Genomic DNA, 56,634 nt, shown 5'->3' on the forward strand with positions numbered 1-56,634 from the left:
ATGTGGAAGCGTTGATCGCCTTCGCCCGCTCGCGCCGGGGCGTGGAGTTCTACGTGGAGCCGGAGACGTTCGCCACCGACACCACCGCGGTGGCCATCGCCCACGACGGGGAATGGACCCGCCGCCGGGTCGGCTCGCCGGCCGTCATCATCAAGGTCGCCCGCAAGCTGGCCCTGCCGGTCTATGACGTGCAGCTGACCGGCTACCCCGGCCGGATGCGCGCCTACAACGAGCGGCGCCGCAACGAGCCCTCCCCCGACTGAGCCGCCGCCCCGCTCAGCCGGCGTGCACCGTCTGGTCGTCCAGCAGCGGGAACAGCGGGTGCAGCCACTCCATGCGCGGCGGGCCCATGCCGGCGTCCAGCTCGGCAGGGCTGGGCATCCGTCGCCGCAACACCTCGGGGCTGACCAACTGCCGCAGCCCTTCGGCCAGTAACAGCGCCATGGAGTAGCCCGGATCGGCGTCCAGCGCCCGCCGTACCGCGATGCCGGCCAGCGCGCAGTCGCCGCGCCGCCAGGCGGCGGCACCCAGCAGTGAAGCGGCGGGCGCGACGAACGGGGGCTCCAATCGCCGGGTCAGGTCGGACCACAGGCCGATGTGCGCCTCCTGGCTCTCGTCGGTCATCAATGTCCACGCCTCGTCCCGCACCCGGATCACCGCCAGGTCGAAGCCCAGCCGCGCCGCCTCGTCATCGGCCGGTGGCCCGCCCTCGGCGAACGCCCGTAGCGACCGGCGGACCCGGGCCAGCCCTTCGCTGACGAAGACGCCGGGTGCCTCCGCCGGATCGGGGCATCGCAGCAGCGCGCCGCGCACCAGCGCGGCGGCCTCGCGGGTGGCCGCGCGCATCCGTTCCCGCGCCGCGCCCCGCACCGGGGCGACCGCGTGCTCCAGGACCTCGCGGCCGGGCAGCGCGACCAGGCCGTTCAGCGTGGCCCGCACCGCGACCGGTCCGGCCACCGGGTCGTACGGCCGCCCTTCCGCGGGGCAGCACTCGGGCCGGGTACAGACGTAGGACCAGTAGCGCGCGCCTTCGGCGCGCAACGCCTCGATCACCTCCACGCCGGCCGCGCGGAGCAGTCGGAGGGCCTCGTCGACCGCGGGGGTGACGAGCGCGCCCGTGCCGAACCCGGCGAGGATCGCGTGGCTGACCTCCTCGCGGCCCAGCAGCGGCACCAGCGGATCGTAGGCGTCCGGTGGCGCCGGTAGATCCCAGCGGGTGGTGAAGCGCAGCCGGCCGCGCGTTCCCCGCCCGGAGAACCCGATCAGCACCAGGCTGTCGGCGGGGTGGAAGCCCAGCAGGTAGGGGACGGCGCCCAGGATGTCGTCCGGGGAGGCCAGCAGGAGCGGTGAGGCGGTCATGGCGGCGACCTTCGCCGATCCGCGGACCCCGGCGCCGAGGCGAACGTCGTTCTGTGGACAACGGGCCGGCCGAGGTCCGGATCTGCGGCACATTTCCGCAGGTGACAGCGGCGCGGCGTGGCGCCTGTGGATAACCAGGGGGCGAAGTCGCCGTTCCGGTCAGCCGGGCGCCAGCCGGTGGCGGACCATGACGGTGGCGCCCGCCACCGCGGCCGGCATCGCGACGACCGCGCCGAACGGGATCAGGAACACCAGGAAGGCCAGCACTCCGAACCCCAGCACCGGCCCCTTGTCCGCGCGCAGCAGCGCGAACCGCCGGCGGCGCGGCAGCCCGCGGCGCTCCATGGCCAGCGCGGTGAGCTCCACCGTCAGGAAGAACCCCGACACGGCGGCGCCTAGCACCGGGACGACCGTCTGGCCGACGACCGGGACGAATCCCAGCACGAACAGCGGCACGCTGAACATCAGCACGTAGCCCAAGGTGATCACACTGTCCCGCACCGACCGCGCGATCGACCGCCACAGCGGCACGTCCGGCTCCGGCGGCGCGCCGCCCAGGTCGTCTTCCACCCGCTCGGCCAGCTTCTCGTAGAACGGCCCGCCGATCGCCAGGGTCACCGCCGTGAAGGTCACCACGGCGAGCACCAGGCCGAGCGCGAAGGTGGCCAGGCCGAGCAGGAACCGCAGCGCGTCTCGGGCCCCCGGGCTCCAGCCGTCGGCGAACGGCGTGACCAGCGCCGCGATCCGCCCGGCGTAGGTGCCGAGCAGCACCAGCGCGATGATGTAGAGGACCAGCGCGACGAGCGCGGGGACCAGCCCGAACAGCCACTGCCGGGGATGGCGGGCGACCCAGCCGAGGCCTTCGAAGAAGTAGCGGACCCCCGACAGGACGCCGCCGGCGCCGCTCCGGGCCGATCGCCCCATGGCATTCATGCCCGGCAGGCTAGCGCCTCGCACCCGATCATCGCACGATCACGCCAATGATCCCTGTTTCCACAGGCCCGGCACGGTATACCCGAGGTCGCCGAGCAGGCGGCGCAGCAGCGGCAGCGACAGGCCGAGCACGGTGCCGTGGTCGCCCTCGATGCCTTCCACGAACCAGCCGCCCATGCCGTCCAGAGTGAACGCGCCCGCCACCCGCAGCGGCTCGCCGCTGGCGACGTAGGCCGCGATCTCCTCCTCCGACGGGCGGCCGAAGCGCACGCCGGTGCCGGCCACCTCCGCCGCCTCGGCCCCGGTCGCCGCGTCGATCACGCAGTGCCCGGTGAGCAGCCGGCCGGACCGGCCGCGCATCGACCGCCAGCGGGCCACCGCCTCCTCGGCCGACGACGGCTTGCCGTACGCCCGGCCGTCCAGCTCCAGCACCGAATCGCAGCCGATGACCAGGCCCTCGCGCACGCCCCGGGCGACGGCCGCGGCCTTGGCCCGGGCGAGCACCAGGGCCAGCTCGGCGGGGGACGCGGCGGTCACCGCCTCCTCGTCGACCCCGCTGACGATCACCGTCGGGTCGAGGCCGGCGCTGCGCAGCAGAGCCAGCCGGGCCGGAGAGGCGGAGGCAAGGACGATCTCGGTCACCCCTCCGAGCCTAGGGGACCGGCGCGACCACCGCACCTCGCGCGCACCCCGTCGCCCGGCCGGGCCGGCGGGACACCGCCGGGGCCGGTCCCGGCGTCAGAGCGCGCGCAGGCCGGACATCAGCGTGTTGATGTCGGCCCAGCGCTTCTTCTGGGCGTCCGGGATGGTGATCAGCACCATGGCGGGCTTGGCGCGGCGGACGTCGACCAGCGCGACGGCCGCGGTGGCGACGTGCTTCTCGCCGCGCGCCTCGTAGTGCACCCGGTAACCGAGCAGCCAGCCGTCACGCTTGCCGGCCTTGAAGGGCTGGGACGCCGTCCAGGTGATGGTGGACCCGTCCGGATGGTGCTTCAGGCTCCACCGGGCGGCCAGGACGGCGGTGTCCCGCAGTTCCTCCTGCACCGCGATCGGCACCGGGCAGGTCGCCAGCAGGCCGCGGTGCCGGGCGCCCTTGACGGCCGGCAGCAGGCGGCGGGTGGCGAACGGAGCGGAGCTCACCAGCCGCCAGGACTTGGTGAACCGGGCGAACGAGACGCCCGACCGGGAGTCCTTCACCCGGCCCTTGGTCCGGCCGCCTTTGCCCGGATAGTTCGTGAGCCGCCCATCCTCCGGCAGGCCCGAGACGCGGGGGTCGGCGGCGACGGCGGCGAGCACACCCTGCCCGCCGCCGGGCAGCGGGGACGCGGTCGCCTGCGCCGGCACCGCCGGTGACCCGCCGGTCCGCACGGCGTCCGGCACGGCCGGGGTGGCGGCCGTGGGCCCCGGGGATCCGGGCGGCGTCGCGGCGGAGGTGGCCGTGATCCCGACGGACGGCGGGACGGCGCCGGACGCCGTCGCACCCGTCGGAACGACGGGCGCCGGGGAGGCGTCGCCGGTGCCGGCCGGCCCGGTGGCGGCGCCCGGCTCCGGCGGCGCGGCGGCCGGGGCCGATCCGCCGGACAGGCGATCGAAGCCGCCGGTCAGCGCGAACACGGTGCCGGCGGCGGCGACGATCAGCACCGACGCCGCCACGGCGATGACACGGTAGACGACGCGCATCGGCAGGTCGCCGAGCCGGGAGCGCCTGACCGGCCGGGGTGATGCCGGACGCTCCGGGGCCGGGGCCGTGATCTTCGGTAGCGGGGCGGTCGCCGCCTCCGCCGTTACGTACGTCGGGACGGCTTTGGTCCCGTCCTTCCCACCTACCCCATTTGGCACGTTGGGAGCGTACGGCAAATCATCTGGCCCCGTCCGCGCTCCCGATCACACTTCGGGAACGAGTCGGCACCCGATGAAGCCTTTGCACCCGCTCTGACCTTTGCTTTCGCCTCGGGTCAACGGCCGGTGGACGGGTCGCGCAGCGGGCCGGAGCCGGCCGGCCGCAGGCCGCCCCGGTCCCGCAGCCAGGGCGCCTCGGCGACCACCGTGCGGGTGCCCGGCTCCACCTCGGTGAAGCCCGCGTCCCGGACCACCGGCAGCCCGCCCTCCAGCAGGTCCGGCCACCGCCGCGGGGTGGCCGTGCGCACGGCCAGCGGCAGTCCCGCCGCCCGCCACGCCGCCCGCCCGGCCGGGTCGGCCCCCCACCAGGCCAGTTGCGCCGCGTGGCCCGCCTGGGCCATGGCCTTGCCCGCGGACATCTCCAGCGCCGGGTTCAGCCAGAGCACCGGGGTGCCGGGTGGCGGCGGGGGCGGCTCGCCGGCGGCGGGCAGGTCGGTACCGGACACCTGCAACCGGGAGAGCTCCTTGGGCCAGCCGTCCAGCGGGATCGGCGGATGGACCCGCACCTGGGCCGAGCGCATCTCGACGGTGATCCCGGGCAGTTCCCCGACCCGGCGCCACTCGGCGCCCCTGGCCCGGCGCACGACCTTGCGGATGCGGCTCTCCTCCCAAGCGCGTACCTGCTCGGCCCACTCGCCGTTGGTCGACCGCTCGTCGGCCAGCAGGGTCAGCACGGCGCGCGCCGCGGCCTCCAGGGCGTCGGTGCGGTCCGGCGGCGCCGCCCGCTCGATCCGCACCACCAGCGGGAGCACTCTTTGGTCTGACTCGCTCACCTGCCAAGGATGCCAGCTCGCCGGCCGGCGCGCCGGTCGCCGCCCGCCGCGCCCGGGCCGCCCGCCGCGCTCAGGCAGGCCGGCCCGGTCCGGCGGCGACCGGCGCGGGCCGCGCAGCGTCCGGCCCGGCACCGCGGTGCCGGGCGACCAGCAGCGACATCACCGTGGCCAGACCGCACAGCAGGCCGGCTCCGTACCAGGCCGCGTCGTAGTGGCCCAGATGGTCACGGGTGACGCCGGCCGCGACCGCGGCGAACGCGGCGCCGACCTGGTGGGAGGCGAAGACCCAGCCGAACACCACCGCCCCGTCGGCCCCGTAGGCGGCCCGGCACAGCGCCACGGTGGGCGGCACGGTGGCCACCCAGTCCAGCCCGTAGAAGATGATGAAGATCAGCATGCTGGGTTCGGTGGTGGCGGAGAACAGCGACGGCAGCACCAGCAGCGACAGGCCGCGCAGGCCGTAGTAGGCGGCGAGCAGGATCCGCGGGTCGACCCGGTCGCTGAGCCAGCCCGACAGCACGGTCCCGACGATGTCGAAGAGGCCGACCAGCGCCAGCAGGCCGGCGGCCGCCGTCTCGGCCATGCCGTGGTCGTGCGCGGCGGGGATGAAGTGGGTACCCACCAGGCCGTTGGTGCTGGCGCCGCAGATGGCGAAGCCACCGGCCAGGAACCAGAACGAGCGGGTGCGCGCCGCGCCGGTGAGCACGGTGAGGGCGCGCCGGGCCGCGCCGCCGGCCGGGCGGGCCGGTGCCGGCGCGGCGTCCGGTGCGGCGCCCAGGGCGGTGCGCCCGACGTCCTGCGGGCGGTCGTGGAGCAGGAACCAGACCAGCGGGACCACGGCGAGGGCGGCGGCGGTCACCACCAGCGCCGCCGCCCGCCACCCGGTGCCCTCGGCGATCCAGGCCAGCAGCGGGAGGAACACCAGTTGCCCGGCCGCGCCGGCCGCGGTGAGCACCCCGGTGACCACGCCGCGGTGCCGGACGAACCAGCGCTCGGTCACCGTCGCGACGAAGACCAGCGCCATCGACCCGGTGCCCAGGCCGACGAGCACGCCCCAGCATGCGACGAGCTGCCAGCTCTCGGTCATGAAGACCGTGAGTCCGCTGCCGAGGGCCACCAGCAGCAGCGCGCCGGCCACCACCCGGCGCATCCCCAGGCGGTCCATCAGCGCGGCGGCGAACGGCGCGGTCAGGCCGAACAGGACGAGGTTCACCGAGACGGCCAGCGAGATCGTCCCGCGGGTCCAGCCGAACTCCTCCTGAAGCGGGGTGATGAGCACCCCCGGGGTGGCGCGGAAGCCGGCCGCCCCGATGATCGCCACCCCAGCCACCCCGGCGACGATCCACGCCCGGTGCAACCCTCGCCGCGGTCCGCGATCAACAGTCGATGTCATGGCGACCATAATGCGCCGCCCGCTCCGCCGGAAACGAGTGGCTGGATAGCCAATGTGTGAAAGGATCCGGCCATGCCGCATCGTGTCGTGGTCCTGATGCTCGACGAGTTCGCCAGCCTGGATCTCGGCATCGCCGGCCAGGTGTTCCTCACCCCGGAGGACGCCGCGGGGCGGCCGCTCTACCAGGTGACCGCCTGCTCCCCCGGCGGGCGGCCGGTGCACGGCTCGGCGGGCTTCACCGCGGTCCCCGACCACGACCTGTCCGCGCTGCGCACCGCCGACACCGTCGTGGTGCCGGGCGTGCACGGCGGCCCGGCGGTCACCGACGGCACGCTCGAGCCCGGGGTGCGGGCGGCGCTGCGCCGGGCGGCCGGCGAGGCGCGGCTGGTCTCCATCTGCACGGGCGCGTTCGTGCTGGCCGCCGCCGGGCTGCTCGACGGGCGGCCGGCGACGACGCACTGGCGCTGGGCCCGCCGGTTCCGGTCGCTGTACCCTCGCGTCGAGCTGGACCCCGACGTGCTGTTCGTCGACGACGGTGACGTGCTGACCTCCGCCGGCGTCGCCGCGGGGATCGACCTGTGCATTCATGTGATCCGCCGGGACCACGGCAGCCGGGTGGCCAACCGCGCGGCCCGGCGCTGCGTCATGCCGCCCTGGCGGGAGGGCGGCCAGGCGCAGTACATCGAGCGGCCGCTGCCCGAGCCCGGCGACGCCGGCACCGCGCCGACCCGCGCCTGGATGCTGGAGCGGTTGCACGAGCCGCTCGACCTGGCCGCGCTGGCCGGGCACGCCCGGATGAGCGTGCGCACCTTCACCCGGCGGTTCCGGGAGGAGACCGGCCTGAGCCCGGCCCGATGGCTGAACCGGCAGCGGGTCGAGCATGCCCGGCACCTGCTGGAGACCACGGATCTGCCGGTGCCCCGGGTGGCCGAGCTTGCGGGGTTCGGCACCGCCGTCTCGCTGCGGCAGCATCTGCACGCGGCCGTCGGTGTCGCCCCGCTCACCTACCGCCAGACCTTCCGCGCCACCGGCTGACCACTGCTCCGGGGAGGCCGTCCCAAAAGATCGACGAACGCGGAGGGTCAGGCGGGCCCACGACCAGGACGGCGCCGGCACGAGCGGCCCGAGGCCGGCCGGCACAAAAAAATCCGGCCCGCCGAAGAAACGGCGAAGCCGGAGAACCACCGAACGGTGGAGCTATGGGGATTCGAACCCCAGACCTCCTCCATGCCATGGAGGCGCGCTACCAACTGCGCCATAGCCCCGCGATCGCGCCCCCTGGAACCGCCGGTATCACCGAAAGGCGGGCCCCTGTTGCGCATGGCCAGTCTAGCCGACCGAGACCGCGCCCCGGACCGTCACCGGCGCGGGCCCGCCAGGGCCGGGGCGGCCGGAGGCTAGAAGACGTTGCGGCGGCAGTTGAGAAAAAGCTGCATCTCCAGCGGCTCGGTCTCGCTGGCCGGCACGTACGCCAGATCCATCTGCTCGCGCACCCCGAACCCGGCCTCCTCCACGATGGCGCGCAGGGTCCCGCGGGCATAGCCGGTGGTGCGGACCGGGGTGCCCAGCACCGGGATGGGCATGCCGTCGACGTCCATCTCGACCATGCCGAGCGCCAGCCAGCCCCCCGGGATGAGCAGGTCGTGCAGCCGGAGCAGCGTCACCATCACCTCGTCGCGCCGCAGCATGGACAGCGAGAAGAAGGCGACGACGGCGTCGAACCGGCCGATGCCGTGCTGCAGTTCCGTCATGTCCAGCCGGCGCAGGTCCGCCTCGGGCACGTTCCGCTGGGCGAGTTCCAGCATGACCGGGGAGATGTCCACGCCGGTCACCACGCAGCCCGCGTCGACGAGCTGCCGCGCGGTCGGCAGGCCGGTCCCGCAGCCGACGTCCAGCACCCGGGAACCCGGCCGCAGCTTGCGCAGCACCCATTCGGTGGCGGCTATCTGCCCGCCCTTGTAGGGGAACGCCTCGTCGTACCGGTCGCCGATCCGGTCGAACGCGTCGGCCTGCGCGGCGCGGTGTGCCGCACGCGAGCCCCTCGCTGTCATTTCGCCCACCCAATGTTCCGCAGAAAACCCGACCCTCCTTAGATAGAGGTATATGACAGGTAAAGTCAAGTCTAGTCAGGAGGGTCATGACTCATAGTCGACAATTCATTTCTTCGGGATACGACCGATATTTAACCGCCGCCCGTCCCTCGCAGGTCCGCACGGTGCGGCCGGCCGGCGTGGCCCGGCCTTTTATCCCCGGGCCCGCCGGGCAGGGGTGATGTCACCCGCGTACGGCGGCGGGCGGCCGGAGGATGGAGAGGGGACGATGGACCTCGAACGGTACGAGAAGACCGGATTCAGTTACCCGCAGGTGGGGGCGACCCGGAACGGGGTGCTTCCGGCCGGCTACCGGCACCTGCGCCGCCGGCACGACCTCGGGCCGGGCGCCTCGTTCGAGCGGGCCGTCGAGGCGCTGATGACCTGGCGGGTCCAGCGGGCCGCCGGGCTGACGGTGACCGCGTCGGCGCCGCGGGCCGAGCCGGGCGCGATCGTGGTGTCCCGGGCGGGGGTGGGCCGGCTGGCGCTGGAGATCCCGTGCCGGGTGGTGTGGACGCTCGATGAGGCGGACCGGCGGGGGTTCGCCTACGGTACGCTGCCCGGCCATCCCGAGCGGGGCGAGGAATCGTTCGTGGTGGAGCGCGGGGACGACGGTTCGGTGGCCTTCATCGTGACCTCCTTCACCCGGCCGGGCCGCTGGTACACCAGACCGGCCTGGCCGCTGGCCGGCCTGGCCGCGCGGTTCGTCGTCGCGCGCTACGCCGCCGCCGCGCGCCGGCTGGCCCGCTGACGGCGCGGTACGGCCGCCTGCAATTTTCAGCCGCGCCGCACCGGCCGGGCCCGCTGACCTGGCGCCGCCGTCCCGCCCCGCGCACCGGCGTTGCCCGGCGCCGGTCGCCCGCCTAGGGTGTCCCCGCTTCGCACGGCACTCGGGCACCGGGCCCGCGCGACCGGGCGGCGGCGGAGAGGGGACGGCATGAGGATCCTTCGTCGCACGCGCACGGCGGCCCCACCCGGCGAGGTCTCGGCCACCCGGCGCCGCCGGGGCGTGCTGCTCGCCGCGTTCGCCGCCGTACTGGTGGCGTTCCCGCTCGCCGCGCGGGCCGCCGCTCCGGTACCGTTCACCGGCAACGCGACCCATTTCACCGCCCTCGGCTCGCCGTACGGCGGGTGCGGGCTGCCGCAGTCCCAGCTCGACACTCAGAACTTCGTCGCGCTCAACGTCTACGACACCCCCGGCGACTACGGCTTCTACCCGCGCCCGATCCCGGACTCCATGAGCTCCAAGATCGGCGCGTGGGACAACGGCCGTAACTGCGGCCGGTGGGTGCAGGTGCTCATCTCCGACTTCTGCACCGGCACCAACGACGGGGCGCAGAGCCAGCCCTTCTGCCGGGGCGGCTCCTGGACGCCGGACGCCTACAACGGCGCCGAGCTGTACATGCAGGTGGCCGACAGCTGCGGCGACACCAACGCCTGGTGCCGGGACGACCGCTACCACCTCGACCTGTCCACCGACTCGCTGAACAAGTTCGCCAAGAACGGCGTCCCGGTCGGCGACATGTACCCCTCGCACTGGAACAACCGCCACGTCAACTGGACGTACGTCACCGCCCCCGGGTACACCGGCGACATCAAGATCGGGTTCATGAAGGGCGCGCAGCGGTACTGGCCCACCATCGTCGTCGGACACCTGCGCAACGGCATCCACGGCGTGGAATACTTCGCCGACGGCGCCTGGCAGGCGGCGAAGATGAACAGCGACATGGGGCAGTCGTTCATCCTGGCGCCGACGGTGTCCGGCGGCACGGACTACCGCATCCGGGTGCGGGACGCCGCCGACACCTTGATCAACGACGGGCGGGTGTACGATTTCCGGCTGCCCGACGGCTGCGCCCCGTGCGGCGCGGACTACACCCCGGTCTCCTACACCACCGGCACCGGGCCGACCGCCACCCCGACGCCGACGATCACCCCGACTCCGGGCGGCAGCCCCACCCCGACGATCACCCCGACGCCCGGCACCAGCCCCACGCCGGCCGGTTCCTGCTCGGCGACCTACACCAGGCAGAGCGAGTGGTCCGGCGGGTTCACCGGGCAGATCAAGGTCACCAACCGGGGCGGCGCGCTGAACGGCTGGACGCTGACCTTCACCCTGCCCGCCGGGGTGACCGTCGCGCAGGGCTGGAACGGCACCTGGACGCAGTCCGGGACCACGGTGACGGTGAAGAACGCCTCGTGGAACGGCTCGGTGCCCGCGGGCGGGACCATCGACCTCGGCTTCAACGGCTCCTCCACCGGGCCGTCGGCGGCGGCGTCCGGTTTCGCGCTGAACGGGGCCGCCTGCGCCTGACCTGCGTGCCTTCGCCGCCGGCGTCCGGCTCAGCCGGCCGGCCGGTCTCCGGCGGCGAAGAAGATCGTGGCATAGTCGGTGAGCGGGCGGTAGCCGAGCGCCTGGTAGATGGCGTTGGACGTCGGGTTGGCCAGGTCGGTGAACAGCAGCACCGAGGTGGCACCGGCGTCCTTCGCCGCCCGGCTGACCGCGTGGGTGACCGCCGATCCGTAGCCGTGCTTGCGGTGCTCGGGCGGGGTGTAGACCGGGCCGACCCGCGACATCCCGGCGATCGGCGTGCTGAACGCGGCCATCGCCACCGGCCGCCCGGCGTCCTCCCACAGCACCAACTCGCCCGCGCCGATCCGGGCGCGGGTCTGCGGGTAGGGGTCGTCGGCGTTCTCCGGCTCGGCCTCCAGCAGGAAATCGCGCATCCAGCCGGCCGCCAGGTCCAGATCTCCCGGGCCGGCCCGACGGGCGGCGCCGGTCGCCGAGTGCGGGCGCAGCTCCGCCAGCCGGTACATGCGCATGGACATCCGGGACGCCTCGGTCCGGCCGGCGGCCGAAAGGTACGCCTCGGCCTGCGCCCGCGGCCCGCCCACGCCCGGCAACGGCAGGTCGCGCAGCGCCTCGGCCAGCGACGGCACGATGTCCAGCGGGATGTCGGGCACCAGCAGCTGGTAGGGCGGGGTGTGCAGCACGACCCCGCGCACCGACTCCCCGTCGGCGTACCAGCCGGCCATCGCGCCGCCGCCCCACAGCCCGGACCGGCCGCGGGCCAGCACGGTGAGCGCGACCGTGTTGCGGGTCGGGTCGCCGCGCAGCCAGGCGTCGGCGGCCGGTGGGAGTTCGTCGAGTTCTGTGGTGAATGTCCAGGCCATCCGCACAGTGTGCCAACCGGCCGGCGGCAGTGGCGAACCCATTTCCGCGGCACCGGCCGGCCGAAACCCGTCCGGCCGGCTAGAACTCGTCGGCGCCGGTGACCTGGGCGATGGTGAAGACGTGCCGGGTGGCCGCGCAGATCGTCTCCAGCACGTGGACCGGCGCACCGTCGCCGCCATAGGCCGCCCGCACGATCTCGACGACCCACTCCCCCGGCTCCAGCCGCAGCGTGTCCGCCTCGGCGGCGGCCGGCGGGCGGGCGAGCAGTTCCTCCTCCGCGTGCCCGAACCGGTGGCCGAGCGCCGCGATGCCCGCCTGCAGGCTGGGCCGGACGAACCCGGGCTCGGCGAGCGGGGTGCCGCCGAACAGGTCGAGCCGGAAGAAGCTGGTGGCGATCCGCACCGGGACATCGTCGGCCAGCAGCAGCTTGCGCCGGGCGAGCACGTCCGCGCCCGGCGGGAGCCGCAGCGCGGCGGCCACCCGCTCGCCGGCCGGCTCGGTGCCGACGTACAGCATGCGCCGGCCCGGGGTCACCCCCTGCTCGGCGGCCTCGGCGGCGAACAGCGAGGCCGCGGCCCGCACCCGCGGCGGCGTCGGCAGCGCACGCCGAACCACCACCCCGCGCGTCCCGCCCCCTCGCATCTCGGCCGGCCTCCTCCGCTCGCCTGTCGGTGCCTCGACCCTACCGGGCCCCCTGGGCCGGCGGAGTTCACCGTCAGGCGGTCAACGCTTCCGCGCGAGCGTGACGCCGTCCCGCACGGGCAGCATCACGCTGTCCAGCCGGTCATCTTGGGCGAGGGCCTCGTTGACCTCGCGAATCGCACGTTGGTCCGCCTCCTGGAAGGCCGGATCGAGCACGGTGCCGCCGAGGAACACGTTGTCGAGGACGAGGAGACCACCGGTGACGAGCCGCGGGATGATCTCCTCGCAGTAGGCCGGGTAGCCGGCCTTGTCCGCGTCGATGAAGGCGAAGTCGAAGGTCCGCTCCTCGGGCAGCGCCCTGAGGGTTTCGAGGGCCGGCCCGATCTGGAGGTCGATACGGTCCCGCACACCCGCCCGTTCCCAGAACGGCAGCGCCATGCCGGTCCATTCGGTGCTCACGTCGCAGGCCAGCAGCCGGCCGTCGTCGGGCAGCGCGCGGGCGATGCAGAGCGAGGAGTAGCCGGTGAACACCCCGATCTCGATGGCGCTGCGCGCGCCGGAGAGCCGGACCAGCATCTCCAGCAGCACTCCCCCGTCATGCGTCACCTGCATCCCGGCGGCCCGGCCGGTCGCCTCGCGCGTCATGGCCGCCAGTTCCGTGAGCAATCGGTCGGGCGGTGTGCAGTGTGCGAGCAGGTAGTCCTGGACGGCCGGAGTGACGGGTTCCAGGGCGTCTCCACTGGTCGGGCCGGTCCAGTCTAAGTGGACCTCCTGACCCGCCGCCGAGTGCGACAGGTGCCGCGTCACAAGATCGCGCACGCCGGTGAGCGAGTCCAGGTCCGGCGCGGCGGCGATCAGTACCAGCGTTCCCCAGCGCGGAACCAGGGAGCAGGTGCCGTGGCGTGAGATGATCGCCGCCCTGCCGTCGCCGCCGAGCCGAGCGGTCACCTCGTCGCCCAGGCTGTGGATGAGCTCGACCACCCGGTGAGCGGGGTGTTCGATAGTGACGTGCGCCGTCGACAGGGGCATGCGCGGTCCGCCCTTCGTAAGCATCTACGTTTTTATACGCTTTAGGCTAAGATCATTCTGGGGCCGGTCGAGCGGTTTGTCAAAAGTGTCGATGTTCATAGACACTTAGGTGGTGGGAGACGAAGATCGCCCCCTGCTCCTGCGCTCGCCCGCGCAGTTCAAAGCACTCGGCCATCCGCTCAGGCACCGGATGGTGAATCTGCTGCGCCAGCGCCCCGCCACCCTGGGCGAGTTGACCGCGGCCCTCGGCTCGACCAAGGGCACCGTCGCCTACCACGTGCGCGTCCTGCGCGACGCCGGGCTCGTCCGGCTGGCGGGCACCCGGCAGGTGCGCGGCGGCACCGAACAACGCTTCGAGCTGGTCAGCAAGGGATTCCGGCTCGCCGAGGACGCCGGAGCGGGGTTCCTCCTCGACGCCGCCAAGGCCGAGATGTCACCCGCCCGAGCCGGCGATCCCGGCCATACCGTGCTACGCCATCTCTGGCTCACCACCGATGAAGCCCACGCGCTGGCCCAGCGATTGGACGCGCTGGCTCATGACCCGGACGGCACGGCGACTGAGGAAACGGAGGCGTACGGCCTGCTCGTCAGCCTCTACCGGGCCGACACCCCCCGGCTGCCTGTCGAGGGGTGACCACCCGCCTCCCTGCAGTCGGCCGCTTCGGGTCGCGACGCTACCGCCGGGTCGCTCGTCCCCGTGCCCGGTCAGAAGACGGTGGTGAGATCCTGCCGGGCGATGTCGGCGGGAGCGAGACCGTGCCGCTCCATGACGCCGGCACGCATGATCGCGACGGTGTCCGCCACGGCCAGCGCCTGGTGGACGTTCTGCTCGACCAGCACGATGGTCCGGTCGTCGCGGCGCAGCGACGCGACGGTGGAGAGCACCAGCTCCGCGAGCTTGGGCGACAGCCCCACCGAGGGTTCGTCGAGGAGCAGCACCCGGGGATTCGCCAGGAACGCGCGGGCGATCGCGACCTGCTGCTGCTGTCCTCCGGACAGGGAACCGGCGCGCGTGTTCCACAGCTGGCCCAGCACGGGGAACAGCTCCCGGGCCTCGTCGAGCCTGGCCCGTTCCTCCTGGGCGGTGCCCCGTTTCAGCCGGCGCGTGTTCCACATTCCAAGCCTGATGTTCTCGGCCACGGTGAGGTCGGCGAAGATCCCGCGGCCCTGCGGGACCAGCACCACCCCGGCGCGAGCCACGTCCGACGGAGTCCGGCGCGCGATGTCGACGCCGTCCAGAAGGACTCCCCCGCCGGAAGGGCGAAGCAGACCGGCGATGGCGCGCAGCAGGGTGGACTTTCCGGCGCCGTTGTGGCCGAGAACCAGCTCGATACGGCCTGGCTCGAAGCCGGCGCTCAGCGCGTCGATGACCACGCGGTGCCCGAGCCGCACGGTCAGAGAGTCGATGGTGAGCATGTCTCCTCAGTCCCGCTCGCCGAAGTAGAGCGATCGCACCAGTTCGTTGGAGAAGACCTCGTGGGCGGTGCCGGTGACGAGTTCCCGGCCCCGGTCGAGGAACACCACGACGTCGGCGAGGTCCTTGACGAGCCGGAGGTTGTGTTCGATCAGCAAAATGATCAGTCCACGGTCCTTGGCCTCGGCGACGACCTCGCAGAACAGTTCGTATTCGCGTGGCGCGAGTCCGGCGGCCTGTTCGTCGAGGAGCCAGGCCCGGCCGTTCATGGCGAGCATCCGCGCGATCGAGACCGCCTTCTGCTGCCCGTAGCCGAGGTCCGCGGCGAGGCTGCGTCGTGCCGCCGACAGGCCCAGGCGGTCCAGGATCTCCGTCGCGCGGGCCCGCGACTCGCGCGAGCGGGTCAGAACCGACCGTTCGGCCGCGAACATGGTCTGCTCCTGCACGCTCACGCCGCCGAACAGCCGGAGTTCCTGGAAGGATCGGGCAACGCCGAGCCTGGCCACCTGCCGGGCCGACCGGCCGATCAACTCGGTGCCGTCCAGCCGGGCACTTCCGCGCTCGGGGGGGACGAGCCCCGAGATCACGTTGAACAGCGTCGTCTTGCCGGCTCCGTTGGGCCCGATCAGCGCGGTGACGGCCCCCGGTTCCGCGGTCAGTGACACGTCGTCCAGCGCGACCAGCCCGCCGAACGCGGCCCGGACACCGTTGATCTCAAGGCTCATGGCTTCACCACCGGACCGTGGGCCCGCCGCCATGGCCGCGCGCCGCCGGCCCGGGCGGCCCAGCGTTCCCGCAGCACGACAGCGGAGGGAATGTAACCGCGGACGCCCACCGCGGCGATGATGAGCGCGCCATAGATGAGTTGCTCGAGCGGCCCGACGGTCGTGGAGGGCAGGTCCAGCAGGCTGATGAGCGGGACGGCGGCCACGACGATGGCGCTGCCGACGACCGGGCCGAGGGACCAGCCGATGCCTCCGACGATCACGATCGCGGTGAGCTGGATCGATAGGGAGTAGTCGAAGGCGGCGGAATTGATGAACCCGATGTAGAAGGCGTAAAGAACGCCTCCGAGCGATGAGACGGCGGCACCGAGCACGATGGCGACGTACTTGCCCAAGGTGGGACTGCGCCCCAGGGTCTGGGTCGCCACCGGGTCCTCCCGGATCGCGAGGAAGAGCCGCCCGACCGACCCGCGGCGCAGCACGGCGGTGAGCGCCACCACCAGCGCCGCCACGACCCAGATCAGCCGCGACTGGGTCTCCGGGGTGGACAGTTCGGTTCCCAGCAGTCGCGGGTAGGGGATGCCCGAGATCCCGTCGGTGCCCTTGGTCACCGAGTACCAGCCGGTGAACACGGTCGAGACCATGATCTGGAACGCGAGGGAGGCCACCATGAAGTACTCGTCGCTGACCCGCAGGGAGGTCAGGGCCAGCACCATGGCCACGGCGACGGAGCATCCGGCGGCGGCCACCGCGCAGATGATGAGCGACCCACCGACCTGCGGCCCGAGCAGCGCGGTCACGTAGGCGCCGATGCCGACGAACACCGCCTGGGCGGCCGAGAACACCCCGGCGTAGCCCAGGGTGATGTTGAGTCCCGCCGCGGCGATGGCGAAGATCCCGGTGAGTGTTCCCACCGTGGCCAAGTACTCAAGCACGCGGCACCTCCACGCGGGAGTCGGATCGGGTGGTCTGCGGGTGGCGGCGCCGGCTCCCGGGGCGGCGAGGGGCGGGACGCGTGCTCATGCGCTTCTCGCCTCCGCCCGCCGTCGCAGGCCCAGCGTCCCAAGACCGCGCGGGCTCACCAGGATCAGCAGTAGGAAGACCGCGAAGACCACGCCGTCCTGCCAGGTCGCCGGAAGCGCCCACACCGCGACCCCTTGGACGACGCCGAAGAGCAGCGCCGCGGCCGCGGCGCCGCGGATGCTTCCGAGCCCTCCGAGCACCACGGCGGAGAACGCGAACAGCAGCGGGGTGTCGCCCACCGTGGGGTAGGCCCCGAGGACGTAGGCCGCGAAGATGCCGGCCGGCACGGCGAGCAACCCGGCGATCATGAACGCGACCCGCTCGGCACGGCGACGCGGCATGCCCCACACATCTGACATGTCGCGGGAGCAGGCCACCGCCCGCATCAGCGATCCGGTCATGGTCCGGGCGAGGAACACCCGGGTCGCCGCGTAGCAGGCGGCCGCGACGGCGAACGCCAGAAGATTGATCTTGAGCAGATACAGATCACCGAAGTTGACCGTCGAGTTCAGGGAGGTCCGCGGGTGGACCGGCTCGGCGGAGAAGATCAGCGTCAGGGCGGCACCTCCGACTATCCACAGGCCGAACGACGCCAGGAAGAGCGGGAACAGGGTCGGCTGGCGTTTGGCGATGGGCCGGTACAACAGCTCGTAGCCGGCCATCGTGAAGGTCAGGGACACGCCGGTGGTGACCAGCACCGCGAGCAGGATGTGGGTGGATTCCAGTGCCGCGAAGGTCAGCGCGCACAGGCTCAGCGTCGACCCATGAGCGATGTGGAAGATGCCGGTGACGTTGAGGATGATCGACATCCCGATCGCGATGAGGACGTAGAGGCCGCCCAGGAGGAACCCGCCGATGGCCAGCTGAACCAGTTCGTGCATGAAGGAGCTCCAGTCTCCGCGGTGCCGGTCTTCGGGTTCGGCTATCCGTCCGCCGGGATGGTGGTGAGCGTGGTGACCTTGCCGTCCTTGATCTGGTTGATGGAGATGTCGGTCTTGAGGGTGTGGTCGGCCAGCAGTTCGAGAGAACCGCCGACCGCGTCGATCCTCCCTTGCGCGCCGAACTTCTCGTTGAGGGCGGCCCCGGTGACGTCCTTGCCCTCCCGGACGAGTTCCTTGGCCGCGTGCGCCCACATCAGCACGCCGTTGCAGTAGTTGCCGGGGATGGCGGGCGCGCCCTCGCCGGCCGAGATGTTCATCTCCTTGAGGAAGAACTTCGTGATCTGGTCGGGCGAGTCGAAGTTCATGGCCTGGAGGGTGAACAGCGTTCCGTCCGCTTCCGGCAGGTCGAGCACGGAGGGAAGTTCCCCGATCGGTGACGCGCCGACCACCTGAGCGTCCACGCCCGCGCTGCGCAACTGCTGGAGGAGCGCCGTCTGCGACTCCCCGGAGTACACCATGAAGATCACGTCGGGCGCCTGCGCCTTCACCTTGTCGACCTGCGCGGTGAACGAGGTCGCGTTGACGGCGACCGGCAGCGTCGCCAGCGCGCGTCCCTCGCCCGTCCAGCCCTTTTTCATGATCTCGACGGCCTCCTGGCCCAGCAGGTCGTTCTGGTAGACCAGGCTCGCCTTCTTGAACCGCGGATGCTTCTCCTTGATGTAGGGGATGCTGGCGCCGAGTTCCTGGCTGATGAACGGGATGTCGTTCCAGACCCAGTCCAGACCGGCCAGCGCGGGGCTGAGCGCGCCGCCGTTCAGCACCGGCACCTTGGCCCGCTCGGCGAGCGGAGCCAGCGCGGAGGTGATGGAGCTGAACGCGCTGAACACCATCGAAGCGCGGTCGACGCTGGTCAGCTTGGTGAACGCGGCCGTGCCCTTCTCGGTCTCGCCCGCGGTGTCGACGTACTTCACCGTGATCTTCTTAGGCAGTCCGTCGTTCTCGTTCACCCACTTCACGCAGGCTTCGATGCCCTGCCGGTAGGTCGCCGCGGTCGAGGCGCCGGCCCCGCTCAGCGGCAGGGCGGCGCCCAGGACGTAGCCACCGCCGGAGGAACCGGAGCCAGACGAGCCTCCGCACGCTGTGAGGCTTCCCACGACGACCACGGCGAGCGGCAGGAGCACCCGGGCGGCTTGCTTGTTCATGTTCCGGTGAACCCTTCTCATCGCGCGCTGCCCGGAGTGGCACGACCGCCTTCGCGTCTCGCGCGGGCCCCGATGGCGCGCCCTTTCCCTTGCCTGGGGTCGTCGCCCGTGTCAGGACACGGCCGCGAGATCGACACGCGGCCGGTACGGGCTATTTAAAGCGAACGATTGCTTTGTATGCTCATAACATGACGTAACTCACGTTCCATGTCAATGGGCCTCGGCCGTAACGCGCTCGCCGTCCCCGCGACCAGGCCACCGTCCGGGGCGGCCGGAAACCAAGCGAACGATTGCTTTGAGAGCATCGATGGGTTACGTTGCCGGTTCATGACCGGTGAGCCCGGGCGGGCGCCGACCCTGGTGCCGGCCGGCCGGACCAGTCGTCGGGAGGCGAGATGCCGGAGGACAAGCAGGTTCCGACCTATGCCGAACTGCGCGCGCGCACGGACGCGCCCGCGGGTTCGGCGTGGGGGATATTCGGGGCCGACGATGAGGTGGGCACGCTGAACCACCTCACACCGCGGCAGGTCCGCGCGGCGGCCACCCTGGTCCGGACCGGCGAGGTCATCAACCTGAACCTGCCGCTGGAGACGTTCGATCCGCCGGTGAGCCCTTACCGCAAGAGCCTGCGGCACCACATGTACTCGAACTATCCCTACCACCGCGACGAGTACCTCGACAGCTTCTACCCTCAGGCCAGCACCCAGATCGACGGCTTCCGCCACATCGGTCATCCCGAATTCGGCTTCTACAACGGCACATCCCCCGACCGCTTCCAGCCGCATGATCCGGTGCTCGGCATCAACCGCTTCACCGAGCGAGGCATCGCCGGCCGCGGGGTCCTGATAGATGTCGACCGCTACCGCCGGGCACAGGGCAGGCCCATCGACCACGCCGCCGGCGAGGCCATCGGGCTCGGCGACATCACCGGTGCCGCCGCCCGGCAACAGGTCGACCTCCTCCCGGGCGACATCCTCCTCATCCGGACCGGATGGATGCACCGCCACCTCAACGAGCTGTCCCCCGAACAGCGCGACGAAGAGAAGAAGGGCATGCGCCTGTCCGGTCTGCGGGCCGCCGAGGACACCGTCGCATGGTTGTGGGACCACCGGTTCGCGATGCTCGCGACCGACAATTTCAGTGTCGAGGCGTTCCCGCCGCCGGTGGACTCGCCGTTCCTGACCGACAAGGAACGCCGAGGAGAGGTGTCACACTTCTCCTACCGGGGCGCCATGCACAACGTGCTGATCGCGCTCCTGGGCCTCCCGCTGGGCGAACTGTGGAATCTGGACGACCTGGCGGCTCGTTGTGCCGCCGACGGGAACTGGGACTGCCTGATCGTGTCCACCCCGCTGAACCTGACCGGAGGGACCGGGTCCCCCGCCAACGCCGTCGCCATCCGATGACGCGCCGCGGCGGCCCGGCCGCCCCATGCCGGAGCGGCGCGCCCCGGCCCCCCGCCCGAACCTGGAAGACCTGCCCGGCGAAGGACGACTTTCATGAACATCCTCGATGACGCCCACGCCATGCAGGACGATCTCGCCGAGCTGAGGCGACGGCTGCACGCGGAACCCGAGACCGGGCTCCACCTGCCGCGAACCCAGGAGAAGGTCTTGTCCTGGCTGGACTCCGCCGGCCTGGAGATCTCGACCGGCGATGCCACGACCTCGGTCGTCGGTGTGCTGCGCGGAACCGCGCGCGACGGCCGGGACCCGCGTGCGGTACTGCTGCGCGCGGACATGGACGCGCTGCCCATCCGGGAGCTGACCGGCCTGGCGTTCGCCGCCACCAACGGTGCGATGCACGCGTGCGGCCACGATCTGCACACGGCCTCCCTGGCGGGCGCGGCCCATTTGCTCGGCCGGCATCGGGATCGCCTCGCGGGTGATGTCGTGTTCATGTTCCAGCCCGGCGAGGAGGGCCACGACGGGGCCGGTGTCATGGTGGGCGAAGGCGTGCTGGACGCGGCCGGCTACCGTGCGGAGGCCGCGTTCGCGTTCCACGTCTTCTCCGCTGGGCTGCCCGGCGGCCTGTTCAGCAGCCGCCCCGGTGCCATCATGTCGGCGGCGCACCGGCTCCGCGTCGGCGTCAAGGGTGCCGGCGGGCATGGATCCATGCCCCACCGGGCCAAGGACCCGGTGACGGCCCTGGCCGCGATGATCACCGGGCTGCAGACCATGGTGACCCGCCGGTTCGACGTCTTCGATCCGGTGGTGGTGAGCGTGGGCCGGATCGCCGCCGGGACGGCGCACAACGTCATCCCCGAAGTCGCCGAGTTCGACGCCACCGTGCGCACCTTCTCCGACCGCACCGCCGACGTCATCCGGTCCCGCGTGGAGGAGACGCTGGCGGGCGTCGCGTCGGCCCACGGCGTGGAGGTGGAGGTCCGGCTCGAACAGGAGGCCCTGCTCACGGCCAACTCCGCGTCCGAGGTCCGGTTCGCCGCCGAGGTCGCGCAGGCCGTGCTGGGAGACGGCGGGTACCGGCCGATGGCGCATCCGCTGGCGGCGTCGGAGGACTTCTCGCGGGTATTGGCGCATGTGCCGGGCGCCTTCATCGCCCTGGGGGCCACCCTGCCGGGCCTCGATCCCGGTACGGCGCCGAACAACCACAGCCCTTACGCCGACTTCGATTCCCGGGTGCTCTCCAGCGCGGCGGCCATGTACGCGGAACTCGCCATCCGCCGGCTGGCCGCTCCGGCTCCCCGGCCCTGATCCGGCCGGCCCGGGTCCGGGTCGCCCGGCGGCCGCGGGACCGCCGGGCGGGCGGGCCGGGGCGGTGCGGCCCGCCACGATCGCCGGTGCGCGCCGCCGGCGATCTGGTGGTGCGCGGACCTCCTCGCCGGCCGGCGGCCGTCACGGAGTGGAACCGGTGCGCTCGGCGGCGAGCGCCGACCGCCGGAGCTTGCCGGCCTCGTCGCGGGGGATCCGATCGGCGATCTCGTAGCTCCTCGGCAGCTTGTACGCCGCGAGTTGGTCCTTCATGAACTCGGCCAGCGCCTCCACCGTCGGCCGGGATCGGCCGGCGAGCTGCACGATGGCATGGACGGTGTGCCCCCATTCGGGGTCGGGCAGCCCGATGACGGCGGCGTCGACCACCTGCGGATGTTCCAGCAGCGCTCCTTCCACCTCGGCCGGGAAGACGTTCGCACCACCGGAGATGATGAGGTCCACTCGGCGGTCGGCGATGTAGAGATGGCCCTCCTCGTCGACGTGGCCGAAGTCACCGACGGTGATGAACCCGTCTTCGGTCATGGGTGCCGGCGCGCTGCCGCGGTACTCGTAGGTCGGACCGGCATGGTGCGGTCGCATGTAGATCATGCCCACCTCGCCGGTGGGTGCCTCACGCTGCGAATCGTCCAGGATGCGCAGATCGCAACCGAGCGGCCTGCCCACACTGCCCGGGTGGGCGAGCCATTCCTCGCCTCGGATGCCGGCGGCACCGATGGCCTCGGTGGCGCCGTACAGCTCGGCGACCCGGTCCGGGCCCAGCAGGTCCATCCACTGTCTCTTGAGCCAGGGCGGGCAGGACGCGGCACCGTGGAACAAGGTCTCGACGCTGGACCAATCGCGGTCCGCCACGCCGGCCAGGCGCATGAGCCGCAGCATCATCGTGGGGACCGCGAACATGAACTCGACCCGGTACTTCTCGACACAGTCGACGGCGCCCTGCGGGGTGAACCTCTCCAGGATCACCAGGTGGTGGCCGAAGAACAGGCCCCAGTACGCCCAGCCGAACGGCGCGTTGTGGTACAACGGTCCGCAGACCAGCTGGACCTGATGGGGCCGCAGCCGCAGGAGTTCGGCCAGGGGCTGCAGGCAGTGCCCTTCAGCGGTGCCGGCGACGGCACCGGGGTTGCCCCACGGGAGCGGATCGACGATGAGCTTGGGCGTGCCGGTCGAACCGCCCGAGCACACGGCCTTGCCGGGCCGGGCGTCGGCGAGCCGCCAATCCTCCCGGCGCATCCGCGGGATCTGGTCGGGAGTGAGGGACAGAAACCCGGGCACGTGGTCGAGTGAGACGATCACGGTGGGTTTCGCCAGGGCGAGGATCTGGTCGCATTCCCGGGCCGGCATGTCGTAGCGAAGTGGGATCACGCAGGCGCCGAGCTTCCAGGTGGCCACCGTGACCAGCACGTGCTCGATCGAGTTCCGCAGCTTGACCAGGACCACGCTGCGGGCACCGACGCCGCGGGCCGCCAGGCCCGCGGCGAAGGCGTCGCTCCGCGCGTCCAGTTCCGCCCAGGTCAGCCGAGTGGTCGAGGCGTCCGGATGGTGGACCAAGGTGACGGCGGCATCGTCCGGCCGATCTCGCGCCACCCGGCGGATCTGCTCGCCGTAGGAGATGTAGTGGTCGAACGCGAGTCGCTGCTGGGTCATTGCACACATCCCTCGGGGATAGCGATCGCTTGCTTTGAACACTGATACGATGATTTCCATGCCGCGATCCACCCGTGTCCAGGAGATCGTCGCCGCGGCGACGAAGCTGTTCAACGAGCGCGGATTCCAGGGGACGTCCGTCCGGGCCATCGCCGAGGCGGCGGGCATGCAGTCGGGCGGGCTCTACTCGCATTTCTCCTCTAAGGAGGCGCTGCTGCACCATATCGTGGTCGAAACCCATAAGGTGCAGCGCACCGCCCTGGAGAAGGCCGCGATGGGCGACCTCGAACCGGAGGCGAAGTTCCGTGCCGCCTTCCTGGCGCATGTGGCGTCGAACTTCGAAGTGGGACCCGCCTCGGCTCCGCGTCTGTTCCTGACCGAGTGGCAGCACCTGACCGGCCCCGAACTGGACGATGTGCTCAGGTATCGCCGGGAGTACGAGGAACTCTGGGACAGGATCATCGGCGAGGCGATCGAGGCGGGGGTGTTCCGCGCGGGCACCGACCTGCACATCGCTCGCCTCGTGGTGCTGTCGGTCGCCAACTGGTCGGTCATGTGGTTCAAGCCCGAGGGTCGCCAGTCGATCGACGAGGTGTTCGGCAGGGTCGCCGACGAGATGCTCAACGGGCTGCTGGCCCGCTGAGCCGCCTGCGGCATCTCGCGTCCCATCGCCGGCTCAGAAGTGCTCGAAGAGCCACGGCGTCGGACCGGCGAACAACGCGTCGAGCCGTTCCACCACCTCCGGGGAGACCGCCTGTAGCCGCCCCAGCGCCTGGGCCTCCCGGCCGGTCGACCGGCCGGTGAAGATCGACGCGAAGCTCGACGCGTCCATGGTGACGTGCGGCGCCACGGTGACCTCCTCGGTGTGAGCGCGCCCTCCCCGCACCGCCAGCCGCAGGGTCCGGGCGATGCCGGCATCGTTGATCCCGAGCACCACCGACAGGTCCAGGGCGGTACTGTAGCCGCGCGCCGAGAGCGCGGCCGGCAGGTCGAGGATCTTGGTCATCCACGGGCGTGCCCAGTCGACGAGGACGGGGTCGTCGAAGAAGCCCGCCATCCCGTCCGAGGGGCTGCCGATCCACGAGATCTCCTCCCCCGGAGAACCGGCCCGCGCCAGGGCGTGCAACAGCGCGTGGGCCGCGGAGACGGTGGACCAGACGATCTCCCGGGCGCGCACCCGGTGGAGGTACGCGGGCTCGCCGGGCCGCGGCGCCTCCACCTGGTCCCACAGCGCGTAGCCGGTCGGCTCGCCGTCGCGCTCCGCGACGATGGCGAACGTCTCGCCCGACCGGACCCGCGGCAGGATGTGGGAGTGCCACCACTGCCGGTCCCGGTGGATCGGTCCGTTGCCGCGCCGGGCGAACCCGTCGTAGATCTCCGCGAGCCGGTCGACGTCGCCGGGCTGGAACCAGCGGATGTCGTCTCTCTCGGCGCCGAGGCGCAGGGACCGCGAGGCGGCGTGGAATCGGAATCGGTGGCCGGCGACCTCGTAACCCGCCCGCCGGTACGGCGCCATGGCCGAGGGCGTCAACGTGGAGATCGCCGCACCACCGTCCGCGTGCCGGCGCAGGACGGGGCCGAGCAGTTCGGCCATGACCCCGCCGCCGCGACGCGGGAGGTCGACCATGACCGAGGAGATGGCGACGCAGGGAACGGAACGGCCGCCCACCCACTGGGCGACGCGTCGGGCGAGCAGGGCGGCGACCCGCGTGCCGTCGTGCTCGAGCACATGACCGTGCCGTGACCACAGCTCGACATCGAGCGGCGCGGTGAAGCTCTGCCGCCGGAGCCCCCGCACGAACATCTCGTCGTCGGCGCGGAACGGCCGCGCCCGCGCGCTAGCCATCGGCCGGTGCCCGGTCACCGAGCGTCTCCAGGAATTCCAGAGCGTTCGGCCAGCGATGGAACCCCGAGCCGAGCTGCCGCTCCAGCTCCTCCAACGTCCAGCGACCGCTGGTCCTGAACAGGCCGATGACGGCCGGCGGGGCGAAGAGACGCACCTCGTTGCCCGCCACGTGGAACACCTGCCCGGTGGCCTGGCAGGTCGGGGATGCGAGCCAGCCGACCAGGGGCGAGACGTTGGCGGGGTCCCAGAAGTCGAACCCGGGGCCGGCCGCCGGGAGGGGCGGCCCGCCGGGGGACGCCATGGTCTCCAGGACCGTCTCGGTGTGCGCCGAGGGGGCGATCACGTTGGACCGCACACCGATCTTCTCGCCTTCCAGGGCCAGAGTCGCGGACAGGGCGACGATTCCGAGCTTGGCGGAGGCGTAGTTCCCTTGCCCGAAGTTCGTCATGAGACCGGACAAGGAACTGGTGTGCACGATCACCCCTCCGAACGGCCCGCCGTTCCCCTTGGCCTGCTCCCGCCAATGGGCCATGGCGTGGACGGCAGGGGCGGCATGGCCTTTGAGGTCGACGCGCAGCACGTCGTCCCACTCTCTCTCGCTCATGCGGGCGAGCGTCCGGTCCCGCACGATCCCGGCGTTGTTCACCAGGATGTCGAGCCGGCCGAACGTGTCGCGGCATGTCTCCACCATCCGGCGCGCGTCACTCCAGCTGGAGACGTCGCCGTGGTCGCTCACCGCACGGCCCCCGGAGGCGACGATCTCCTCGACGACGCCGTCGGCGAGCCGGCCACCGTCGCGGCGCCGGCCGATGTCGTTGACGAGCACGTCGGCCCCCAGTTCCGCCAGGTGCAGAGCGTGGCTGCGGCCCAGGCCCCGGCCGGCCCCCGTGACGATCGCCGCCAGGCCGGACAGCGGGGTCATGACGCGGCCTCGCCGGCCGCGGTGCCGGTCCGGCCGGCGGATCCGGCGGCGGGTCGACGGCCTACCGGACCGTCCGCGCCCTCGCCGGAGACATGGTCGAAGTACAGGATGGGCCGCTCGGTGCCGTCCGGCCGCCACCGGGCGACCACCCGGTCGCCGATGACCGTCCCCGCCGGAAGCCGGCCGAGCAGCCGCGGGCCCACCTCGAGTTCGACGAGCCCGGAGGTGTACGGGGGAGGCAGCTCTTCGTGCACCGGCAGCAGGACCTGGACGCATGAGTACACCGTGCCGACACCGGAGCACTCCGCCCAGGCCGGCTTCGGCGAGTCGCAGGCCATGCAGAACGGCCGGGGGTAGAGCTGGTGGTGCCCGCAGGCGGCGCAGCACTGCACGATCAGCCTGCCGTCACGAGCCGCGGCCCAGAACTCGGTGGTGGTGGGATCATGGAGATCGGCGGGCTCAGTCATCGGTGAGCACCACCGTCGAGCTGTAGGAGAGCAGACCGCCGATGCCGTTGACCAGCGCGGTCCTCGGCTTCGGGGCGACCTGCCGCTCGCCGGCATCGCCGCGCAGCTGGCGGACGGCCTCAATGAGCAGGAAGATCCCGAAGGCGCCGGGGTGGGTGTAGGACAAGCCACCTCCTGAGGTCATGGCCGGCAGCCTGCCGCCCGGTTTCATGTGACCTTGGGCGAACATCTCGCCGCCCATTCCCTTCTGGCAGAAACCCAGGTCCTCCAGCTGGAGGATCGGGGTGATGGTGAAGGCGTCGTAGGGCTGGAAGATGTCGACGTCCTCCGGGCCGATGCCGGCCATCTCGTAGGCCGCGCGGCCCGAGGCGACGGCGGCCGTCGTGGTCAGGTCACGGCGCTGGTGCGGATGCCAGTGGGTGTGGCTCTCGCCCCAGCCCCGGATGGCGACCGGCGGGCGCCCGGCCCGGCGGGCCCGGTCGGCGGTGGTGACGATGACGGCACCGCCACCGTCGGTGATCGGGCAGCAGTCGAGCTTCTTCAGCGGCCCGCAGACGCGGTCGGAGGCCATGACGTCCTGGACGGTCAGCGGGGCGCGACGCCAGGCCTTCGGATTCATCCGCGCCCACTCGCGGCCGGTGACGGTGACCGAGGCGAGCTGCTCCTCGGAGGTCCCGTACTCGTACATGTGCCGGGCCGTGATGAGAGCGAAATGCCCGATCGGCAGCGGCAGCCCGGCCGGCACGTCGAACTGCGCGGCGATCGAGCCGGGGAGCGCGGGGGCCGTGGCGTGCTTGCGGGAACGTGATCGCAGGCTGCGCTGTCGGGAGGCGTAGACGAGCAGGGCGACCTCGCACTGGCCGGCCGCGATGGCGGCCATGGCATGGCCGACGAATCCCTCCCATGACCCTCCACCAAGGTCGGAGGAGTCGGCATGACGGGGTTCGACGCCGAGGTACTCACCCACCTGCACCGACCCCTCCTCCCCCATGTAGTTGACGAACAGCCCGTCGACGTCGGCACGGGTCAGGCCGGCCTCCTCCAGCGCCTCCATCGCGGCGAGCGCGGCCATGGAGGGCTCGGACTGGTCGGCGACGTGACCGAGAGGGCTCTCGGCCACCCCGGTGATGTAGAACTCCGGCACTTTGCTCGGTTCCCCCTCCGGGTGGCCGGTCATCGGCCCCACCGCGTGTCTGTGGCGTCCTCCGCCCAAGGAAAGTGAACGATCGCTTTGTAATATTGCACGCGCGATGCGCGATGTCAACGGTCGTGCGGGCACCCTGCGGAACCAGGACATCTCCTGGCCGGTGACGGGCAGGCGTCCCACCGGACGCGCGCGGTCGCGCGGGGTCGCGCGGTACGGCGTTCCCCGCTCCGCACGACCGCGAGCCGGCTCTCACCCGAGGTCAGGCCGGGCGACCGGAACCGACTACCGCGCCAGGATCGTCCGTCCCGATGCAGTGCGGCCCGGTTCCGGACGCGACGGCGGTCCGCCGTCGCCGGTCATCGAAGCCCGATCAGCCCGGGCTCCACCGGCCGAGCAGTTCGGCCATCCTGGACCGGTACCGGTCCACGTTGCCGAGCTTGACGTCCTCGTAGCCGCGCACCATGTCCGGCAGTTCGGCCACCTCGACGGCCAGGGCGAGATTCTCCACGGTCAGGTCGTGGGTGAGCCGGGCCACCACCTCGACGTACTCGTCGATCAGCGCACGCTCGACCCGCCGGACCCGAGCGCGGCCGAACGGGTCCAGCGGGGTGCCGCGCAGCCTTCTGGCCGCGTACAGGGCACGGAATCCGGGACGGAACCACCGGCCGAGAGCGATCTTGCGCTGGACCCCCATGGCGCGCAGGATCGGCGGGTGCAGCCGGTAGTGGACCCGGGCGCCCGCGCCGAAGATCGCGGCGAGCTCGGCGTCGAGCTCGGGACGCAGGGAGAGACGCGCCACCTCGTACTCGTCCTTGTAGGCCATGAGCTTGAACAGCTGCCGGGCGACCGCGTCGGTGAGCGCCTCGCCATCCGGCGTGACCTGCCGTTCGCTGTCCCGGACGGCCAGGACGCGCCGGCGGTAGGCCTGGGCGTACCCGGCGTCCTGGTAGGCGGCCAGCTCCCCGGCGAAGTGGTCCACGAGCTCGTCGAGACCTTCCGGCGCCTTCGCCGCGACCTTCGAACGGCGGCCGGCCAGTGCCAGCACGGTTTCCGGGTCGGCGACGTACTGCCGCCCCCGGCGGAACGCCTGGATGTTGGTCTCGACGGCGACGCCGTTCAGCTCGATCGCCCGCTCGATGGCCGCCGCCGGCACCGGGAGCGCGCCGGTCTGGAAGCCGGCGCCGAGCAGCAGGACGTTGGCGTACTGATCATCGCCGAACAGGTCCAGGGCCAGGGCGCGCGCGTCGAACCGGTGCGTCGTGCCGCTCCGGGCCGCCACCTGGTCGGCCAGCGCGGCCGCGTCCGGGAAGGCCACGGACGGATCGCTGACCATCGCGCCGGTCGGGACCTGGGACGTCGAGAGCACCGAGACGGTCCGATCGGCCGCGGCGACCTCCAGGTTGGCCGGCTGGGCGGCGACCAGCAGATCGCAGCCCAGGTAGAGGTCGCACTCACCCGCCGCGATCTTGTTCGTGGTGCCGCGGGTCCGCCCCAGCAGGACGTCCGAGACGACCGCGCCGCCCTTCTGCGCCAGACCGGTCTGGTCGAGCGATCGGGTACTGAAGCCGGCCAGGAGCCCGGCGGTGGCGAGCACCTGCGACACCGTGACGACGCCCGTGCCGCCGATCCCGGTCAGCCGGATCCGGGCCTCGGCCCCGCCGGGCCGGGCCGGCGGCGCGGGCAGGTCCCCTTCGGCGAGCCGCTCGGGCGGCGTCGTGGCCCGCTGGGTGCCGCCGGTGACCGTCATGAAGGCCGGGCAGTCCCCGTCCAGGCAGCTCAGGTCGGTGTTGCAGGAGGCCTGGTGGATGCGGGTCTTGCGGCCATAGCGGGTGGGAACGGGCTGGACGGAGAGGCAGTTGGACTTCCGGCCGCAGTCTCCGCAGCCTTCGCAGACGCGCTCGTTGATGAACACCCGTGTCTCGGCCGGGGCGTCCTTCCGGCGCTTACGCCGGCGGCGCTTCTCGGTGGCGCACTCCTGGTCGTGGATCAGGACCGTGACGCCGGGGGTGGCCGCCAGGACGCGCTGGGCCTCCTGGAGCCGGGACCGGTCCCACACCTCGACGTGGCGGGGCAACCTGACCCGCCGGTAGCGGGCGCGGTCCTCGGTGGTGATCAGGACCCGGCTCACGCCCTCGGCCAGCAGCAGGTCGACGATCCGCGGCACGTCCATGCCGCCGACCGCCCGCTGCCCGCCGGTCATGGCGACCGCGCCGTTGAAAAGGAGCTTGTAGGTGATGTTCACGCCGGCCGCCACCGCGGCCCGGATCGCCAGCGAGCCGGAGTGGGCGAAGGTGCCGTCCCCGAGATTCTGCACGTAGTGGTCGCGGTCCACGAACGGCGCCATGCCGACCCATTGCAGCCCTTCCCCGCCCATCTGCGCGAGGCCGGTGACCGTACCGACCTGCGCTTCGTCCATGAGGAGGACCATCGCGTGGCAGCCGATGCCGCCGCCGACCAGGGCTCCCTCGACCGGCTTGGTGGAGGAGTTGTGCGGGCATCCGGAGCAGAAGTACGGCGCCCGGTTGACCAGCGGGAGCATCATCCGCGCGGGCGATCGCGGCCGGCCGGGTGCGGGGCCGCAGTCGACGGCGGCGGCCGAGAGCACCCGGTGCATCGGGCGGGTGATCGCGTCGGCGTCGAGGTCGCCGTACGCGGGCAGCAGCTCGCCGCCGTCGAGATCGTGCTTGCCGACGATCCTGGGCGCCCGATCGGCGCCGTAGAGCAGCTCCCGGAACGCGGTCTCCATGAAGGCCCGCTTCTCCTCGACCACGAGGATCACCTCGAGCCCGTCGGCGAACTCGGCGACGGTCCCGGCGTCCAGCGGGTAGGGCATGGCGACCTTGAGCAGCCGCACCGGGCTGGCGTCCAGCGCGTGCTCGCCCAGCCCGAACCGGTCCAGGACCGAACGGACGTCGTGCCAGGTGCGGCCGGAGGCCACCACGCCGACCCGGTCCGAAGGCCCGCGCCCGACGATCCGGTTGAGCCGGTTGAGCCGCGCGTACTCGCGGGCCAGCCGCAGCCGGGTGCCGACCAGCTCCCGCTCCAGGGGGCCGAGTGCGGGTTGCAGCAACCGCGCCGTGGGCCGATGGCCGCCGGCCCCGGGTGGAAGCTCGATCGCCGCCGGCTCGGCGGTGAGGTCGACCGTGGACGAGCCGTCCGCCACGGCGGTGACGATCTTGAGCGCGGTCCACAGCCCGGTGGCGCGCGCGAGCGCGATGGCGTGCCGCCCGTACCGCAGGATCTCGGAGCTGTCGCCGGGGTGCAGGAACGGGACCATCAGGTCCTGCAGCGCGAAGTCGGACGCGCACGGCACGCTGGAGGACTTCGCGGCCGGATCGTCGCCGACGAGCAGGACCGCGCCGCCGCTCGGATGGCTGCCCATGAGGGTGCCGTGCCGGATGGCGTCGCTCGCGCGGTCCAGCCCCGGCGCCTTGCCGTACCAGATCCCCACCACGCCGTCTCTGGTCGCGCCGTCGAGGGTCGGCGCGAGCTGCGAGCCCTGCACGGCGGTGGCCGCCGCCTCCTCGTTGAGGCCGGGCACGAAGACCACGTCGTTCAGGTCGAGCAGGCTCTTCATCCGGCCGAGTTCGAGGTCGTACCCCGCCAGCGGGGATCCCTCGTAGCCGGTGATGAGCGTGCCGACGTCGAGGCCGGCGGCCAGGTCACGGCGATGCTGCTCGATCGGCAGCCGGGCCAGGGCCTGGATCCCGGTGAGCTGCACCCTTCCGGCCGTCGCGACGTATCTGTCCTCGGGCAAGACCGGCCGGTCCGCTTCGATGGTCATGGCACCTCCTGCCCGGCAACTGGCGCACGTATCAACGCACAATGTGAGCCAGAAACGCAAGAGAAGCACGCTAGGCTGAGCCAATGGCCCAAGTCAGTCGACCGCCGCACGGATCCTCTGGGTCACCTGGCCCATCGTCCGCGGCGCCGCCGGCCACGCCTCGCCGCGCCCATTCACTCGACGAGCTCGACCTTTCGCTGCTCCGGCTGATCCTGGACCGGCCCCGCGCCGGCGTGCGCGAGTACGCGCGGCTGCTGGGCATCGCCCGCGGCACTGCGCAGGCCCGCATCGACAAGATGGAACGGCTCGCGGTGATCACCGGTTACGAGCCGACCATCTCCCCGCGGGGAATGGGCTACACCGACCTCGCCTACGTCCGGCTGAACCTGTCGCAGGGGGTCCTCGACGCGGTCACCGACGGGCTCGCCGAGATCGCCGAGGTCATCGAGGTCGACTCCATCGCCGGTGACAGCGACCTGCTCTGCCAGGTGGTCTCCACCGGCCCGGAGAACCTCGAGGAGGTCATCCAGCGCATCCTCACCGTGCCCGGAGTGCTGCGCAGCCGCACCGAGCCGGTCCTGCGCCGGCGGGTGTCCCGCCGGGTGGGGCCGCTCATCGCCGCGCTGGAAGAGCGGCTGGCCGGCCGGCCCCGGCCCTCGCACCGAGGTGATCCCGCCGGCGGGTGAACCCGGCCGTCCGGCCGCCGTTTAACTTCGCCGATATTCGGCACAATCTCGGAATGAACGCCGGCGAAGCGCGATTAACGAGGCGATGGGCACGCCGTGCGGCCCTGGCCGGAGCCTGGCTGGCCTGCCTGATCGCCCTGGGCGCCGCGGCGACGGCCCTGCTGCCGATGCCGAGCCTGGACCTGTGGGCCGTCGGAATGCTGGCGGTGGAGTTCAGCCTGGTCTTCGCCGTCCTGGCGGTGCTCGGCGCGGTACTGGCCGGCTACGCGCGCCGGGGAGCGGTGTGCGGCGCGACGGCCGCGGTGGTGGCCAACTCGCTGCTCGCCGTCACCGCGCTGCTGCCGCCCGTCACGGCCTGGGCGACGGCCCGGGCGCAGGGTGCCCCGCTCACCTTGTCCGGCTACCTGGACGGGCTGTCCACTAGCGCCCCGCGCGGTCCGGACGCCACCGTCCGGTACGCCCGGGTGGACGGCACCGATTTGATGCTGGACGTCTGGCGCCCCCGGTCCACCGGCGCGGGCCCGCTGCCCGCGGTGGTCAACGTGCACGGCGGCGCGCAGGACACCGCGCAGAGTCCCTTCCCCCGCTGGGACGCCTGGCTGGCCGACACCGGCCACGTGGTCTTCGACATCGACTACCGCTTCTTCCGGCCGCACGACTGGCGGACCACCCCCGGTGACGTGAAGTGCGCGCTGGGCTGGGTCGCCCGCAACGCCGGCCGCTACGGCGCCGACCCGGATCGGCTCGTGGTGATGGGGCAGTCGGCGGGCGGCTACCTCGCGCTGCTGGCCGCCTACACCAGGGCCGCCGAGCTGCCGCCGACCTGCCAGGCTCCCGAAGCGAAGGTGGCCGCCGTGATCGCCTGGTACGCCCCGTCCGACATGACCGCGCCGATCCCGGCCTCCTTCCGGCTGGCCGGGCCGGTGCGGCGCGAGCTGTCCGGGCAGATCTGGCCGCTGGCACCGGAGTCCGCCCGCCGGGCCTCCCCCGCCACCTACCTCCGGCCCGGACTGCCGCCGACGCTGCTCATCCAGGGCGGCCGCGACATCCTCCAGCCGTCGGCGGACACCCGGGACTTCGCCGCCCGGCTGGCCGGGGCGGGCGTGCGGGCCGAACTGGTGGAGATCCCCTACGCAGACCACCAGTTCGACCTCAGCTGGGGCGGTTTCGGCAGCCAGATCGCCCGCCACGCGATCACCGCCTACCTGCGGCGGATCGCCGGGACGGCCGAGCGGGCCGCCGGCCCGTGAGCACCTGGGGTGACGTCCGGCCGGCCCGGGCCGATGCCGGAAACGAGAAGACCCCGGGCCGATCACATGATCGGCCGGGGTCTTCGCACGGTCTCTGGCGAGCCAGGTGGAGCTATGGGGATTCGAACCCCAGACCTCCTCCATGCCATGGAGGCGCGCTACCAACTGCGCTATAGCCCCTTGCGACGCGCCGACAGTCTATAGGAACCCGACCACCGGGTGGGAACCGAAAACCGCGGGCGGCCCGGAGAAGGCGGTATGTCACGCTGGGAGGGTCCCGAGCCGTCCGGAGTGGTATGTCCGCTGAAATGTCGCGCGAAGAGTCCGTCGCGCTCTTCGAGGAACAGCGCCGGGTGCTCACCGCGGTCGCCTACCGCGTCCTGGGCAGCGTCGCCGACGCCGAGGACGTGGTGCAGGAGGCCTGGCTGCGGTGGTCGGCGGTGGACGCCGCCGCCGTGCGCGACCCGCGGGCGTTCCTGGTCCGGGTGACCACCCGGCTGGCCATCGACCGGCTGCGCAGCGTCAAGGCCCGGCGGGAGGCGTACGTCGGGCCATGGCTGCCCGAGCCGCTCGGCGGCGGACCGGGCGTGGCCGACCACGCCGAGCTGGCCGGGTCGGTGGACCTGGCGCTGATGGTGGTGCTGGAGACGCTGACGCCGCTGGAGCGGGCGGTCTTCGTGCTGCGCGAGGCGTTCGGCATGTCGTACGCGGAGATCGGCGAGGTGGTCGGCCGCGGCGAGCAGGCGACCCGGCAGCTGGGCCACCGGGCCCGCGACCACGTGCGGGAGCGCCGGCCGCGCTTCGACGTCGACCGGCGGCGGCACCGGGAGGTCACCGAGCGGTTCCTCGGTGCCTGCGTGGAAGGCGACCTGGCCGCGCTGATGGAGCTGCTCGCCCGCGACGTCACCCTGATCGGTGACGGCGGCGGCCGGGCCAAGGCGCCGCTGCGCGTGATCGAGAGCGCCGGCAAGGTGGCGCGCTTCCTGCTCGGCATCGCCTCGCCCGCGAACGCGCGGCGCTTCCTGGCCTCGGCCGGGCTGCCGGAGGACATCGAGCTGCGCGTGACGCTGTCGGAGGTCAACGGAGCGCCGGCGGTGCTGGCCGCGGTGGGCGGCCGGCCGGCCATGATGATCACGCTGGACGTGACGGACGGCCTGGTGCGCACGGTCTACCTTCTGGTGAATCCGGACAAGATGTCACGGCTGGCGCTGCCCGATCCGTCCGAGAGCGCATGACACGTACACAGTCCATCAGCGTCATCGGCGGCGGCCTGGCCGGGCTGACCGCCGCGATCGCCTGTGCCGAGGGCGGGGCCCGGGTCACGCTCTACGAGGCGCACCGCACCCTGGGCGGCCGGGCCCGCTCCACCTCCGGCCCGTACATCGCCAACGACGGCACGCACGCCGTCTACGCCGACGGCGAGCCGTTCCGCTGGCTGGCCGCCCGCGACCTCGTCCAGCCGTTCGCCCGGCCGAGCCTTCGGCAGCTGGCCGCGATGCGCTTCCGGCACCAGGGGCGGCTGGCCGCGCTGCCGCCCGCCCCCCTGGCGCGGTTCGTGCTGCGCCGGTCGCGCACCGCCCCGGTGGCGGAGGACTTCCGCTCGTGGGGCACCCGGGAGCTCGGCGCGGAGACGATGCGCGCGGTGTGCGGCCTGGCCGGCGTCCTCACCTACGAGGCCGACCCGGGCCGGCTGTCGGCGGCCTTCGTGTGGGAGCGGGTGACCCGGGCCTTCGCCCCCAAGTACCCGGCCGCGCGCTACCCGCTGGGCGGCTGGGGAGCGATGGTCGCCCGGATGGCCGGCCTGGCCCGGGAACTGGGCGTGGCCATCGAGACCGGCACCCGGGTCGACCGGCTGCCGGAGTCGCCGGTCATCGTCGCCACCTCGCTGGACGCGGCCCGGCGGCTGCTCGACGAGCCGGCCCTGCGCTGGGAGAGCGGCCGGGCGGTGCTCCTCGACCTGGCCGTGCGATCCCGCGGCAAGGATCCGTTCCTGGTGTCGGACCTGGACGAGGGCGGGTTCGCCGAGGCCTACTCCATGCCCGACCCCTCGGCGGCCCCGGCCGGGGAGACCCTCTACCAGCTGGAACTGCCGTCGGGCGGGGAGGAGGACCGGCGGCGGGCGACCGCCCGCATCGAGCGGCTGGCCGACACGGCGATTCCCGGCTGGCGGGACCGGATGACGTGGCGGCGGGACCAGACCGCCCAGGGGCGGACCGGGGCGCTGGACCTGCCCGGCCGCACCTGGCGCGATCGCCCGGCCATCGACCGCGGTGACGGGGTCTTCCTGGCCGGTGACATGGTCGCCGCACCCGGCCTGCTCGCCGAGGTGTCGATCAACAGCGCCCGGGCCGCGGCGCGGGCCGCGCTGGCCGCCGCCCGGATCACGGCGGCCGCCTGACCGGCCGGCCGGCGGTGCGCGTCAGGCGAGCTCGTCCTCCAGGTACCGCTCGCCCGACGCGTACCAGCCGGTGAGCAGGTGCGCGGCCACCACGGCGAACAACAGGGCGAACGGAGCGTTCCATCCGCCGGTCCACGAGTACAGGACGCCCACCGCCAGCGGGCCGGCTCCGGCGATCAGGTAGCCGACGCTCTGCGCGAAGGCCGACAGGGCGCCGGTCCGCTCGGCGGTGCGGGTGCGCAGCGGGAACAGCGTCAGGGCCAGCGGGAACGACCCCATGGCAACGCCCACGACCATGACCCACACCATCAGGGTGGCGGCCGGCCCGGCGGCCATGCCGGCGAACCCGATGACGTAGAGGACCACGAAGCCCGCCACCAGCGGGCGCCCGCCGAACCGCGCGGTCAGCGCGGGCACCGCCAGCGCGACCGGGATGCCGAGCGCGGCGAAGACCGCCAGGGCGGTGCCCGCCTGGCCGGCGGTGTAGCCCCGGTCCTGCAACAACTGCGGCAGCCAGCCGAACATGACGTAAGCGAGGAGTGACTGGCTGCCGAAATAGCCGGCGACCGCCCAGGCGAGCCGGCTGCGCGCCAGCCCGCCCGGTCGTCCGGCGTCGGCTCGCCCGCTGTCCCGCTCCGGCTCACTGCGCAGAAGCGCAAGCCACGGAATGGCGGCCACAACGGCGAGTGCCGCCCACACCCCGAGGGCGACGTGCCAGTCGCCGTGCGCGGCCCGCTGGATGGGGACCGTGGCGGCGGCGGCGAGCATGGTGCCGACGGCCAGGGCCGTCGCGTAGATGGTCATCATCGGGCCGGTGCGGCGGGGGAAGTGGCGCTTGATCAGGGTGGGGATCAGCACGTTGCCGATCGCCCCGCCGGACAGCGCCACGACGCTCGCGGCCAGGAACAGGACGGTGGAGTCGAGCAGCACCCGGGCCAGCAGGCCGGCACCGAGCAGCACCAGCGAGCCGAACAGCAGCCGGTGCTCGCCCATCCGGCGGGCCAGCGCCGGCGTGACCGCGCCGAACACCGCGAAGGAGAGCACCGGCAAGGTGGTGAACAGGCCGGTGACCACACCGGACATGCCCAGCGCACCGGTGATCTGGTCCAGCAGCGGCCCCACGCTGGTGACCGCCGTGCGCAGGTTCAGCGCGGCGAGCACGATGCCGAGCACGACCAGCCAGGCGAGCGAGCCGGGACGGCCGGCCCGGGTGTCCGCGGCGGTGTACCGGTCCGGGCTGAGCACGCTCATGCGGGGGACGGCCTCCTTGATCTGTTACCGGTCAATTCGTAGGATGACTGGACCTTAGCGTAACAGAGTCTTTGCCCACCCCTTAACATCCGCGTACGTCTCCGCCATCCGTCCGGGACGTCCGGTGGCACGACGGGCCGTCCCCGGGGCGCCAGGGACGCGCCGAACACCCCCCAAGGCCTCGGCGGATCACGCCGGCCCCGGGGCCGGAAAACAAGGAAGGGACAGGTCGCCCTGTCCCTTCATCGTCGCTTCAGCGTCCCTTAGGCGACGCCGACCCGTGCGCCTGGGCCGGCCGGCCCAGGCGTGCGCGGATCAGGCCAGGCGCTCGGGACGGTCCGGCGCGAGCGGCGGCTCCTCGTCCAGGCGCGGCGTGCCCACCGGGGACACCGGGCCGGTGCCCGGCGCGGGAAGCGCCGGCTCCGGCGGGAAGTCCCCGCCCACCTGGCTCGGCGGCGCGGTCCGGTCCAGCGGCGCCGCGGTCGCGGTGCCGGCCGGCGTGGCCGGCCCGGGGCCGGTGCCGGTCGCCACGCCGGGGCCGGCGGTGGTACCGGTGTGCGGCAGCACGGCCTCGTCCGGGGCGGTCCGGGTCGCGGCGCCGTGGCCGGCGTCGTCCGGGCTCGGCACCTCGCCGCGCCAGCCGCCGGTCTCGTGCCCCCGGGACTCGATGAACTTCTTGAACCGCTCCAGATCGCCGTGCACCCGGGTGCGGACCAGCTGGAGCTTGTCGCCCACGGTCTCGACCAGGCCCTCCGGCTCGAAGTCCATCTGCAGCATGACCCGCGTGGTGTCGTCGGTGATGCGGTGGAAGGTCACCACACCGGCCTGCCGCGGCCCTTCCACCGAGTTCCAGGCGACCCGCTCGTCGGGCCGCTGCTCGGTGACCTCGGCCTCGAACCGCCGGTGGACCCCGGCGACCTCGACGTCCCACACCAGGCGCGTGTCGCTGATCTGCTTGATCGACTGCACGCCCTCCATGAACTCGGGGAAGCTCTCGAACTGCGTCCACTGGTCATAGGCGGTGCGGACCGGTACGGCCACGTCTACCGAATGCTCTATGGTGCTCATCGTCGGCCCCCTCATCTCTTTTCGGCTACGCACACCGCCCTGCCCGCATCGAGCATGACTATTCGGCCCGGCGCCGGCCGAAAATCCAGGCCAGCCCGATCAGCGGCAGCAGCAGGGGAACGAAGCCGTATCCGCTTCCGAACCCGGACCAGACCGTCGCGCGCGGGAACGCGGCCGGGTCGGCCAGACTCAGCGCGCCGACGACGAGCACCCCGGCCAGCTCCACCAGGCAGGCCGCCATCGCGGTCCGCCGGGCGTCGCGGGCGAGCGCGACGGTGAGCACCCCGTAGACCCCGGCGGCCACCGCGGACAGCAGGTAGGCGAGCGGGGCGTCGGCGAAGCGGGTGGCGATCTGCACCGCGGCCCGCGCGCCGGCCGCCAACGTGAACAGGCCGTAGACGGCCACCAGCAGGCGGCCGGGCCCGGTGTTCACCGGCGCCGGGCTCACGGGGTGCCGTGCCAGACCTGCAGCAGCCTGCCCACCATCACCGGGATGGCCAGGCAGGCGACGGCGGCCACCGCCGGGCCCCACCGGGTGCGCTCGCCGAGGGCCCAGAAGGCGGCGGCCGGGGGGAGCAGCACCATGCCGATCAGGTAGCCGACGAACGTCGCCGTCTCCGCCGGCCCTTGACCGCCGATCACCCGCGCGACGCCTACGCCGGCCTGGACCAGCAGTGCCAGTTCCAGCACGGCCAGGCCGATCAGCAGGACCATGCCCATCGGCCGGTTCCGGGCGGCCACGATCACGCACAGCGCGCCGAGCACCAGCGAGCCGATGATGAGCGCGGTGGCCAGCGGGCCGATCACGGCGTGGCCGGGGACGTCGCGAGCATGCCGTAAGGCTATCGGCCGGGCGCCCCGCCCCCGCGCGAGGCGCCCTGGGCCCGGCCGGGTCAGGTGCAGGTGACCAGCACGACCGACACGACCGTGCAGCGCACCTGGCTCGAATCGTTGCCGCTGACCGGGTCGACGGGGTCGGAGGCGGTGCGGGTGGCGGTGAAGGTGTAGGGGACTCCGATGCTCAGCAGGCCCACCGCGACGGAGAACTTCCTGGTCACCGCGCCGCCGACCGCCACCGGGCCGGTGTGGCAGGTCACGGTGCCACCGCCGGTGGCACAGTCGGCGGAGGTCGCCGACAGCCCGCCGGGCAGCGGGGTGGTGACGGTCGCGTCCCGCAGCGCCGCCGGCCCGTTGTCGGTGACCCGCACCGTGAACTCGATCTTGGGTATCAGGAGGCCGAGCTTGGGCGCCGCGGTGAGCCGGACCGCCGCGTCGGCCTGGCCGACGACGGTCAGCACCGGACCCGGCACCATCTCCGAGGCGTAGTTCGAGCCGCGCAGCTCGCCGCGGAAGGTCCGCTCCCCCGGTTCGGCGTCCGCCGCGATCGCCAGCGTGAAGGTGACGGTGGCCGACGCGCCGCCGGACAGCGACCCGACCGGCGCCTCGAATCCCGCCGGGCCGCCGGCGTCGGACACGGTGCCGCACGGGCCGGCCGCACCGGTGCACCCGGCGAGCGAGGCGTAGGAGGGCAGCCGCACCGGGTCGGTGTAGATCCGGGCGGCGGCGCCCAGGATGGTGAACCCGTTGACATTGGTGACCGTGGCGGTCACGGTGACCGATCCGCCCACGTCCACCTGCGGCGACGACAGCGAGATCGCCACCTCGGGCGGCGTGGCGGACGCGGGGGCGGACAGCAGGGGTGACACGACCATCGCGACGGCCGCGGCCACCGCGAGGAGGTGATGGCGAAGGGAGCGCATCGCTGCCTTTCGTCGTCGGAACCTGGACGCTCCGACTATCGCCCTCTTGTCAGGCTTTGGCAGCAGATTGCGGCTAATCGGTCACCATAGGTAGTGACCAGTTCCGGACACTCCCCGGCTCATCCGTCCAGCACATGCCGGCGGACGAAGGCGTTGGCGAACTTGCCCGCCGGGTCGTACCGGCGTGCCAGCCCCGCGAAGTCGGGCAGCCGCTCGTACCCGGCCCGCACCCGCTCGGCGGGCATGGTGAACACCTTGCCCCAGTGCGGCCGGGCATCGAAGGCGGCCAGCCGCTCCTCGACCGCGCCGACCACCGGCAGCACCCGCGCCGCGTCCTCGATCCAGGTGAAGTGCACGCAGAGGGTCTCCCGGCCATGGCAGGGACTCAGCCACAGGTCGTCGGCGGCGACGGTGCGGATCTCGGAGATCTGCAGCACCGGGGCGATCAGGTCACGGATCTCCCGCAGCGCGCGCAGCGCCGCGGCGCCCTGCCCGCGGGGGACCATGAACTCCGACTGCAGCTCCTGCCCGCTGCTCGGCGTGAAGTCCGGCCGGAAGTGCGGCAGCCGCTCGAACCAGGGCCCCGGCCGGCCCTGCTGGGCGGTGCAGTTCACCGCCGGCATGCCGGGCACCGGATGGCGCGGGCCGCCGGCCGGTACCGCGCCGAAGAACCGCTCCGGCGGCGGGCCCGCGTCCGCCCCGGCCAGGCGCTCCTTCACCCAGACCTGCCCGAACTCCGGCTCGCGCCAGCCGGTGAACAGGCTCACGCTGTAGGCGCTCGCGAACACCTCGTCCAGGTGGTCGTCCAGCACCTCCTCCGGCATCCCTTCGTACACGTGCTGGCGCACCTCGAAGGCCGGGACCAGGTCCAGGGTCAGCGCGACCACCGCGCCGAGCGCGCCGAGGCCCACCACCGCGCCGGGGAAGGCCGCCGGGTCGGCGTCCCGGCCGAGGGTCACCAGGTCGCCGTCCGCGGTGACCAGCTCGATCTCCGAGACGGCGGTCGCCAGGGTGCCGTTGCGGTCCCCCGAGCCGTGCGTGCCGGTGGCGCAGGACCCGGCGACCGAGATGTGCGGCAGCGAGGCCAGGTTCGGCAGCGCGAGGCCCTCGGCGTGCAGCAGCCGGGCCAGGGTGCCGTAACGCACTCCGGCGGCGACCCGGGCGGCGGCCCGGCCACTGTCGATCTCCACGGTGGCCGGCAGCCCGTCCAGCCGCAACAGGGTGTCCGGCGAGTCGGCGATCCGGTTGAAGGAGTGCCCGCTGCCGAGGACGCGCACCTCGGCGCTCTCCGCGACGACCTGGCGCACCTGCTCGACGGTGACCGGCCGGGCCACCCGCCCGGCGCCGAAGACCACGTTCCCCGCCCAGTTCGTCACGCTCTGCGGCATGACACCTCGCTCTCGCGTCCACGGGTCCCGCGGGACCACATCCGGCACCCTACGGTCCGGTGCCGGTGGAACACCACACCGCCGGGCACGGGTGCTCACCGGCCGCAGACCGCGGCCCGGGGCGCGGCCGGGCGGAAACGACGAGGAGGCCCGGGCGGCGGGCCGAAACCCGCCACCCGGGCCTCCTGCCCGAGAGTGGAGCTATGGGGATTCGAACCCCAGACCTCCTCCATGCCATGGAGGCGCGCTACCAACTGCGCCATAGCCCCTGGTCACCGCTCAGGGTGCTCCCATCGCGGCGCTCGCAGAGCATATAGCGACAACCGGCCGTTCGCCTAATCGTGATCCGCCGGACCGGCTAGGCGGTGGGCGAGACCTCGGGACGATCGTCGCTGTGCACCGGCTCGGGCAGCGTGCCGGCGTTGTGCTCGACCAGCCGCCAGCCGGCGCGGCCCTCGTGCAGCACCGACCACGAGCAGTTGCCGAGGCCGCCGAGCGTCGTCCACAGCTCCTCGGGCAGCCCGAGCAGCCGGGAGATGCCCAGCCGGATCGCCGCGCCGTGCGAGGCGATCACCAGCAGCCCCCGGTGCTCCACCCGGGACACCCAGCGGCGGGTGGCGGCGGCGACCCGGTCGGCGACGTCGGTCACCTGCTCGCCACCGGGCGCCTCCCAGGCGGCGTACTCGGCGGGCCAGCCGGCGGCGATCTCCGCCCGGGTCAGGCCCTCCCATTCGCCGCCGCCGCGCTCGCGCAGGTCCTTGTCCACCACGACGTCCAGCCCGGCGATCGCGCCGAGCGCGGCGGCGGTGTCGTGCGCGCGGCGCAGGTGCGAGGAGACGATCAGCGACGGCCGCAGCGCGGCCAGCAGGGACGCGGCCCGGGCGGCCTGGGCCATGCCGGTCTCGTCCAGCGGGATGTCGGTGTGCCCCTGGAACCGCTGTTCCACGTTCCAGAGCGTCTGCCCGTGGCGCCAGAACACCACCCGGCGCCCGCCGGGCGAGCCGTCACTCACCGCCCGCCCCGCGGCCGCGCTGGGCCTGCACCTGGGTCACGCTGTCCGGCAGCGGGAGGGCCGGGCAGTCCTTCCACAGCCGCTCCAGGGCGTAGAAGGTGCGGTCCTCCTCGTGCTGCACGTGGACCACGATGTCCAGGTAGTCGAGCAGCACCCACCGCCCCTCCCGCTCCCCCTCGCGGCGGACCGGCTTGGCGTGGGCGTCGATCCGCAGGCGCTCTTCGATCTCGTCGACGATGGCGCGGACCTGGCGGTCGTTGGTGGCGGAGCAGAGCAGGAACGCGTCGGTGATGACGAGCTGCTCGCTGACGTCGTAGGCGATGATGTCGTCCGCCAGCTTGTCGGCCGCGGCCTCGGCCGCGAGCCTGATGAGCTGGAGGGATCTGTCCGATGCTGTCACGATATGAGGTTTTCCTCCTGTGCGGGGCCGGGTCACGCGCTTCCCATTATCAGGATGCCCGGTAAAGCCCCCTCTTGTTTATGTACTGCACTATCCCGTCCGGAACGAGATACCAGATGGGCTCGCCGTCGGCCACCCGCTGGCGGCACTCCGAGGAGGAGATGGCCAGCGCCGGGATCTCCACCAGGCTGACCCTCCCCTCCGGCAGGCCCGGATCGTGCAGCACATGGCCGGGACGAGTACAGCCTACGAAATGCGCCATGGTGAAGAGCTCGGCCACGTCGCGCCAGGTGAGGATCTGCGCCAGCGCGTCCGCCCCGGTGATGAAGTACAGCCGCACCTCCGGGCCGTACAGCGCCGCGATCTCCCGCAGCGTGTCGATCGTGAACGTCGGCCCCGGCCGGTCGACGTCGATCCGGCTCACCGAGAACCGCGGGTTGGACGCGGTGGCGATCACCGTCATCAGATAGCGGTCCTCCGCCGCCGACACCGCCTTGTCCGACTTCTGCCAGGGGTGGCCGGTCGGTACGAACACCACCTCGTCCAGGTCGAAGTGGTGCGCGACCTCGCTGGCCGCCACCAGGTGGCCGTGGTGGATCGGGTCGAAGGTCCCGCCCATGACGCCGAGCCGCCGGATCGGGGCACCGTTCCTCATGCGTGGGACACTAACGCGCCGCGCCGCGCCCGCCGCCGCGCACCCCCGGGCGGCGGCCGATCCGCCGTACGGGACGGCCCCGCGCTGGAACCGCGGCGAAACGACCCGCCGGCGGCCGCGCGCGGCCCTCTCCCCGGACGTAGCATGCCGACCATGACCACCACCACCCCGGATCGCAACCGGGTCCAGCTGCCCGGCATCAGCTCACGGGCCTACGAACACCCGGCAGACCGCTCGGCCCTGGTCGCGATGCGCTCCCTGTCGGGATTCGACGCGGTGCTCAAGCGCACGTCGGGCCTGTTCAGCGAGCGCCGGCTGCGGCTGATGTTCCTCGCCTCCTCCGTCCGTGCGAGCGAGACGCAGTTCCGCTCCCTGTACGACATGGGACGCGACAGCGCCTACCTGCTCGACCTCCACCGCATCCCGGAGGTCTACGTCCAGCAGGACCCGCGGCCGAACGCCATGGCGATCGGGTTCGACGACCCGTTCATCGTGATCAACACCGGCCTGCTCGACCTGATGGACGAGGAGGAACTGCGCTTCGTCGTCGGCCACGAGACCGCCCACATCCTGTCCGGCCACGCGGTCTACGGCACGATGCTGCAGATCCTCACCCGGCTCGCCACCCGGGTGGCGTGGATCCCGCTCGGCTACATCGGTTTGCGCGTGATCGTCACCGCGCTGGAGGAGTGGCACCGCAAGGCCGAGCTGTCCGCCGACCGCGGCGGCATGCTCTGCGGGCAGGACCCCGAGGCCGCCATGCGCGCGCTGATGAAGCTCGCCGGCGGGTCCCGCCTGCACGAGATGAACATCGAGGCCTTCCTCGACCAGGCCCGCGAGTACGACACCGCCGGTGACGTCCGCGACGGCCTGCTCAAGGTGCTCAACCTGCTCGGCAGCACCCACCCGTTCGCGGTGATCCGGGTCGCCGAGCTGGACCGCTGGCGGCGGGACGGCGAGTACCAGGCCATCCTCAACGGCCAGTACCCGCGCCGGGCCGACGACGCCGACGCCAAGATCTCCGAGGAGATCAAGGCGGCCGCCCGGTCCTACCGCGAGTCGTGGGCCCAGTCGCAGGACCCGTTCATCGGCGTGCTCCGCGACGTCGCCGAGGGCGCGGTCAACGCCGGCGAGCGCATCTTCAACCGCTTCGCCCGCCGCGACGGTAATTAGGAGCCTTTCATAAGGCGTGCGGGAGGACCCAGCCGAAGACGCGGACGGCGGCGGCGCACAGTGCCACGAAGCCACCGAGCACCGACAGGGCCCGCAGCCCTTCCCTGCGCAGGTCGGGCACCCGGGCACCGACGCGTTCGATCTCCCGGCCGACGATACCGCCGCACACCACGCCGAACACCACGCCGGCCACGGTCATCGGCCCGGGCTGCGTCCACCACCCGGCGTCCATGTGCCCGCCGGCGGCCAGCCAGAACGCCGAGGCGGCGATGGCGCCGGCGGGTATGCCCGGCCACACCACCGCGCTGACCGCCGACCCCGCGAGCGCCACCGGGAACGACACCACCCGGAGCGCGCCCCGGACCCGGGAGGAGCGGCGGTTGCGCACCAGCCAGTGCCCGCTCCACCACGCCCGGGCCAGCACGCAGAACGCCGAGGTGATCGCCAGGGTGGCGACCGGCCAGATCACCGACGCCACCACGCACGGCACGGCGACCATCGCCAGCACGATCAGCACGGCGCCGCCGGGCGGCGCGGCCGTCGCGTCCTTGCCGTCGGCGCCGGACCGGGCGGTCCGGCCGGCGGCGGCCCGGCGGGGCAGCGCGCCTTCGGCCCGGGTCCGGCTCCGTTCGCCGGCCGCGGCCGCCCGGGTGGCGACCCGCCGGCGCGGCGCGGGCGTGGCGTCCTCCTCGATGTCCGCCTTGCGACGCCCGCCCGCCACCCGCTCGGGGTCGGTGTCCGCCTTGCGACGCCCGCCCGCCACCCGCTCGGGGTCGGTGTCGGGCTTGCGCCGCCCACCGGTGGCGCGCTCGGCGTCGGGGTCGGCCCTGCGCCGGCCACCGGGCACCCGTTCCGGCTCGGCGGGCTCCGTCTTGCGCCGCGCGGCCGGGCCGCGCTCGCCGTCGGCCTCGGACCGGCGACGCGCGGCGGCGGCCTCCCCGTCCGCCTCCGCCCGGGCCCGCCGGGACGGCCCGGCGGGCTCACCGTCCGGCTCGGCCGCCTTGCGCCGGGACGGGCCCGCCTCTCCGGCGTCGTCGCGACCGCGGGCCTTGACCGGCTCGGCAGGCCGATCGTCGCCGGGCGCCTTCGCGGCGGCCTCCACGGCCCGTTCCCAGCCATCCGGCGGGGGCGGGCAGCCGGCCGCCCGGGCCAGCCGGGACAGCCGGTCCGACAGCAGCACCGCGGTCGGCCGCCGGTCGGGCTCGCGGTTGAGCGCCGCCCGGACCAGCGGCAGCAGCGAACCCGGCACCCCGGCCAGGTCGGCGCGGCCGTTCAGCACCGCGTACATCTGCGCCTCGACCGAACCCCGCCCGAACGTGGGCCGCCCGGTCGCCGCGAAGGCCACCGTGGCCGCCCAGGAGTGCACGTCGGCCGGCGTACCGACCGGCTCCTCGGCGAACACCTCGGGCGCCGAGTAGCCGGGCGTGCCGAGGAAGGTGCCGGTCATGGTCACCCGGGTGGCGTCGGCCACCTGCGCGATGCCGAAGTCGATCAGTACCGGGCCGTCCGGGCCGAGGACCACGTTGGCCGGCTTGACGTCCCGGTGCACCACCCCCGCCGCATGGATGATCGCGATGGCGGTGGCCAGCCCGCGGGCCAGGTCGATCAACGCGGCGCCGGACAGCGGACCGCTCCGCCGGACGGCGTCCAGCAGGGTCTCGCCCTCGATGTGCTCCATGACCAGGTAGGGACGGTCCCCGGACAGGTCGGCGTCCAGCACCCGCGCCACGTACGGGCTCTCCACCCGCCGCAGCGCCCGCACCTCGCGGTCCAGCCGCAGCCGCGCGTCGGGGTCGTCCCCGATCGGGTCGCGGAGCATCTTGACGGCGACCTGCACGCCGCGCCGGCCGACGGCGAGGTAGACATCTCCCATGCCGCCGCGGCCCAGGCGCTCCACCATGGTGTACGGGCCGACTCGCCCGAGCCCGCCCACTCGCCGTCCGCCCATAGGAAACGCCACCATAGCGGCCATCGGACGCCGGGCGGCGGCGGCGCGCCGAGTAAACCCCCATCAGATGGCTTCGACCATCACTTCCCGGACACCTCGGGCATGCGTCCGATCACCCTGGATGATCACCCGCCCGGATCCGCTCCGGGCCGTCCAGCAGGCTCTCCAGCGAGGCGCGCGGCCCGGCCGGCGGCCGGCCGGTGCGCCGCCAGTTCACCTGCCCCCGGCTCTCCATCCACAGCAGCAGCCGGTCGGCGCCGGCCAGCACGGCCACCGCGTATCCCACGGCGTAGACGATGCCCATGGCCGAAAGTGAACCGTCCGGGCCGCCGTCACCGTAGGCGACACGCCGATCACAGTGCGAGATCGGCGTGGCTACCGGCCGGTCGGCGGGATGACGGTCCCGGTGGCGGTGCGCAGGTGGCCCTCCCCGGTGTAGATCCACTTGGTGGAGGTCAGCTCGGCCAGCCCCATCGGGCCCCGGGCGTGCAGCTTCTGGGTGGAGATGCCGATCTCCGCGCCGAACCCGAACTCGCCGCCGTCGGTGAAGCGGGTGGAGGCGTTGACCGCCACCGCCGCCGAATCGACCAGGGCGACGAACCGCCGGGCCGCCCGCTGCGAGCGGGTGACGATCGACTCGGTGTGCGCCGAGCCGTACCGGCGGATGTGCGCGACCGCGTCCTCCAGCGAGTCGACCACGGCCGCGGCGATGTCGAGCGAGAGGTACTCCTTGCCGAAGTCCTCCTCGGTGGCCGGGACCACGGACTCCGCCGCCCCCGCCTCGGCGGCGTATCCGGCGACCCGGTCGTCGGCGTGCACCGTGACGCCCTCCTTGGCCAGCCGGGCCAGCGCCGCCGGCAGGAACTCGCCGGCCACGCCGGCGTGCACCAGCAGCGTCTCGGCCGCGTTGCACACCGACGGCCGCTGGACCTTGGCGTTCACCAGGATCTCCAGCGCCAGGTCGAGGTCGGCGTCGGCGTCCACGTACACGTGGCAGTTGCCGACCCCGGTCTCGATCACCGGCACCAGGGCCCCCTCGACGACCGAGTTGATCAGCGAGGCGCCGCCGCGCGGGATCAGCACGTCGACCAGCCCGCGGGCCCGCATCAGGTGGGTGACGGACTCGCGGGTGACCCCCGGCACCAGCTGGACGGCGCCCGCGGGGACCTCGGTGCCGGCCAGCGCCTCCTGCATGATCGCCACCAGCACCGTGTTGGAGCCGTGCGCGCTGGAGGAGCCGCGCAGCAGCGCGGCGTTCCCGCTCTTGAGGCACAGCGCCGCCGCGTCGACGGTGACGTTCGGCCGGCCCTCGTAGATCATGCCGACCACGCCGAGCGGCACCCGCACCTGCCGCAGCTCCAGGCCGTTGGGCAGGGTGCTCCCCCGGACGACCTCGCCCACCGGGTCGGGCAGGTCGGCCACCTGGCGCACCGCGTCCGCGATGGCCGCCACCCGCTTCTCGTCCAGCCGCAGCCGGTCGATCATCGCCTCGGCGGTGCCGGCCTCCCGGGCGGCGGCCACGTCGGCCGCGTTCCCCTCGACGATCTCGGCCGCCCGCCGGACGAGCGCGTCGGCGATGGCGCGCAGCGCGGCGTCCTTGGCCGCGCGGGGCAGCGGCGCCAGCTCGGTGGCCGCCGCCCGGGCGGCGTGGGCGACCTTCAGGAAGTCATCGGCCTCAGACATGCCTCGCGCTCCTGCTCTCGATGCTGGGATCCAGTATGACGATGTCGTCGCGGTGAATCAGCTCGCGCTCGTACTCCGGCCCCAGGCTGCGGGCCAGCTCGCGGGTGGACCGGCCGAGCAGCCCCGGGATCTCCGCCGCGTCGAAGTTGACCAGCCCGCGGGCGACCGGGGTGCCGTGCGGGCTGTACAGGTCCACCGGGTCGCCGGCGGTGAAGTCGCCCTCGACCAGCGTGACGCCGGCCGGCAGCAGCGACTTGCGCCGCCGGACGACCGCCTCCACCGCGCCGGCGTCCAGGTGCAGCCGGCCGCGGCCGGTGGTGGCGTGCGCCAGCCACAGCAGCCGGGTGCCGGGATGCCGGCCGCCGGGGTGGAAGTAGGTGCCCACGTCCTGGCCGGCCAGCGCCTGCGCGGCGTGCGCGGCCGCGGTGAGCACCACCGGCACCCCGGCGCCGGTGGCGATGCGCGCGGCCTCCACCTTGGTGATCATGCCGCCGGTGCCCACCCGGCCGGACCGGCCGAGCTCGACGCCGGCCAGGTCCGCCGGACCGTCCACCCGGGGGATGCGCCGGGCGCCCGGCTGCCGCGGGTCTCCGTCGTACAGGGCGTCGACGTCGGACAGCAGCACCAGCGCGTCGGCGTGGATGAGGTGCGCCACCAGGGCCGCCAGCCGGTCGTTGTCCCCGAAGCGGATCTCGTCGGTGGCGACGGTGTCGTTCTCGTTGACCACCGGGACGATGCCGAGCTCCAGCAGCCGGGCCAGAGTCCGCTGCGCGTTGCGGTGGTGGGCGCGGCGCATCATGTCGTCGGCGGTCAGCAGCACCTGCCCGACCCGCCGGCCGTACCGGGCGAACGAGGAGGTGTAGCGGGCGACCAGCACTCCCTGCCCCACCGAGGCGGCGGCCTGCTGGGTGGCCAGGTCACGGGGCCGGGCGGTGAGCCCGAGCGGCCCGAGCCCGGCGGCGATCGCGCCGGAGGACACCAGCACGATCTGCGTGCCGCCCGCACCGCGCGCGGCCAGCACGTCGACCAGGGCGTCGACCCGGTCGACGTCGATCATGCCCTGCGGCGTCGTCAGCGACGACGAACCGATCTTGACGACCAGGCGCCCGGCCGCGGCCACCGCCTGCCGTCCGGCGTTGTCCACCTACGCACCCTCCCCTCGCCCCTGGCGGCCGCCGGGCGGCGGCCGCGGCACCACGCGGCACCACGCGGCACCGTGCGGCACCACGCGGCACCGCCCCGGTCCCGCGTGGCACTACGCGGTACTAACCCATCCGGTCGTCGGAGCCGCGCGGGCCCTGGGTGGCGACGGCGTCCAGCGTAGGACGCCAGTCGAACAGGTAACCGCCCTCCATCGGGCCGATGACCACCTCGGCGCCGTCCCGGGCGCCCGCCTCGCTGAGGGCCTTCTCGATGCCGAGCCGGGCCAGACGGTCGGCCAGATACCCGACGGCCTCGTCGTTGCTGAAATCGGTCTGCCTGATCCACCGCTCGGGCTTCGCCCCGGTGACCTGGAAGGTGTTCTCGCCCACCTTGCGGACGGCGAACTCCGCCTCGCCGTGCTGCCGCGGCCGGATCACCAGCCGGGTCGGCTCCTCGACCGGCCGGGCGGCCCGGGCGGCGGCGACCATCTCCGCCATGGCGAACGACAGCTCGCGCAGCCCCTCGTGCGTCGCCGCCGAGATCGTGAAGACGGTGAGTCCCTTCTCCACCAGCATCGGGCGCACCATGTCGGCCAGGTCGCGCGCCTCCGGCACGTCGGCCTTGTTGAGCACGGCCAGCCGGGGCCGGTCGTGCAACGCGCCGTACGCGGCGAGCTCGCCCTCGATGACCTCGAAGTCGGTGACCGGGTCCCGGCCCGGTTCGATCGTGGCGCAGTCGAGCACGTGGACGATCGTCGAGCACCGCTCCACGTGCCGCAGGAACTCGTGGCCGAGGCCGCGGCCCTCCGAGGCGCCCGGGATCAGGCCGGGCACGTCGGCCACGGTGAACACCGTGTCACCGGCGGTCACGACGCCGAGGTTCGGCACCAGGGTGGTGAACGGGTAGTCGGCGATCTTGGGCCGCGCGGCGCTGAGCGCGGCGATCAGCGAGGACTTGCCGGCGTTCGGGAAGCCGACCAGGGCGACGTCGGCGACGGTCTTCAGTTCCAGCACCACGTCGAGATCGTCACCGGGCTCGCCGAGCAGTGCGAACCCGGGGGCCTTGCGCTTGGTCGAGGCCAGCGCGGCGTTGCCCAGCCCGCCGGGACCGCCCTGCGCGACGACGTACCGGGTGCCGGCGCCGACCAGGTCGACCAGCACCTCACCGGTGCGGGCGTTCTTGACCACGGTGCCGTTCGGCACCTTCAGCACCACGTCGTCGCCGGTGGCGCCGTCGCGGTTGGAGCCCATGCCCTGCTTGCCGTTGGCCGCCTTGCGGTGCGGCCGGTGGTGGTAGTCGAGCAGCGTGGCGGTGTTGGGGTCGACCTCCAGGATGACGTCGCCGCCGCGCCCGCCGTTGCCGCCGTCCGGCCCGCCGAGCGGCTTGAACTTCTCCCGGTGGATCGACGCGCAGCCGTTGCCGCCGTCACCCGCCTTGATGTGCAGGACCACCTGGTCGACGAACTCGGCCACCGTTGCTTCCTCTCCCGGTCGCGGCCGCCCGGCCGCTCCCCCTGCCACCGCCGCGCGATCCGCGCCGTGGTGCCCCCTCAACGTCGATGAGGCGGACCGACCGGTGGTCGATCCGCCTCATCGACGAAACGCATACGGCCTGCCCGCCACAAGGGTGGCGGCGGCCTGTTCCCGCCGGCGGATCTACTCCGCGGCCGGGACGATGCTGACGGCGCGACGGCCGCGCTTGTTGCCGAACTGCACGTGGCCCGCGACGAGCGCGAACAGCGTGTCGTCACCGCCACGGCCGACGTTGTCACCCGGGTGGAAGTGGGTGCCGCGCTGACGGACGATGATCTCGCCGGCGCTCACCAGCTGGCCACCGAACCGCTTGACACCGAGCCGCTGGGCGTTGGAGTCACGGCCGTTCCGGGTGGACGAGGCGCCCTTCTTGTGTGCCATGGTCAGCTACCACTACTTCCCGTGGTTGATGCCGGTGACCTTCACCTGGGTGTACCGCTGGCGGTGACCCTGGCGCTTCTTGTAACCGGTCTTGTTCTTGTACTTGAGGATGCGGATCTTGGGGCCCTTGGTCTCGCCGAGAATCTCGGCGGTCACCTCGAACTTGCCAAGCGAAGCAGCATCGCTGGTGACGTCGCCGTCGTTGACGACGAGCACCGGCGACAGCGACACCGTGGAGCCGACCTCACCGGCGACCTTGTCCACCTCGAGGACGTCACCGACGGAGACCTTCTGCTGCCTGCCGCCGCAACGAACGATCGCGTACACCGCGGAACCCTTCTCTGGCTGATTGCTCTCGCTGAACGCCGCGCCTCTCGCATCCGGCTCCCGTCGTTGAACGACCGGCGAACCGGGGAGGCGCGCGAAGCCAGGCGCGCCGCCTGGCGCACCGGTTGACCAGGATACCGGAAACCGGGGCCCTTGGTCGAACCGGGGCGGCGCGCCGGCCTTACGGCTACTCGACCGGCCCGGCCGGGCGGGTGGCCTTGCGCGACCGCCGCCGCGCCCGGCCGGCGGGCTGTTCGGCCTCCTCGCCACCGCCGGCCACCGCGCCGGTCACGCTGTCACGCGCGGCCTCCCCATTGGCGGCGACCGCCGGGGCGGCCTCCTTGGCCGGGCGGCCGGACTTCTCCAGCTTCTCGGCCACGGCCTTCTCCACCGCCATCTTGCCCTGGGTGCCGCGCGGCTCGGGCCGGCCCTCGACCGGTTCGGCCGAGACGATCAGCCCTCTGCCGTTGCAGCAGTCGCACGGCGTGGAGAACGCCTCCAGCAGCCCCTGCCCGACCCGCTTGCGGGTCATCTGCACCAGGCCGAGCGAGGTGACCTCGGCCACCTGGTGCTTGGTGCGGTCCCGGGCCAGGCACTCCAGCATGCGCCGCAGCACCAGGTCACGGTTGCTCTCCAGCACCATGTCGATGAAGTCGACGACGATGATGCCACCGATGTCCCGCAGCCGCAGCTGCCGGACGATCTCCTCGGCCGCCTCCAGGTTGTTGCGGGTGACGGTCTCCTCGAGGTTGCCGCCCTGGCCGGTGAACTTGCCGGTGTTCACATCGACCACGGTCATCGCCTCGGTACGGTCGATCACCAGCGATCCGCCGCTCGGCAGCCAGACCTTGCGCTCCATGGCCTTGGCGATCTGCTCGTCGATGCGGTAGGCGGCGAAGACGTCGCCCTCCTCCCACCGGGTGAGGCGGTCGACCAGGTGCGGGGCGACGTAGCGGACGTACTCGTCCACCGTGCCCCACACCTCGTCGCCGGCCACGACCAGCGAGGCGAAGTCCTCGTTGAACACGTCGCGCACGACCCGGATGGTCAGGTCGGGCTCGGAGTACAGCAGTTCCGGCGGGCCGGCCGACTTGGCCTTGCGCTGGATGTTCTCCCACTGGGCGGCCAGGCGGGCGACGTCGCGGCTGAGCTCCTCCTCCGAGGCCCCCTCGGCGGCGGTGCGCACGATCACGCCGGCGTTCTCCGGCATGACCTTCTTCAGGATGCTCTTCAGCCGGCTGCGCTCCTTGTCGGGCAGCTTGCGGCTGATGCCGGTCATCGAGCCGTCCGGCACGTAGACCAGATAGCGGCCCGGCAGGCTGATCTGGCTGGTCAGCCGGGCGCCCTTGTGGCCCATCGGATCCTTGGTCACCTGGACCAGCACCGACTGGCCGGACTTGAGCGCCACCTCGATGCGCTTGGGCTGGCCCTCCAGCCCGGCGGTGTCGAAGTTCACCTCGCCGGCGTACAGCACGGCGTTACGGCCCTTGCCGATGTCGATGAAGGCGGCCTCCATCGAGGGCAGCACGTTCTGCACCTTGCCGAGGTACACGTTGCCCACGTAGGACTGGCCGGCCTCGCGGTCGACGTAGTGCTCGACGAGCACTCCGTCCTCCATCACCGCGATCTGGGTGCGGCCGGCCTGGCGGCGCACCACCATCACGCGCTCGACCGACTCGCGGCGGGCCAGGAACTCCGACTCGGTGATCACGGGCGGCCGGCGGCGGCCCTGCTCGCGACCCTCGCGGCGCCGCTGCTTCTTGGCCTCCAGCCGGGTGGAGCCGCGGAAACCCTGCACCTGGTCCACCGAGGTGGTCCGGCCGGCCCGCGGCGCCCGGATCCGGGTCACGGTGTTCGGCGGCTCGTCGGCGGGCGTCTCGTCGGCGTCACCGCTGCGCCGGCGGCGCCGCCGGCGGCGGCGCGAGGAGCCGCTCTCCTCGGCCTCCTCCTCGCGGCCGGAGCCCTCCCGGTCGTCATCCCCGGCGGCCTCACCGGTGTCCTCGGACTCGCCGAACTCCCCCGGCTCCTCGGCATCGCCGGACTCGTCCAGCTCGCGGGCCTTTCCGCGCCCGCGGCCGCCCCGGCGGCGGCGCCGGCGGCGGCCGCCCTCGGTCTCGTCGTCCTCGTCGTAGCCGAGCGGCTCGGCGGTCTCCTCGGCCTCCCCGGCGTCCGTGCCGTCCGCGGCGTCGGTGGCGACCGGCTCGTCCACCGGTCCGGCGGGCCGGCGGGCCGGCGTCTCGGGCGCGGCCGGCGGCACGAAGACCCGCGGCTCGGGCGCCTGGAAGATCGGCTGGAACACCGCGGCCGGCGCCTGGAAGGAGACCGGCGGCGCGGCGGCGGCCCGCGCTCGGGCACCGACCCCGAACGGGTCGGCGAACAGCGAGCCCTGCGGCGCGCCCTCCTCGATGATCTCCTCGCCGGCCGGCTCGTCGTCCAGAGCCTCCTCGGCGAGGGCGGCCGCGATGGTCTCCTCGACCGGGACCGCCACGGCGGCGTCCTCGCCCGCCGGCGTGGAGCGTTCCGTGACATCCGGAGTGGCCCCGCCGGCCCCGGCCGGCGCCGTGGCGGCCGGCTGAGCCTGTTCGGCGGGCGGCGCCGGCTCGGCGGGCCGGGCGGATTCGGCGGATCCGGCGGATTCGGCGGGCTCGGCGGTCTTGCGGGTACGCCGGCGGCGGACCGGCGCGGCCGGAGCCTCCACGGCGGCCGGCTCGGCGACCGGCTGGGCCGGGGCGGCGGGCTCGGCCGGCGTGCCGGACTCGGCCGGCGTCACGGGCGGGGCCGGGGCGGCGGGCTCGGCGGTCGCGGCCGGCTCCTCCGGCGGCGGAGCGGCCTTGCGGGTCGCGCGGCGCCGCGCCGGCGCCGGCTCGCCGTCCCGCGCGGTCGCGCGGCGGGAGCGGGTGGCCCGGGGCGCCTCGGCGGGCGGCGCCTCCGGCGCGGCCTGCTGCACGCCGTCCGGCGCCACCTGCGCCGGGGGCTCGTGCGCGGTCTCGTCGCCGGTCTCCGAAGGGCCGGCCGGGGCCGGCGGCACCACGGTCGGGGCCGGCGGACCGGCGGTGACCTCGAGGTCCTCCGGCGGCGGGCCCGCCGGGCGGCTCGCCGCCCGGCGGCGGCGGACCGGCTTGGTCTCCTGTGCTGTCGCATCCCCGTCGAGGCCGGCGGCCCCGACGATGGGCTCGTTATCGAGCATGCGGGCGTTCTCCCGTCAGCTCCCGGGCGCGTCACCGCGCCGCGCGGGAGCTCTCGTCTCTCGCTGTACGCCAGACCGCCTCGCGGGGCCCGACGCCAAGTCTGTTCATCAGTGGTCGCCGGCGTGCACAGCCGGCCCCGGCTCGCCGCCGCGAACGTCGCGGTCCAGGTCGAGCGGGTCGGCGGTCTCACCGGTGCGCGCGTCGAGCGGTCCCTGCGCCAGCCTGGTCACCGCGGGGGGTGACGGCGGCGCGAAACCTGCCACAAGACGCAGACCCGTGAGCACGTCGTCGGGTCGCACGGCAGGCGTGACGTGCCGGACGACCATACGCAGTATCGCACATGGGTGATGCGGATCCCCGTCCGGAACCCCACCGGCCGTCAGGGTGACGACGGCCGTGCGGGCGTCGAAGCGGCGCGGGCCCTTCTTGGTCAGCCGCTCGACCTCCACGGTGCCGGCCGCCATGAACAGCGCCACCGCGGCCTCGGCCTCCGCCGGGGAGGCCCCGGGCAGCCTGATCTGCCACACCGAGCACTCCAGCCGGTCGGCCAGGCCGCCGGATCGCGCCTCGACGACGTCGACGACGTCCAGGCCGGGCGGGAGCGACGCGTCCAGCTCGGCGCGCAGTCGCTCGGGCTCGCAGGCGGACACGACACCGATCTCGAGGTACTCGGCCTCGCTGGCCACCCCGGTGGGGGCGGCTCCCGCATAGGAGATCTTGGGATGGGGGGTGAAACCCGCGCTGAACGCGACGGGGATGCCGGCTCTGCGCACCGCTCTCTCGATGGCGCGCGATATGTCGCGGTGGCTGGTGAACCGCAGGCGGCCGCGCTTGGCGTAGCGCACGCGGAGGCGCTGCACCACGGGCGCGGGCGGTGGTCCATCAGGAACGGGGTTCTTCAGCTAAGTCATCCTTCCTCTGTCACCCGCCGGCCGCCGTCGCGGCGGCCGGCGCCGGCCGGTCGCCGGCGCGGAACGTGGCCGCGCCTGTTCTGTCAACGGCCACCGGCGGTGTTTGCTTCCCTCCGGGGCGTCAGACGACCGTGAGCGGGAGGAGCTTACGGCCGGTGGGGCCGATCTGGATCTCGGTCCCCATGGTGGGACAGACGCCGCAGTCGTAGCAGGGAGTCCACCGGCAGTCCTCGACCTCGGCCCCCGAGACGGCGTCCTGCCAGTCCTGCCACAGCCACTCGCGGTCCAGCCCGGCGTCCAGGTGGTCCCAGGGCAGCACCTCGACCTCGTCGCGCTCCCGGACGGTGTACCAGTCGACGTCCACCGGCTCCTCGGCCAGCGCGCGCTCGGCGCAGGACATCCACCGCTCGTAGGAGAAGTGCTCGCTCCAGCCGTCGAACCGGCCGCCGTCCGCCCACACCGCCCGGATGACCTTGCCGACCCGGCGGTCGCCGCGGGACAGCAGGCCCTCGATGATCGACGGTTTGCCGTCGTGGTAGCGGTAGCCGATCGCCCGGCCGAACTCCTTGTCGCCGCGCAGCGCGTCCCGCAGCTTGCGCAGCCGGCCGTCGACCGTCTCGTGGTCGCACTGGGCGGCCCACTGGAACGGGGTGTGCGGCTTGGGCACGAACCCGCCGATGGAGACGGTGCACCTGATGTCGCGGGACCCGGTGATCTCGCGGCCGGCCTTGATGACCTTCTTGGCCAGGTCGGCGATGCCGAGCACGTCCTCGTCGGTCTCGGTGGGCAGGCCGCACATGAAGTACAGCTTCACCTGCCGCCAGCCCTGGGAGTAGGCGGCGGTGACGGTCCGGATGAGGTCCTCCTCGGTGACCATCTTGTTGATCACCTTGCGCATGCGCTCCGACCCGCCCTCGGGAGCGAACGTCAGCCCCGAGCGGCGGCCGTTGCGGGAGAACTCGTTGGCCAGATCGATGTTGAACGCGTCCACCCGGGTGGACGGCAGCGACAGGCTGGTGTTGGTGCCCTCGTAGCGGTCGGCCAGCCCCTTGGCCACCTCGGCGATCTCCGAGTGGTCGGCGCTGGACAGGGAGAGCAGGCCGACCTCGTTGAAGCCGGACTCCTTGACGCCGACCTCCACCATGTCGCCGATCGTGGTGATCGACCGCTCCCGCACCGGACGGGTGATCATCCCGGCCTGGCAGAACCGGCACCCGCGGGTGCAGCCGCGGAAGATCTCGACGCTGAACCGCTCGTGCACGGTCTCGGCCAGCGGCACCAGCGGCTTCTTCGGATAGGGCCACTCGTCCAGGTCCATGACGGTGTGCTTCTGCACCCGCCACGGCACGCCCGGCCGGTTCGGCGCCACCCGGCGGATCCGGCCGTCGGGGTGGTAT

53 protein-coding genes and 3 tRNA genes (1 of these 56 only partly in view) are annotated in these 56,634 nt (G+C 73.1%); 13 read left to right on the plus strand and 43 right to left on the minus strand.

The window, feature by feature from the left end:
• The first annotated feature begins 2 nt into the window (after positions 1-2).
• Positions 3-263: a cofactor assembly of complex C subunit B gene (locus Sru01_RS29975; protein ID WP_239137853.1), complete on the plus strand. Its 261-nt coding sequence runs from the start codon at positions 3-5 to the stop codon at positions 261-263.
• 13 nt (positions 264-276) lie between these two features.
• Here Sru01_RS29975 and Sru01_RS29980 read toward each other — a convergent pair whose 3' ends face one another.
• The 6 genes from Sru01_RS29980 to Sru01_RS30005 form a co-directional block, all read right to left on the minus strand.
• Complete coding sequence (locus Sru01_RS29980) at positions 277-1,359, minus strand: DUF4192 domain-containing protein (protein WP_203992665.1); 1,083 nt, start codon at positions 1,357-1,359, stop codon at positions 277-279.
• 159 nt (positions 1,360-1,518) lie between these two features.
• The gene (locus tag Sru01_RS29985) at positions 1,519-2,292 is read right to left on the minus strand and encodes an EI24 domain-containing protein (protein ID WP_239137854.1); all 774 of its coding nucleotides are present in this window, start codon (positions 2,290-2,292) and stop codon (positions 1,519-1,521) included.
• A 39-nt stretch (positions 2,293-2,331) separates the two neighbouring features.
• Entirely contained in the window at positions 2,332-2,934 is a 603-nt protein-coding gene (locus Sru01_RS29990) for a Maf family protein (RefSeq protein WP_203992668.1), read from the minus strand.
• A 96-nt stretch (positions 2,935-3,030) separates the two neighbouring features.
• Positions 3,031-3,972, minus strand: a complete 942-nt coding sequence (locus Sru01_RS29995; protein ID WP_203992671.1) for a hypothetical protein — start codon at positions 3,970-3,972, stop codon at positions 3,031-3,033.
• Between the two features lie 275 nt (positions 3,973-4,247).
• A complete protein-coding gene (locus Sru01_RS30000) occupies positions 4,248-4,964 on the minus strand; it encodes an aminoacyl-tRNA hydrolase (protein ID WP_203992674.1) in 717 nt (238 codons plus the stop codon).
• A 70-nt stretch (positions 4,965-5,034) separates the two neighbouring features.
• Complete coding sequence (locus tag Sru01_RS30005; RefSeq protein ID WP_203992677.1) at positions 5,035-6,366, minus strand: MFS transporter; 1,332 nt, start codon at positions 6,364-6,366, stop codon at positions 5,035-5,037.
• Between the two features lie 63 nt (positions 6,367-6,429).
• Between Sru01_RS30005 and Sru01_RS30010 the strand changes: the two genes are divergently transcribed.
• Positions 6,430-7,392: a GlxA family transcriptional regulator gene (locus tag Sru01_RS30010; protein WP_239137856.1), complete on the plus strand. Its 963-nt coding sequence runs from the start codon at positions 6,430-6,432 to the stop codon at positions 7,390-7,392.
• Positions 7,393-7,549: 157 nt separating this feature from the next.
• On the opposite strand, the gene Sru01_RS30015 is transcribed toward Sru01_RS30010, so the two are convergent.
• Positions 7,550-7,622, minus strand: a tRNA-Ala gene (locus tag Sru01_RS30015).
• A gap of 132 nt (positions 7,623-7,754) precedes the next feature.
• A complete protein-coding gene (locus Sru01_RS30020; RefSeq protein WP_203992680.1) occupies positions 7,755-8,408 on the minus strand; it encodes a class I SAM-dependent DNA methyltransferase in 654 nt (217 codons plus the stop codon).
• 268 nt (positions 8,409-8,676) lie between these two features.
• On the opposite strand from Sru01_RS30020, the gene Sru01_RS30025 reads away from it, so the two are divergent.
• Both Sru01_RS30025 and Sru01_RS30030 read left to right on the plus strand, forming a co-directional pair.
• Positions 8,677-9,198 (plus strand): DUF1990 domain-containing protein, encoded by a 522-nt coding sequence (locus Sru01_RS30025; protein ID WP_203992683.1) that lies wholly within the window; start codon positions 8,677-8,679, stop codon positions 9,196-9,198.
• A 186-nt stretch (positions 9,199-9,384) separates the two neighbouring features.
• Positions 9,385-10,761, plus strand: coding sequence for a cellulose binding domain-containing protein (locus Sru01_RS30030; protein WP_203992686.1), 1,377 nt, complete (start codon positions 9,385-9,387; stop codon positions 10,759-10,761).
• A 29-nt stretch (positions 10,762-10,790) separates the two neighbouring features.
• On the opposite strand, the gene Sru01_RS30035 is transcribed toward Sru01_RS30030, so the two are convergent.
• From Sru01_RS30035 to Sru01_RS30045, 3 genes are all read right to left on the minus strand, one after another.
• Positions 10,791-11,621 (minus strand): GNAT family N-acetyltransferase, encoded by an 831-nt coding sequence (locus Sru01_RS30035; RefSeq protein WP_203992689.1) that lies wholly within the window; start codon positions 11,619-11,621, stop codon positions 10,791-10,793.
• Positions 11,622-11,700: 79 nt separating this feature from the next.
• On the minus strand, positions 11,701-12,240 hold the full coding sequence (locus Sru01_RS30040) for a GntR family transcriptional regulator (protein ID WP_239137857.1): 540 nt from the start codon (positions 12,238-12,240) through the stop codon (positions 11,701-11,703).
• 105 nt (positions 12,241-12,345) lie between these two features.
• Entirely contained in the window at positions 12,346-13,317 is a 972-nt protein-coding gene (locus tag Sru01_RS30045) for a DUF2218 domain-containing protein (protein ID WP_203992694.1), read from the minus strand.
• A gap of 88 nt (positions 13,318-13,405) precedes the next feature.
• Here Sru01_RS30045 and Sru01_RS30050 point away from each other — a divergent pair, with 88 nt between their 5' ends.
• On the plus strand, positions 13,406-13,927 hold the full coding sequence (locus tag Sru01_RS30050; protein ID WP_203992696.1) for a helix-turn-helix domain-containing protein: 522 nt from the start codon (positions 13,406-13,408) through the stop codon (positions 13,925-13,927).
• Between the two features lie 71 nt (positions 13,928-13,998).
• Here the strand turns inward: Sru01_RS30050 and Sru01_RS30055 are convergent, their stop codons facing one another.
• The 5 genes from Sru01_RS30055 to Sru01_RS30075 form a co-directional block, all read right to left on the minus strand.
• Positions 13,999-14,709 carry an ABC transporter ATP-binding protein gene (locus Sru01_RS30055; RefSeq protein WP_203992698.1) on the minus strand — a complete coding sequence of 237 codons (711 nt, stop codon included), beginning with the start codon at positions 14,707-14,709 and terminating at the stop codon, positions 13,999-14,001.
• 6 nt (positions 14,710-14,715) lie between these two features.
• Positions 14,716-15,432: an ABC transporter ATP-binding protein gene (locus Sru01_RS30060; RefSeq protein ID WP_203992700.1), complete on the minus strand. Its 717-nt coding sequence runs from the start codon at positions 15,430-15,432 to the stop codon at positions 14,716-14,718.
• On the minus strand, positions 15,429-16,367 hold the full coding sequence (locus Sru01_RS30065) for a branched-chain amino acid ABC transporter permease (RefSeq protein ID WP_203992702.1): 939 nt from the start codon (positions 16,365-16,367) through the stop codon (positions 15,429-15,431). Before Sru01_RS30065 ends, Sru01_RS30060 begins: the two co-directional genes overlap by 4 nt.
• An 84-nt stretch (positions 16,368-16,451) precedes the next feature.
• The gene (locus Sru01_RS30070) at positions 16,452-17,336 is read right to left on the minus strand and encodes a branched-chain amino acid ABC transporter permease (protein WP_203992704.1); all 885 of its coding nucleotides are present in this window, start codon (positions 17,334-17,336) and stop codon (positions 16,452-16,454) included.
• A 41-nt stretch (positions 17,337-17,377) separates the two neighbouring features.
• The gene (locus Sru01_RS30075; protein ID WP_203992709.1) at positions 17,378-18,538 is read right to left on the minus strand and encodes an ABC transporter substrate-binding protein; all 1,161 of its coding nucleotides are present in this window, start codon (positions 18,536-18,538) and stop codon (positions 17,378-17,380) included.
• A gap of 395 nt (positions 18,539-18,933) precedes the next feature.
• Here Sru01_RS30075 and Sru01_RS30080 point away from each other — a divergent pair, with 395 nt between their 5' ends.
• Both Sru01_RS30080 and Sru01_RS30085 read left to right on the plus strand, forming a co-directional pair.
• The gene (locus Sru01_RS30080; protein ID WP_203992712.1) at positions 18,934-19,944 is read left to right on the plus strand and encodes a cyclase family protein; all 1,011 of its coding nucleotides are present in this window, start codon (positions 18,934-18,936) and stop codon (positions 19,942-19,944) included.
• A gap of 93 nt (positions 19,945-20,037) precedes the next feature.
• Positions 20,038-21,252 carry a M20 metallopeptidase family protein gene (locus Sru01_RS30085; protein WP_203992715.1) on the plus strand — a complete coding sequence of 405 codons (1,215 nt, stop codon included), beginning with the start codon at positions 20,038-20,040 and terminating at the stop codon, positions 21,250-21,252.
• Positions 21,253-21,393: 141 nt separating this feature from the next.
• On the opposite strand, the gene Sru01_RS30090 is transcribed toward Sru01_RS30085, so the two are convergent.
• Positions 21,394-22,917 (minus strand): AMP-binding protein, encoded by a 1,524-nt coding sequence (locus Sru01_RS30090; protein WP_203992718.1) that lies wholly within the window; start codon positions 22,915-22,917, stop codon positions 21,394-21,396.
• 58 nt (positions 22,918-22,975) lie between these two features.
• On the opposite strand from Sru01_RS30090, the gene Sru01_RS30095 reads away from it, so the two are divergent.
• Entirely contained in the window at positions 22,976-23,560 is a 585-nt protein-coding gene (locus Sru01_RS30095; protein WP_203992720.1) for a TetR/AcrR family transcriptional regulator, read from the plus strand.
• 33 nt (positions 23,561-23,593) lie between these two features.
• Here Sru01_RS30095 and Sru01_RS30100 read toward each other — a convergent pair whose 3' ends face one another.
• From Sru01_RS30100 to Sru01_RS30120, 5 genes are all read right to left on the minus strand, one after another.
• Entirely contained in the window at positions 23,594-24,763 is a 1,170-nt protein-coding gene (locus Sru01_RS30100) for a GNAT family N-acetyltransferase (protein WP_203992722.1), read from the minus strand.
• Positions 24,756-25,685 (minus strand): SDR family NAD(P)-dependent oxidoreductase, encoded by a 930-nt coding sequence (locus Sru01_RS30105; protein ID WP_203992724.1) that lies wholly within the window; start codon positions 25,683-25,685, stop codon positions 24,756-24,758. The genes Sru01_RS30100 and Sru01_RS30105 overlap by 8 nt, the downstream gene beginning before the upstream one ends.
• Positions 25,682-26,152: a Zn-ribbon domain-containing OB-fold protein gene (locus tag Sru01_RS30110; RefSeq protein WP_203992726.1), complete on the minus strand. Its 471-nt coding sequence runs from the start codon at positions 26,150-26,152 to the stop codon at positions 25,682-25,684. Before Sru01_RS30110 ends, Sru01_RS30105 begins: the two co-directional genes overlap by 4 nt.
• Positions 26,145-27,329, minus strand: coding sequence for a thiolase C-terminal domain-containing protein (locus Sru01_RS30115; protein ID WP_203992728.1), 1,185 nt, complete (start codon positions 27,327-27,329; stop codon positions 26,145-26,147). Before Sru01_RS30115 ends, Sru01_RS30110 begins: the two co-directional genes overlap by 8 nt.
• A gap of 340 nt (positions 27,330-27,669) precedes the next feature.
• Entirely contained in the window at positions 27,670-31,083 is a 3,414-nt protein-coding gene (locus tag Sru01_RS30120; protein ID WP_203992730.1) for an indolepyruvate ferredoxin oxidoreductase family protein, read from the minus strand.
• A gap of 83 nt (positions 31,084-31,166) precedes the next feature.
• Between Sru01_RS30120 and Sru01_RS30125 the strand changes: the two genes are divergently transcribed.
• Both Sru01_RS30125 and Sru01_RS30130 read left to right on the plus strand, forming a co-directional pair.
• Positions 31,167-31,769, plus strand: a complete 603-nt coding sequence (locus tag Sru01_RS30125) for an Lrp/AsnC family transcriptional regulator (protein ID WP_203992733.1) — start codon at positions 31,167-31,169, stop codon at positions 31,767-31,769.
• 53 nt (positions 31,770-31,822) lie between these two features.
• A complete protein-coding gene (locus Sru01_RS30130; RefSeq protein WP_203992736.1) occupies positions 31,823-33,019 on the plus strand; it encodes an alpha/beta hydrolase in 1,197 nt (398 codons plus the stop codon).
• A 107-nt stretch (positions 33,020-33,126) separates the two neighbouring features.
• Here Sru01_RS30130 and Sru01_RS30135 read toward each other — a convergent pair.
• A tRNA-Ala gene (locus tag Sru01_RS30135) sits at positions 33,127-33,199 on the minus strand.
• 128 nt (positions 33,200-33,327) lie between these two features.
• On the opposite strand from Sru01_RS30135, the gene sigJ reads away from it, so the two are divergent.
• The gene (sigJ, locus tag Sru01_RS30140) at positions 33,328-34,254 is read left to right on the plus strand and encodes an RNA polymerase sigma factor SigJ (protein ID WP_203992739.1); all 927 of its coding nucleotides are present in this window, start codon (positions 33,328-33,330) and stop codon (positions 34,252-34,254) included.
• Positions 34,251-35,417, plus strand: a complete 1,167-nt coding sequence (locus Sru01_RS30145) for an FAD-dependent oxidoreductase (RefSeq protein WP_203992742.1) — start codon at positions 34,251-34,253, stop codon at positions 35,415-35,417. The genes sigJ and Sru01_RS30145 overlap by 4 nt, the downstream gene beginning before the upstream one ends.
• A gap of 21 nt (positions 35,418-35,438) precedes the next feature.
• Here the strand turns inward: Sru01_RS30145 and Sru01_RS30150 are convergent, their stop codons facing one another.
• From Sru01_RS30150 to nadD, 10 genes are all read right to left on the minus strand, one after another.
• The gene (locus tag Sru01_RS30150; RefSeq protein WP_203992745.1) at positions 35,439-36,668 is read right to left on the minus strand and encodes a CynX/NimT family MFS transporter; all 1,230 of its coding nucleotides are present in this window, start codon (positions 36,666-36,668) and stop codon (positions 35,439-35,441) included.
• Between the two features lie 315 nt (positions 36,669-36,983).
• Positions 36,984-37,736, minus strand: coding sequence for an SRPBCC family protein (locus Sru01_RS30155; RefSeq protein WP_203992748.1), 753 nt, complete (start codon positions 37,734-37,736; stop codon positions 36,984-36,986).
• 58 nt (positions 37,737-37,794) lie between these two features.
• On the minus strand, positions 37,795-38,169 hold the full coding sequence (locus tag Sru01_RS30160; RefSeq protein WP_239137858.1) for a hypothetical protein: 375 nt from the start codon (positions 38,167-38,169) through the stop codon (positions 37,795-37,797).
• 11 nt (positions 38,170-38,180) lie between these two features.
• A complete protein-coding gene (locus Sru01_RS30165) occupies positions 38,181-38,543 on the minus strand; it encodes a hypothetical protein (RefSeq protein ID WP_203992753.1) in 363 nt (120 codons plus the stop codon).
• 86 nt (positions 38,544-38,629) lie between these two features.
• The gene (locus Sru01_RS30170; protein ID WP_203992755.1) at positions 38,630-39,466 is read right to left on the minus strand and encodes a DUF11 domain-containing protein; all 837 of its coding nucleotides are present in this window, start codon (positions 39,464-39,466) and stop codon (positions 38,630-38,632) included.
• Positions 39,467-39,615: 149 nt separating this feature from the next.
• Positions 39,616-40,884, minus strand: a complete 1,269-nt coding sequence (locus Sru01_RS30175) for an FAD-binding protein (protein WP_203992757.1) — start codon at positions 40,882-40,884, stop codon at positions 39,616-39,618.
• Positions 40,885-41,080: 196 nt separating this feature from the next.
• Positions 41,081-41,153, minus strand: a tRNA-Ala gene (locus tag Sru01_RS30180).
• Positions 41,154-41,242: 89 nt separating this feature from the next.
• Positions 41,243-41,896 carry a histidine phosphatase family protein gene (locus tag Sru01_RS30185; RefSeq protein WP_203992759.1) on the minus strand — a complete coding sequence of 218 codons (654 nt, stop codon included), beginning with the start codon at positions 41,894-41,896 and terminating at the stop codon, positions 41,243-41,245.
• Positions 41,889-42,296 (minus strand): ribosome silencing factor, encoded by a 408-nt coding sequence (gene rsfS, locus Sru01_RS30190; protein ID WP_203992768.1) that lies wholly within the window; start codon positions 42,294-42,296, stop codon positions 41,889-41,891. Before rsfS ends, Sru01_RS30185 begins: the two co-directional genes overlap by 8 nt.
• 49 nt (positions 42,297-42,345) lie before the next feature.
• Positions 42,346-42,951, minus strand: coding sequence for a nicotinate-nucleotide adenylyltransferase (nadD, locus tag Sru01_RS30195; RefSeq protein WP_203992772.1), 606 nt, complete (start codon positions 42,949-42,951; stop codon positions 42,346-42,348).
• A gap of 153 nt (positions 42,952-43,104) precedes the next feature.
• Between nadD and Sru01_RS30200 the strand changes: the two genes are divergently transcribed.
• Positions 43,105-44,124, plus strand: coding sequence for a M48 family metallopeptidase (locus Sru01_RS30200; protein WP_203992776.1), 1,020 nt, complete (start codon positions 43,105-43,107; stop codon positions 44,122-44,124).
• Positions 44,125-44,131: 7 nt separating this feature from the next.
• Here the strand turns inward: Sru01_RS30200 and Sru01_RS30205 are convergent, their stop codons facing one another.
• From Sru01_RS30205 to Sru01_RS30250, 10 genes are all read right to left on the minus strand, one after another.
• Positions 44,132-46,072: a serine/threonine protein kinase gene (locus Sru01_RS30205; protein WP_203992779.1), complete on the minus strand. Its 1,941-nt coding sequence runs from the start codon at positions 46,070-46,072 to the stop codon at positions 44,132-44,134.
• A gap of 112 nt (positions 46,073-46,184) precedes the next feature.
• Positions 46,185-46,376, minus strand: a complete 192-nt coding sequence (locus tag Sru01_RS30210) for a hypothetical protein (protein WP_203992782.1) — start codon at positions 46,374-46,376, stop codon at positions 46,185-46,187.
• A 71-nt stretch (positions 46,377-46,447) separates the two neighbouring features.
• A complete protein-coding gene (locus tag Sru01_RS30215) occupies positions 46,448-47,755 on the minus strand; it encodes a glutamate-5-semialdehyde dehydrogenase (protein ID WP_203992784.1) in 1,308 nt (435 codons plus the stop codon).
• Positions 47,748-48,899, minus strand: coding sequence for a glutamate 5-kinase (gene proB / locus Sru01_RS30220; RefSeq protein ID WP_275412227.1), 1,152 nt, complete (start codon positions 48,897-48,899; stop codon positions 47,748-47,750). The genes Sru01_RS30215 and proB overlap by 8 nt, the downstream gene beginning before the upstream one ends.
• A gap of 121 nt (positions 48,900-49,020) precedes the next feature.
• Positions 49,021-50,370 (minus strand): GTPase ObgE, encoded by a 1,350-nt coding sequence (gene obgE / locus Sru01_RS30225; protein WP_203992786.1) that lies wholly within the window; start codon positions 50,368-50,370, stop codon positions 49,021-49,023.
• Positions 50,371-50,553: 183 nt separating this feature from the next.
• Positions 50,554-50,811, minus strand: a complete 258-nt coding sequence (gene rpmA / locus Sru01_RS30230; RefSeq protein ID WP_203992788.1) for a 50S ribosomal protein L27 — start codon at positions 50,809-50,811, stop codon at positions 50,554-50,556.
• Between the two features lie 12 nt (positions 50,812-50,823).
• Positions 50,824-51,138, minus strand: coding sequence for a 50S ribosomal protein L21 (gene rplU, locus Sru01_RS30235; RefSeq protein ID WP_203992790.1), 315 nt, complete (start codon positions 51,136-51,138; stop codon positions 50,824-50,826).
• Positions 51,139-51,325: 187 nt separating this feature from the next.
• Entirely contained in the window at positions 51,326-54,325 is a 3,000-nt protein-coding gene (locus Sru01_RS30240) for an Rne/Rng family ribonuclease (protein WP_203992792.1), read from the minus strand.
• 108 nt (positions 54,326-54,433) lie between these two features.
• Complete coding sequence (locus Sru01_RS30245; RefSeq protein ID WP_239137859.1) at positions 54,434-55,189, minus strand: TIGR03936 family radical SAM-associated protein; 756 nt, start codon at positions 55,187-55,189, stop codon at positions 54,434-54,436.
• Between the two features lie 169 nt (positions 55,190-55,358).
• Positions 55,359-56,634, minus strand: partial view of a TIGR03960 family B12-binding radical SAM protein gene (locus Sru01_RS30250; RefSeq protein ID WP_203992794.1) — the 3' portion only. Its footprint extends 647 nt past the window's final position; 1,276 of the gene's 1,923 nt are visible here — the last part of the coding sequence; its start codon lies beyond the right edge, outside the window; it ends in the stop codon at positions 55,359-55,361.

The sequence above is a fragment of the Sphaerisporangium rufum genome, from assembly GCF_016863395.1.
Lineage (GTDB): Bacteria > Actinomycetota > Actinomycetes > Streptosporangiales > Streptosporangiaceae > Sphaerisporangium > Sphaerisporangium rufum.

Bases quoted from the DNA above. Each gene is read 5' to 3' on its own strand.
- Sru01_RS29980 (WP_203992665.1), bottom strand. From the start codon at position 1,359: ATGACCGCCTCACCGCTCCTGCTGGCCTCCCCGGACGACATCCTGGGC.
- Sru01_RS29985 (WP_239137854.1), bottom strand. From the start codon at position 2,292: ATGAATGCCATGGGGCGATCGGCCCGGAGCGGCGCCGGCGGCGTCCTG.
- Sru01_RS29995 (WP_203992671.1), bottom strand. From the start codon at position 3,972: ATGCGCGTCGTCTACCGTGTCATCGCCGTGGCGGCGTCGGTGCTGATC.
- Sru01_RS30005 (WP_203992677.1), bottom strand. From the start codon at position 6,366: ATGGTCGCCATGACATCGACTGTTGATCGCGGACCGCGGCGAGGGTTG.
- Sru01_RS30010 (WP_239137856.1), top strand. From the start codon at position 6,430: ATGCCGCATCGTGTCGTGGTCCTGATGCTCGACGAGTTCGCCAGCCTG.
- Sru01_RS30020 (WP_203992680.1), bottom strand. From the start codon at position 8,408: ATGACAGCGAGGGGCTCGCGTGCGGCACACCGCGCCGCGCAGGCCGAC.
- Sru01_RS30025 (WP_203992683.1), top strand. From the start codon at position 8,677: ATGGACCTCGAACGGTACGAGAAGACCGGATTCAGTTACCCGCAGGTG.
- Sru01_RS30030 (WP_203992686.1), top strand. From the start codon at position 9,385: ATGAGGATCCTTCGTCGCACGCGCACGGCGGCCCCACCCGGCGAGGTC.
- Sru01_RS30035 (WP_203992689.1), bottom strand. From the start codon at position 11,621: ATGGCCTGGACATTCACCACAGAACTCGACGAACTCCCACCGGCCGCC.
- Sru01_RS30045 (WP_203992694.1), bottom strand. From the start codon at position 13,317: ATGCTTACGAAGGGCGGACCGCGCATGCCCCTGTCGACGGCGCACGTC.
- Sru01_RS30055 (WP_203992698.1), bottom strand. From the start codon at position 14,709: ATGCTCACCATCGACTCTCTGACCGTGCGGCTCGGGCACCGCGTGGTC.
- Sru01_RS30060 (WP_203992700.1), bottom strand. From the start codon at position 15,432: ATGAGCCTTGAGATCAACGGTGTCCGGGCCGCGTTCGGCGGGCTGGTC.
- Sru01_RS30070 (WP_203992704.1), bottom strand. From the start codon at position 17,336: ATGCACGAACTGGTTCAGCTGGCCATCGGCGGGTTCCTCCTGGGCGGC.
- Sru01_RS30075 (WP_203992709.1), bottom strand. From the start codon at position 18,538: ATGAACAAGCAAGCCGCCCGGGTGCTCCTGCCGCTCGCCGTGGTCGTC.
- Sru01_RS30080 (WP_203992712.1), top strand. From the start codon at position 18,934: ATGCCGGAGGACAAGCAGGTTCCGACCTATGCCGAACTGCGCGCGCGC.
- Sru01_RS30085 (WP_203992715.1), top strand. From the start codon at position 20,038: ATGAACATCCTCGATGACGCCCACGCCATGCAGGACGATCTCGCCGAG.
- Sru01_RS30090 (WP_203992718.1), bottom strand. From the start codon at position 22,917: ATGACCCAGCAGCGACTCGCGTTCGACCACTACATCTCCTACGGCGAG.
- Sru01_RS30095 (WP_203992720.1), top strand. From the start codon at position 22,976: ATGCCGCGATCCACCCGTGTCCAGGAGATCGTCGCCGCGGCGACGAAG.
- Sru01_RS30100 (WP_203992722.1), bottom strand. From the start codon at position 24,763: ATGGCTAGCGCGCGGGCGCGGCCGTTCCGCGCCGACGACGAGATGTTC.
- Sru01_RS30105 (WP_203992724.1), bottom strand. From the start codon at position 25,685: ATGACCCCGCTGTCCGGCCTGGCGGCGATCGTCACGGGGGCCGGCCGG.
- Sru01_RS30110 (WP_203992726.1), bottom strand. From the start codon at position 26,152: ATGACTGAGCCCGCCGATCTCCATGATCCCACCACCACCGAGTTCTGG.
- Sru01_RS30115 (WP_203992728.1), bottom strand. From the start codon at position 27,329: ATGACCGGCCACCCGGAGGGGGAACCGAGCAAAGTGCCGGAGTTCTAC.
- Sru01_RS30120 (WP_203992730.1), bottom strand. From the start codon at position 31,083: ATGACCATCGAAGCGGACCGGCCGGTCTTGCCCGAGGACAGATACGTC.
- Sru01_RS30125 (WP_203992733.1), top strand. From the start codon at position 31,167: ATGGCCCAAGTCAGTCGACCGCCGCACGGATCCTCTGGGTCACCTGGC.
- Sru01_RS30130 (WP_203992736.1), top strand. From the start codon at position 31,823: ATGAACGCCGGCGAAGCGCGATTAACGAGGCGATGGGCACGCCGTGCG.
- sigJ (WP_203992739.1), top strand. From the start codon at position 33,328: ATGTCGCGCGAAGAGTCCGTCGCGCTCTTCGAGGAACAGCGCCGGGTG.
- Sru01_RS30145 (WP_203992742.1), top strand. From the start codon at position 34,251: ATGACACGTACACAGTCCATCAGCGTCATCGGCGGCGGCCTGGCCGGG.
- Sru01_RS30150 (WP_203992745.1), bottom strand. From the start codon at position 36,668: ATGAGCGTGCTCAGCCCGGACCGGTACACCGCCGCGGACACCCGGGCC.
- Sru01_RS30155 (WP_203992748.1), bottom strand. From the start codon at position 37,736: ATGAGCACCATAGAGCATTCGGTAGACGTGGCCGTACCGGTCCGCACC.
- Sru01_RS30175 (WP_203992757.1), bottom strand. From the start codon at position 40,884: ATGCCGCAGAGCGTGACGAACTGGGCGGGGAACGTGGTCTTCGGCGCC.
- nadD (WP_203992772.1), bottom strand. From the start codon at position 42,951: ATGAGGAACGGTGCCCCGATCCGGCGGCTCGGCGTCATGGGCGGGACC.
- Sru01_RS30200 (WP_203992776.1), top strand. From the start codon at position 43,105: ATGACCACCACCACCCCGGATCGCAACCGGGTCCAGCTGCCCGGCATC.
- Sru01_RS30205 (WP_203992779.1), bottom strand. From the start codon at position 46,072: ATGGGCGGACGGCGAGTGGGCGGGCTCGGGCGAGTCGGCCCGTACACC.
- Sru01_RS30210 (WP_203992782.1), bottom strand. From the start codon at position 46,376: ATGGGCATCGTCTACGCCGTGGGATACGCGGTGGCCGTGCTGGCCGGC.
- Sru01_RS30215 (WP_203992784.1), bottom strand. From the start codon at position 47,755: ATGTCTGAGGCCGATGACTTCCTGAAGGTCGCCCACGCCGCCCGGGCG.
- rpmA (WP_203992788.1), bottom strand. From the start codon at position 50,811: ATGGCACACAAGAAGGGCGCCTCGTCCACCCGGAACGGCCGTGACTCC.
- Sru01_RS30240 (WP_203992792.1), bottom strand. From the start codon at position 54,325: ATGCTCGATAACGAGCCCATCGTCGGGGCCGCCGGCCTCGACGGGGAT.